Source organism: Fundidesulfovibrio agrisoli (genome assembly GCF_022808715.1).
GTDB lineage: Bacteria > Desulfobacterota > Desulfovibrionia > Desulfovibrionales > Desulfovibrionaceae > Fundidesulfovibrio > Fundidesulfovibrio agrisoli.
Map to the genome: position 1 here is coordinate 112,278 of NZ_JAKZKX010000004.1, position 55,194 is coordinate 167,471.

A 55,194-nucleotide genomic window follows, 5' to 3' on the forward strand; every position below is an offset into this window, starting at 1 on the left:
ATCGAGGTCAACCCCAAGGACGCCGCCGCCTACGGCATGGCCGTGGAGGCCTGCCAGGCCATCGGCGAACTCACCATGGCGGAGAAATTCCTGCGCGAGGCGCTCAAGAACTTCGGCGCGCACCCCAAGACCTACGTGACCCTGGCCAAGGTGCTCTACAAGATGGGCCAGTGGGACAAGGCCTACGACGCGGCGCGCTCCGCCCTGGACCGCGACCCCAAGCTGGCCGAGGCCAGGGAGGTGGTGGAGCTGACCGAGAAGAAGGTGATGGGCTAGGCGTTTTTTCATCGGCGCAAAGCCCGTGCGGCCCTTCATCTGGAGGGCTGCACGGGCTTTTTCGTATCTCGCGGTGAGAGGGGCGATGCGTTGCGCCAGGCCCGCGATGGCGCGGCCGAAGGGCCTGGGAGCGTTCGAGCCTACTTTATCAGCCGTTTCCTCATGGCCTCCACGGCGAGCGGATAGAACACCACCGTGAACAGGGCCAGGTACCCGGCATTCCACCATATCTTCGCCGTGGCCGTGCCCAGGCACAGGGCGCGGCTGGCCTGCGTCAGGTGGTAGAGCGGCAGGAGCTGCGCCAGGGCCGAGGCCCAGGCGGGCAGCCCGTCCACCGGGAAGAACGCCCCGCTGAACAGGAACATGGGCGTGATGAACAGGAAGATGGGCAGGTTGAACATTTCGATGGTGGAGGTCTGCCCGGTGAGCCACATGCCCACCGAACCGAAGGCCAGCCCCCCCAGCGCCGAGAGCGGGATCAGCCAGAGCCCCTCCGGCAGGGAGATCAGCCCGAAGCAGGCGATGACCGTGCCCATGAGCAGCGTGCTGGCCACCGCCTTGGTCGCCCCCCAGACGATCTCCGCCGTGATGACGTCCTCCAGGGAGAGGGGCGTGGCCAGCATGGCGTCGAAGGTCTTCTGGTAGAACATGCGCACGAAGGACGAGTAGGTGTTCTCGTAGAAGGACTGCCACATCACCGATGCCGCGATGAGGCCCGGCGCGATGTAGGCGGTGTAGGGCACGGTCGCGCCGTCCACGCGCACGCTGCCCACCAGCCCCCCGATGCCCGCGCCGAAGGCCAGGATGTAGAGCACCGGCTCGGCCATGGGCGGTATGAAGTTGATCTTCCAGGTGCGCATGTAGACCAGCAGGTTGCGCGCCCAGACCCGCCACAGGCGCGAGGAGATTCTCGAGAGCATTTTCATTCGCGCAGCTCCCTGCCGGTGAGGCGCAGGAAGACGTCCTCCAGGGTGGAGGGGCGCAGCACGTGCTGCCCGGGCGGCAGCGCGGCGCGCAGGGCCTCCAGCTCGGAAAAATCCTCCGCGAACACAATCACGCGCCGCCCGAAATCCTCCGTATCCATGCCGGAAGCCTCGGCGGCGGCCCGTGCGGCCTCGCTGGGGTTGGTGATCTCCAGCACGGCCTTGCCCGAGTGGGAGGCGATCAGCGCGGCCGGGGTGCCCCGCACGAGGGGCTTGCCGTGGTCCATGATGAGCAGCTCGTCGCAGAGGGCGGCGGCCTCGTCCATGTAGTGGGTGGTGATGAAGATGGTCAGGCCCTGGGCGCGCAGGTCCAGCAGCCTGTCCCAGAGCTGGTGGCGGGACTGCGGATCCAGCCCGGTGGTGGGCTCGTCCAGGATGACGAGCTCCGGGGCGTTGACCAGGGCGCGGGCCAGCATCAGCCTGCGGGCCAGGCCGCCGGAGAGGGCGCGCACGTCGTCCTTGCGGCGTGTTTCGAGGGAGAAGAATTCCAGCAGCTCGGCGGAGCGCGCCCGTGCCGCGGCTGCGTCCATGGCGAAGTAGCCCGCGAAGGCCAGCATGTTCTGCTCCACGGTGAGGTCCGGGTCCAGGGTGTTCTCCTGCTGGCAGACTCCGATGCGCGCCCGGATGGCGCGCCAGTGGACGTCGATATCCTGCCCGAACACGCGCAGCTCGCCCCCGGTTTTGGGGCTGAACCCGTAGACCATGCGGATGGTGGAGGTCTTCCCGGCCCCGTTGGGCCCCAGCAGGCCGTAGACGCTGCCGCGCGGCACCCGCATGTCCAGCCCGTCCACGGCGGCGAAATTGCCGAATTTCTTGCGCAGGCCCACGGCCTCGATCACAGCTTCCATTGCCGCTCCATAACAGAGGCGGCCTGCCTGCGCCAGTGGCCGGGCCGGAACCGGCCAGGTAGGTTGTCAGTGGGGGAGGAAGGTGCTAGATTCCTAATAGGAATTGTCCCGACCAGGTTGCGTTTCCGCCTCAGGGATTTTCGGCTGCGGAGGTGCGCCCTTGATCTGCCCGCGAACGAATCCTCCCATGGTGCTGAGGGAGATGCAGGCCCGCCACCCGGACGCGGCCACCGAATACCTCAAGGTGGCCGAGGGCGGGTTGTTCATGTCCCCGACCATCGTCCAGACCGTGCTGGGCTCCTGCCTGTCTGGCGTGTTCTATTCCCCGGCACGCCGCGCCGGGGCCATCTTCCACGCCTTCCTGCCCTACCGCGCCGACTACAATGAAAGAGGCCGGCACACCGTGTTCAAGTACGTGGATACGGCCATCGCCCACATGGTGGAGCAGTTCCGGCTCCTGGGCGTGCGCCCGGGCGGCTTGCGCGTGGCCCTGGTGGGCGGCGCCAACGGGATGGTGTCGGACGACACCTGCGGGGTGGGCCGCAAGAACGCGGATTGCGCGCTGGAGGTCTGCCGCGCACTCGGGCTCAGGCCCGAGTCCATGGACTTGGGCGGCGCCAAGGGCCGCAAGGTCTTCTTCGAGACGCACACCGGCGAGCTGCACGTCCATCCCCTCAGTTCGATGCCCCCAGCCTGAATCGTACGCTCCTTCCTCCTGTATCCTGATGGCGGCAATGCCGCGCATCTGGGGCGCACGCGGCGGCCCGCCACGATCCGCGTCAGGATGGCCCCCGCGTCGGGCTCCGGGCCGGCCATGCGGCCGGAGCGTTGCCGTCGGCGGGGTTCAGACCTTGCCCGCGTCCATGGCCCGGGCGTCTTCCACGACGGCCGTGGCGAAGGCGCGCTTGTTGACGTAGGCCATGGCCCCGATGAAGCGTTCCGCTCCGTCGAGGTCGGGCGTGGCGTGCAGGTGCACGTGCCTGCCGGAGAGGTGCTCATTGTTCTGATAGAGCAGGACGTAGTAGATCAGGTACTGGCTCTGGGTGCGGAAGAGGGCGATGGTTTCCAGGTGGGTCTGGTTCTGGGCGGCGGGCTCCAGGCAGTCGTCCGCCGCGTGGTAGAAGGAGAGGAGCTTGCCCGTGAAGCGTATGTGGGTGTCGCCCCGCTTGAGGCAATAGGTGCGCTGCTTGCCCAGGCTGGTGGAATTGATGTCTCGTTCCCGATGCGTAAAGAAGCGTGCGAACATGGATTCTCCAACTTGGCATGAAAGAGGCCGTCTGCCTTTGTAGCCTGCGACTGCCCGGGTGGCAAGCTCACTTCGAGTCTTTCGCGTCGGAGGATGCGGCTTGCCAACCCCAGCGCCATGGGCCATCATGTGGCATGAAGCCCGTCGATCCAGCAGGCGCGCCTCCGCCCCCGGGCAACATCGAGCGCCCTGTCACGTTCCGCCACCAGCCGCCGCCTTCCGGCGCGGAAGCCGCGGGAGCACCATCCCCGCAGTTGCCGCGCCATACGGATTTTCCCCAGCCAGCCGAACAGGCCCTCAAGGGCCGCATCGTCAACGCGCAGGCCTGACCCGTCATGCCGTTTTTCCCGCAGGCTCCCCGAAAGCCCCGCCCGTTCGGTCCGCTCCTGGCTCTGGCGGTGGCCCTGGCCCTGCTGGCCGGGGCCTGCGACAAGCCCGGGGGCACCGCCCCGGCCGTGCTGGAGTGGGGCGAGGCCACCGTGGGCGACGTGCTGCGCGTCATCGAGGCCCCGGGCGTGGTCAAGGCCAGGCCGGAAGGGCTGGTGCGCGTGGGCAGCAGGCTCAAGGGCCAGGTGATTCTGCTCACGGTGCGCACCGGGGACATCGTGCGCAAGGGCCAACTGCTTGCGCAACTCGACAACCGCGAGCTCACGACCCAGCGCGATCAGGCCAAGGCCCGCCTGGATGCGGCCGTCAGCGAATACGAGCGCACCGAGGCCCTCTTCGCCGGACGCCTGGAGGAGGCCCGCGCAGCCATCGCGGCGGGGCGCGGCAAGCTGGACTACGCCGCGCGCGGCCGCGAGCGGCGCGACGCCCTGCGCAGCCAGGGGCACATCTCGCAGGATGCCCTGGACGCCTCGCGGCGCGACGAGGCCGTGGCCGCGCAGACCGTGCGGGCCGGGCAGGCCGCGCTGGAGCGCATCGGCAGGGAGCGCGACGCCGAACTGGCGCGCACCCGCCGGGAACTGGAGGCCACCAGGGCCGAGCTGGAACTGAGCGAGGTCTACCTCTCCATGACCCGCCTCGAGAGCCCCATCGACGGCATTGTGGGGCAGGTGCACACCCAGGAGGGGGAGCAGGTGGTGGCCGAACTGGAGACGGTGAACATCGTCACCGTCATCGATCCGCGCTACCTGGAGCTCTGGGTCTACATCAACGAGGCCGAGGCCGCGGCAATCCGCAAGGGCACGCCCGTGCGCTTCTTCCGGCCCGCGCGCAAGGAGCAGGTTTTCGAGGCCAGGGTGGAGCGCGTCTCGCCAGCGCCGGAGACCGTCGGCAAGGTGCTCTATTACCCGGCCATCGTGCCGCTGGCCCCGCTGTCGTCGCTGGAGCTGCGGCCGGACATGAACGTGCAGTGCCTGGTCAAGATGGAGGAGGCCGGGGGCGATCTCAGCGTGCCCAACGAGGCCGTGGTGGCGAGGGGCGGCAAACGGTTGATTTACGTGGATGACGGGCGCGGCGGCGTCAAACCCGTGGAGCCGCAGCTGGGCCTCAAGGGCAACCAGCGCACCCAGGTGCTTTCCGGCCTGGAGCGTGGCCAGCGCGTGGCCCTGAAGCTTGCCCCCTGAAGTCCGTGCTGGTGTCAGCGCGGCAGTAAGCCCGCCTTGCTGGACGCGTTTGCCGTCCTGTGGCAGTATGAAGCGTCTTCCGTACGCGGTGGCAGTTTGCCGCGCAACACCGAAACAGGGGTGACCATGTTCAACGATATCGAGCGGGAAGAGAAACTGGCCAACCGCAAGTTTGCCGCCATGCGCGGCAAGGAGCACATCCCGGCCCAACTGCTCGGGCTGGTGGAGGCGGTGTACCGCATCCAGAACGAAGCCCGCGCCGCCTGCATCGTGCAGGAAGTTCCCGCCGGGGAGCTCTCCAGCGTGGACCAGGTGATCCAGGGCAAACCCCTGCTGGCTCGGGAACGCTTCCCCTATGACGCGGCCCAGGCCGAAGCCCTGTTCAAACGCTTCGCGGACCTCCTGACGGACCTGGGCGGCCCCATGGCCCAGGCGGCCGACGTGATCCGCGCCGAAGGCGACGAGCTGATGCGCGCGGCCCACGCCGCCTTCCTCGCCGGCGACCTGGACTTCTTCAAGAATTTCGCCGCGCGCACGCCCCAGGCTCCGCGCGCCCTGGCCTTCCTGGCGCAGTCCAGCATGACGCCCTCCCTGATGGCCCTGGCCTCGGTGCTGTCCCTGGCCCTGCCCCAGGACAGGAACTGGGACCATGCCGCCTGCCCGATCTGCGGCAGCCTGGCCTTCCACTCCTCGCTGCGCGGCAAGGAGGGCGTGCGCGTGCACTGCTGCTCCTTCTGCCGGGCCGAGTACCGCACCTTCAGGCTGCAGTGCGCCTACTGCGAAGAGCGCGACGCGGCCAAGCTGCCCTTCTTCACCGCCGACGAGGAGCCCGGCTACCGGGTGGACGTCTGCGAGAGCTGCAAAGGCTACATCAAGACCACGGACTTCCGCGAGCTGGACCGCCCCAGCCTGCCCGCCCTGGACGACCTGGAATCCCTGACCCTGGACATCCTGGCCATGCGCAAGGGCTACTCCCGGCCCACGGCCTCGGCCTGGGGGTTCTAGGAGGCCGGGCCCAGCCCGGGCGGCCATGGACAGCCAGCCGCAGTCAGCCCTTTCCGACGATCAGGCGGCCAGGGAGCGCATCGTCTCCCTGTGCCGCCAGGCGGGGGCTTGGGGCTGCCCGCGCTGCCGGAGCGAGAAGACGTACAGGCTGGGCTCCGGGCGGCTGCGCTGCCCCGGCTGCGGCTACACCTTCCACGAACTGACCGGGCGCTTCATGGGCGCGGGGGGGCTCCGGCCCGCGCAGTGGCTGCGCATGGCCGAGCTCTTCGCCGGGGAGACCCCGGTGAAGCAGAGCGCCGCGCAGCTCGATATCTCCTACAACACGGCCTACAAGGCCATGGACGCCCTGCGCCAGGCCATCCTCTCCCAGGCCACGGACGCGCGCCAGATCAAGCGGAGCCTGGCCGAACGCGACGCCGAGGAGACCCCGCCGGTGTTCGGCGTGATGGAGCACGGGCGCTGGGTCTTCGTGGACCTCCTGCCGGACGTGGAAGCGGCCGACCTGACCCTCTACAAGAGCAACTTCCGGCTCAGGACCGCCAGGGTGGGGTCGGTGGTCTACACCGGCCCCGTGCGCGGTTATCTTGGGCTGGTGTGCTGCGGGGGGCCGCAGTGGGTCTCTTCGGCCCTGAGAGGCCGCAACGGCGGGCTGGACCTGGGCGGCGCCAACCCCTTCTGGGGCTTCCTCATGGAGCGCCTGGCCCGGCTGCAGGGTGTTTCCCCTGAAAAATTTCCGTATTATCTCAAGGAATTGGAGTTCCGCTGGAACCATCGCGGGCAGGATCTCGCCGATCTGGTGACGCGCCTCGCCCTGGCCTTCTCGCCCGGCCCCGAGGAGTGAGCCGCGCACGAGGCGGGCAATAAAAAACGGCCCGACTCCGTGAGGAGGCGGGCCGCAAGGTGATGCTCTGGGGAGCTTCTACCAGCGTCCGGCCGGACGGCGCTCGCGGGGGCGGGCTTCGTTGACCTTCATGGTGCGGCCGCCGTAATCGGAGCCATTGAGGGCCTCGATGGCCTGCTTGGCGCCGTCGCCATCCATTTCCACGAAGCCGAAGCCGCGGGGGCGGCCGGTCTCGCGGTCATTGATGAGTTTCACGGACGTAACCTGGCCGTACGTCTCGAACAGTTGGCGAACCTGGTCTTCGGTGGCGCTGAAAGGCAGATTCCCGACGTAGATGTTCGTCTCCATACTCGCAAATGCTCCTGCAAGAGGTTACCACAATCGGCGGGCGCCGTTGCCCGGCCGTTTCATCCCGCAAGGCACCGCATCGGATAACCTCAAACGCGCCCCGCAAGTAGGTTCGATATACCGGGCCGTACCCCCGCATGAACGAGGCCCGATATATGAGATGGCATTTAGGCGGCCGTATATGGGAATCGGAAGTGTGTCAACAGGAAAAAAGTAAGTGGTTTGGAGTCGTTCCGAACAAAGAAAGTGCCGCGAATAATATCGCGTTCCCGGGGCGGGGCGGAAATGCGCTGATTGTACGAAAAAGCAAAACCGCGAGTAAGGCAATTTCCGGGCGATCCTGTCCAATCCCCCGATGTGACTGCGAAAGTCAAACCAATTCAGCGTGTCCCGCGCGGGCGGACCGGGAGGCGGCGAGGCCCTAGAGCGCCAGCGCCTGCCGGGCCTGCTCAGTGGTCTCGTGCACCTGGGCCAGGGCGGCGATGCCCGCGGCCTCGAACACGCGGCGGAAATTCAGCGGCTTGCAGGCGATGGCCGCGACGCCGTGGCGCAGCTTGAACGACTCCAGGATGGAGGCCAGCCCGGAAATTGCGGCCCCGTTGAGCGAGGCGAACTCCCCAACCGCCACCAGCAGCTTGCGCAGTTGCGGCGCGTCGGCCAGTTGGGCGGCGACGTCGTCCATGTTGCCGGAGTTGGCGCCTGTGATCTCCAGCACGGCCAGTTCCCCCTCCATGCGCAGGAAGGCCGGGGCCGCGGCGCTGGCGCTGCGGCTCAGGCGTTCGCTGGCCCGATGCAGGGCTGTGGTCAACGCCGACTGCGAGATGGGTTTGTCTATGAAATCGGTGGCCCGCAGGTTGAGCGCGGCCAGGGCCAGCTCCACGTCGCCGTGGCCGGTGATGACGATGATCTCGGTTTCCGGGCGCATGGCCTTGATGCGCGAGAGCACCTCCAGCCCGTCGATGCCCGGCATCTTGATGTCGGTGAGCACGATGGGGAAGTCGCCCTGGGCGAAAATCTCCAGGCCCTGCTCGCCCGACTCGGCCACGGAGGGCTCGTAGCCCATGGCCTGGAGCAGCAGCTCGAACATGGCCAGGGTGGGCTTTTCGTCGTCGATCACCAGAACGCGCGTCATAAAACCTCACCGGTGCGGGCAGGGGCCGCAGGAGGGAAAAGCAGCCTGAACGTGGTGCCTTTGCCCACTTCGGTCTCAACCTGGAGCTCCCCGCCGTAGTCCTTGATGATGCCGTAGGATATGGCCAGGCCCAGACCCATGCCTTCGCCCGCCCGCTTGGAGGTGAAGAAGGGCTCGAAAATCTTCGTGACGTCCTTGGGGGGGATGCCGCACCCGTTATCCGTCACGGAAACGACCAACTGGCCGTGTTCCATGAAGGATCGTATCAGGATAGTCCCACCCCCCCGCTTCAGGGCTTGTATCGCATCGCGGGCATTGGCCACAAGGTTGAAAAACACCTGCTCCAGCCGGTTGGCGTGGGCCAGCACAAGGGGCAGGCCCTCGGCCAGTTCAAGCTGCACGCCGATGTTTTGCAGGGCCATTTGCTGCCCGATGATGGCGAACACGCCCTTGATGGGCTGGCGGATGTCCACCTGGTCGGGCATCAGGTCGGACTGGCGCCCGAACTCCCGCAGGTGGGAGATGATGGCCGCGGCGCGGTCCACCTGGGCGCTGATCTCGTCGGAGACCTGCTGGAACTTCTCCATGGGCAGGGCCTTGTCCATGCCCGCGGCCAGCTTGAGGAAGTCGCTGCCGAGCTTGATGGCGTTGAGCGGCTGGTTGAGCTCGTGGGCCATGCCCGCGCTCATCTCGCCCAGGGTCTTCATCTTGCTGGCCTGGATGAGCTGGGCGTCCTTCTCCACCAGGTCGGTGACGTCCGTGGCCGAGAAGATCACCACCACGCGCTCGCGGTAGGGGGCCATGGTGGCGTGTATGTTCACGTAGATGGTCTTGCCCGAGCGGGTGATGTGGCCCACCTTGGCGTAGAGCACGTGGTCGCCGGAGGTGCCCTCGGTGATGAAGCGCTGCACGCCCTGGGGGGTGCCCAGGGGCTCGATGGAGCCGATGGTCATGTCCTGGAGCTGGGCCAGGGTGTAGCCGTAGAGCTCCTGGGCGCGGGGATTGGCGTCCAGGAAGTAGCGGGTGGCCACGTCCAGCACCAGGAAGGGGTCCGGGTTGGCCTGGAACAGGGGGCGGTAACGCTCCTCGGATTCGCGCAGCCTGTGCCGGTACAGCCGGATGGACCAGACCATGTTGGCGAAGGCGTCGGCCAGTTGCACCACCTCGTCGCCGTGGCGCTTGCGGTAGAACTTGCAGGGGTTGCAGGTGCGGGGGGGCATGTCCTCCCCGGGGGCCAGTTCGTCCAGGTGCCAGCAGGGCAGATCCGTGTCGGAGTAGGCCGGGCATTCCCCGGGCTGCGGGGGGGTGCCGCCCAGGTCCAGGGGCTGGTCCAGCCGGCCCCGGCTGATGATCTCCGCCGCGCTGGTCAGCTTGCGCAGGGGCTCCACCACATAGCCCGAAAGAACCAGGGCGATGAGGAAGATGATGACCACCACCAGGGAGATGAAACCCAGGAAGGTCAGGCGCAGCTTGGCCACCAGGGCGTCGATGTGGCTCTGGCGCAGGCCCACGTGGGCCCGGCCCAGGGTGTAGATGCCCTCCTGGATGGGCACGGAGATGTCCACCACGTCGGAGTTCTCGATGCGCAGGGGGCGCACCAGGGTGTCCTGGCTGTCGGCCGGGGCCACCACGTCCAGAAGCTCGGAGGGGAAGGGCCGCACGAAGGTGTTGGCCAGGAGCTTGCCGTCCACGTCCATGACGAAGCTGTAGGCCACCAGGGCCTTGCGGTCGCCCAGTTGGGAGACGTCGAAGAGCAGGGCCACCAGCTCTTCGGGGCGTTTGTCAAGGATGAAGCCGCCCGCCCGCTCCGCGATGGACTGGGCGATGGCGATGCCGCGCAGCTCCAGCTCGCGGTCCAGCGTGCCCACCAGGATGCCCCGCGCCAGCAGGGCGATGGCCCCGCTGATGAGCAGCACCACTCCCACCGTGGACAGGAAGATCTTGTTGCGCAGGCTGAGCGTGCGCACCCTGTTGAGCATGGCTTGCGCCCGGCCGGCGGACTGCGAGGCGGCGTTCACTGGCAGGCGCTGGGGGCGAAGGGTTTCTTCCAGTCGGTTACCAGCACGAAGCGGCCGTCCTCCAGCTTGGTGAAGTAGACGCGCTGCAGGCCGCGGTGGTCGTTCGGCCCGTAGGTCAACGTGTTGGCCAGGCCCAGGGAGAAGTCATGGATGTCCTCGATGGCGTCGATGAAGCGCTCGCGGGTCAGGTCCGGCCCGGCCCGGCGCAGGCCCTCCACCAGCACCTTGGCATTGATGAAGCCCTCCAGGCCCACCGAGGTGGGGCTGTACCCGGGGTAGGCGGCGCGCAGCAGCTCGTCGTAGTCCTTCACGCCGCTCAGCAGCCCGCGCGTTTCGGGCAGGTCCGGCGGGGGCATCACCTGGGAGACGAGCACCCTGGCCTTCTCGTCGGGGCCGAGCATGCGGGCGATCTCCTCCGCGCCCACGAAGGAGACGGCGTAGAACACCAGCTCGGGGTTCTTCTCCCTGGCCAGCTTGATGAACTTGGCCGAGGGCGCGGCCGAGCCGATGATGACCACGGCCTGGGCGTCGCTTTCGGTGATCCTGGCCAGGCCTTCCTCCACGTCCAGGGTGCCGCGCGCGTAGGAGCCCCGTGCCACAGGGGCCATGCCGTAGCTGCGCAGGGCGAACTCGGTGCCCTTGAGGCCGTCGAAGCCGTAGGCGTCGAACTGGTAGAACACGCCGATGCGCTTGAGGCCCAGGTCCCCCACGAGGTGCTCAACCGCGGCGGCGGTCTCCTGGTAGTAGGAGGGCCGCACGTTGACCACATAGCGCTGGAAAGGGTCGCGCAGGTCGTTGGCCCCGGTGAAGGCCCCCACCAGCGGGATGCGCGCGCCCACCAGCATGGGCAGTATCCTGGTCGTGGTGGGGGTGCCCACGTAGCAGCTCAGGGCGAAGACCTGGTCCTCGACGATGAGCATCTGGGTGTTGGCCACGCAGCGGGGCGGATCGTAGCCGTCGTCGCGGGTGATGAGCGTGATCCTGCGGCCGTGCACCCCGCCCTGGCTGTTCACGTGGTTGATGTAGGCCATGGCCCCGCGCAGGGTCTCCTGCCCGAGGTGGGAGGCGTGGCCGGAGAGCGGCAGGCTGGCCCCGATGCGTATCTCGCCGCTGGTGACGCCGATGCGCCCGGTGTCGGCCTCCTTGGGCGGCGGGGGCTCGCAGGCCGCCAGCAGGGCCAGCGCGAGGAGCGACGCCGCCAGGGCAGTGAGGCGAATGAAGGGGGAGCGGCGGTTCATTGCAGCTTGTCCAGCTCCTTGGCCAGGGCGCCGAGGTCGGGGCGGGCGTTGATGTCGTGCACGTCGATGAAGCGGATCACGCCCTGCTTGTCGATGAGGAACAGCGCCCGTTCGGACACGCCCTCGGGGCGCAGCACCCCGTAGGTGGCGGAAACCGCCCCGTGGGGCCAGAAGTCGGAGGCCACGGTGAACCACAACCCTCCCATCTCCTTGACCCAGGCGTGCAGGGTGGGGACGTTGTCGCAGGTGATGCCGATGAGCACGGTGTCATGCTTCTCGAAGACTTCGCGGGCCAGGTTGTAGCCGGGCCACTGCCCGGAGCAGACCGGAGTCCAGGCCGCGGGCACGAAGGTGAGCAGCACGTTCTTCTTGCCCGCGTACTGGGCCAGGCTCACCCGGGAGCCGGCGATGGTGGGCAGGGAGAAGTCCGGGGCCTTGTCCCCCACGGCCACGCGCAGGGTGCTGTCCACGGGTTTGAGGGTGCCTGGGTTGAAGATCAGCTCGGGCGGCACCTGCGTCTGGCAGAGCCCCGGGGATGCCGCGAACAGGCCGGGCAGAAGCGTGGCCAGCAGCAGGCCCGCGAACCACAGACGCGCGGAGGGCAGGGCGGTGGCGATCATTTCTTCTTTCCCTTGGCCTTGGCTTCGGGCTTCGTGTCCTGGACGGGGGCCGGTTTGGCTCCGGTCTTGGCCTGGACGGAGTCGAGGAAGGCTTTGGGGGAGGTCATGCAGCCCAGTGACTCGTCAACGATGGTGAAACCGTCCGGCCCGCGCGAGAGGATGTAGTAGAAGGGCGTGCCCACCTGGCCCAGGGACTTGTAGGCGGTGAAGTCCTTGTCCTGGAAGAGTGGGAAGTCCACCTTGAACTTGTCGCGGTAGATGGCCACCTCGAAATCGGAGTTGCCCGCCCCGAGCCCCACCATGGCCACGCTGCCGGCCAGGCCCCGCTCGCGGATGAGGGCGTTGGCCTCCACCAGGGCCGGGCCCTCCTTCTGGCAGAAGGGGCAGTACATGGAGAAGACCACCAGGACCACGGTGTCGGCCTTGATGTCGGCCAGGCGGAAGCTTTTGGCCCCGGGCTTGAGGCCCAGCTGCGCGGCCTCCTGGGGCGTGAACGGCCCTTGGAGCACCAGGTCCGGGAAGGCCTGGCCCACGGGCAGGGGGCGCATCTCGGGGGATTGCGAGGCGTTGGCGGCCCAGGCCGCGCCGTTTGCGGCCATGGCCGCAAACAGGGCCAACACGGCCCAGACGAGTGTGCTGCGGAAATATTTCATGGAGTCACCGTCCCGGTGGTTTTTAATATAATAACGGAACAGGCCCGAAGCTTCCACTGGGATTTCTCCGTGTTGTGAAACGGCGTCACGGAGAAAGTAAGGCGGCGCGACCGCCTGCTGGCGAAAACCGGTTGGGAGGTCCAATCCTGCCGGAAACCGCCGCAGAGCGGGCACGCCGCCTTTTGTAAAAAAAACGCCGGCATCGCCCCTGCGGGAGGGGTGAAGCCCCGGCCGCGCCCCGTCGGGCGCGGCCGGGGAAACCGGCGTTTTGCTTGCATCGCCGGGAACAAGTGGGGTGTTCCCGGCGGTCATGCCGTCATCGGCTTCCGGGGGTTAGCCCCGAGCCTGGTTGCGCAGGCCCAGCACGGCGTCCAGGGCCGCGAAGCGGGTGACGGGGCCGGCGCTGTCCGCGTCCGCCATGAGCGTGGCGTGGTAGAGCCGGGGTTCGTGCTCGGTGAGGAACACCACGCGGACCTGCTCCCAATCCACAAGGACGGCCTTGGGGTTGGTCTGCTTCAGGGCCTCGAAGCGCTTCTTTGCCATGGCCAGCATCTCGTCCCGCTCACCGAAGTTCATGGCTCCGGTGGGGCAGGTCTTGACGCAGGCGGGCAGCATCCCGGCCGTCACGCGGTCGTTGCACATGTCGCACTTGGACATCACCTTGGTGGCGGGGTCCTGCCGGGGGATGTCGTAGGGGCAGGCACCGCGCACCACGTCGAAGGGCAGGCCCTTGGTCTTCTCGGTGAAGACCACGGCACCGGTCGCCTTGTCCTGGGTGATGGCGTCCTTGACGATGGAGTCGGCGGCGTCCTTGCAAGGCGGCTCCACGCAGTGCCGGCACTGGTCCGGCAGGAAGAGCCACTTGAAGTCGTCGCGCGAGCCCACTTCCTTCATGCGCACCACTTTGAGCGTCACGAAGGACATGTCGGGCGGGTTCTGGTGGGAACCCGTGTTCTTGGTCTGCTCCGCGGGGAGCTGCTTCCACTGTTTGCAGGCGATCTGGCATCCGCGGCAGGCGGTGCAGCGGGAGAGATCGACGAAGAAGGTCTTGCCTGACATGGTCGATTACCTCCCTAAGCCTTTTTCACGTTGACCATGAAGGCCTTGGTCTCGGGAATGCCGGTGTTGGGGTCGCCCACGGAGGCCGTGAGCAGGTTGGCGGAGTCGCCGCCGTCCTTGGGGTAGACCCAACCGAAGTGCCAGGGGATGCCGACCATGTGCACGGTCTGACCCATGACCTGCATGGGGCGCATGCGCTCCGTGACGATGGCGATGGCCCAGAGGCTGCCGCGCGCGGACTCCACGGTGCACTTGTCGCCGCCCTTGATGCCGCGCAGTGCGGCCAGCTCGGGGCTCATCTCCACGAACATCTGGGGTTCGGCTTCCAGCAGCCAGGGGGTCCAGCGGGTCATGACGCCCGTCTGCCAGTGCTCGGTGACCCGGTAGGTGGAGCAGATGAACGGGAAGCGCGGGTCGCAGGAGGCGTGGCCTTCCCTGTTGCCCGTGAACTTGAGCGCCGTGGGGTTGTTCAGCACCTTGGAGAACGGATGCTCCGGAATGGGGCATTCCATGGGCTCGTAGTGCTCGGGGAAGGGGCCGTCGTTGCGGCCGGGGCCGTAGAGCTGGGCGAAGCCTTCGGTGGTCATGATGAAGGCGTACTTGCCCTTCTCGTCGGCCATCGGCGGCCACGGGCCGTCGGGCACGTCGCCCACCCACTTGCCGTCCTGCCATTCGATGACCGGCTTGGTGGGCTGGTAGGGCTTGCCCTGCGGGTCCACGGAGGCGCGGTTGTAGATGATGCGGCGGTTCACCGGCCAGCACCAGGTCCAGCCCGGGTACAGGCCGATCTTCTCCTGCATGGGGGTCTGGGTCTTGTCGCGGCGGGCGGCCATGTTCTTGTCGGTGTAGGAACCGGCGTAGATCCAGTTGCCGGAGCAGGTGGAGCCGTCGTCCTGGAGCAGGGCGAAGCTGGGCACCGGGTCGCCGGCCTTGTAGGTCTTGTCGCCGATGGTCTTCTCGCTCAGGAAGTAGCCGTTGATCAGCTTGGCCACCTTGTGGGGGTCGAAGACGTGATTGGTGGCGATGTCCCAATTGAGATTGACGATGGGATCGGGGAAGACGGCCTTTTTGTCCTTGGCGTACAGGCCCTTGATCTTCTCGAAGAGCTCATAGATCAGGTCGCCGTCGGGCTTGGTGCCGCCCAGCGGCGCCGGGCCGGGGTAGCGCCACTGCATCCAGCGGCCCGAGTTGGAGATGGAGCCTTCCTTCTCGATGGAGACGCAGCAGGGCAGGAAGAAGACCTCGGTCTTGATCTTCTTGGGATCCATGCCAGGGCCCTTCCAGAAGGAGGCGGTCTCGGTGTCGAAGATGTTCACCGTGACCATCCAGTCCAGCTTGGTCATGGCCTCGCGCACCTTGCCGCAGTTGGCGGTGGAGGCGGCGGGGTTCTGGCCCCAGGCGAAGAAGCCCTTGAAGGCGCCCTTGTACATCTCGTCGAAGAGGGTCAGCCAGGAGTAGTCCTTGCCGTCTTCGACCTTGGGCAGCCACTTGTAGGCATCCTCAGGCTTCTGCTTGGGGTAGATGGCCTTGAGGTAGCTGGCCAGGTACTTGGGCCTGTTGCCCCACCAGTTGATGGACTTGGGGTCCTTGCTGACGGGGGTGTTCTTCTCGTTGTAGGTCTTGAGCTCCTGCATGGAGGCCGCGGGCGTGGGCACGTAGCCGGGCAGGATGTGGAAGAGCAGGCCCTGGTCCGTGGAGCCCTGGACGTTGGCTTCGCCGCGCAGAGCGTTGATGCCGCCGCCCGCCACGCCGATGTTGCCCAGCAGCAGCTGGATGATGGACATAGCGCGGATGTTCTGCACGCCCACGGTGTGCTGGGTCTGGCCCATGGCGTAGAGCATGGTGCCGGTCTTCTCGGGCGCGCCGGTGGCGCCGTAGAGCTTGTAGCACTGCTCCAGCTTGTCCTGGGCGCAGCCGGTGATGTCGGAGACGGCCTTGAGCGTATAGCGCTCGTAGTGCTTCTTCATCAGCTGGTAGACGCAGCGGGGGTTCTGCAGGGAGGGATCCTTCTTGACGATCCCCGCCTCGTCCTTGGCGAAGGCCCACTTGGACTTGTCGTAGGCCTTCTTCTCGGCGTTGTAGCCCGAGAACATGCCGTCCTTGAAGTCGTAGGCGTCGCCCACGATGAAGGAGGCGTTGGTGTAGTTGACCACATAGTCCTTGAACATGAGGTCGTTGGCCAGGATGTAGCTGATGAAGCCGCCGAAGAAGGCGATGTCCGATCCGGAGCGGATCGGGGCGTAGAAGTCCGCCTTGCCGGCCGTCTTGGTGAAGCGGGGGTCGACGCAGATGAGCTTGCCGCCCGCGTCCTTGGCCCGCATGATCCACTTGAAGGAAATGGGGTGGTTTTCGGCGGGGTTGGAGCCGATTACAAAAATACAATCACTGTTCTTAAGGTCGATCCAGTGGTTGGTCATCGCACCGCGTCCGAACGACTCTGCCAGAGCCGCTACAGTTGCGCTGTGTCAGATACGGGCCTGATGTTCGATGTATGTAAGGCCCAAGGCACGGAGCATCTGCTGGTAGATCCAGCACTCCTCGTTGTCCATGGCGGCCGAGCCCACGGAGGCGATGGCTTCCAGGCGGTTGACGGTCTGGCCTTTGGCGTCCTTGGCGATGAAGGCCGCGTCGCGCACTTTCTTCACGCGCTTGGCGATCTCGTCCAGGGCCCACTCGTAGCTCTTCACCTGCCACTTGTCCGAGTTGGGGGCGCGGTAGAGCACCTTGGTGATGCGCTTGTCGTTCTCGGTGAGCTGCCAGATGGAGGCGCCCTTGGGGCACAGGGACCCTTCGTTGATGGGATGGTCCGGGTCGCCTTCCACGTTCACGGCGCGGCCCTTGCCTTCCAAGCCGGTGGAGACGATCAGGCCGCAGCCCACGGAGCAGTAGCAGCACACCGAGGTGGTCTGCTTGCTGCCCTTGAGCTTGGACAGATCAGCCGCCGCCTGGACCGTGGTCAGGTCCAGGCCCAGACCGCCGAAGGCGGTAAAGGCCACGGTGGCGGCGCTCAGTTTAAGAAATTCTCGCCTTTCAAGAGACATACTCTCCCTCCTGCCAAGAGGTTGCATCAGCCTGCACGGGTCTGACGGTTGAGGGTAAGCTGAAGCTCGATTCCCCAGGGACGCACGGGATCGCAGACCGCAGGCGGCTTGTCCGTTGCCCGCCGCGCCCGGGTGGGCGCGAGAGCGATGCGGGCGGCACGGAACAGCGCCGCGTCCACGCCGAGGCCCAGGCCGCAGAAGGCCGGAAGCTCACGGGAGGACTTGGCAGCGGTGTGCCTGTCTGAATCTGGTTTCCTCATAGTCCATGTGGCTATGCATAGATGGAAGAAAGAACAACCCGTGCCGGGCTTGCTCACGTTTTGACACCAAACGGTCACGGAGGGGAGAGAGGCGAAGGGGCTTGCGGCTTTGGGGGATGCGGGTCAGGCCACGCCGGCCTCGGCCGACGCCACGCGGTTCCTGCCGTCGGATTTGGCCTTGTAGAGCTGGCGGTCGGCCAGGGCCACGAGATCCTTCGGGGAGCCGTCCCCCGTGCAAAGGGCGGTGACCAGGCCGATGCTGGCGGTGATGCGGTCGGCGCTGCGGGACATGTCGTGCGGGATCGCCAGGCCCCGGATGGCCCGCAGAATCTCTTCGGCGATGCCAAGGGCCCCCTTCGGGTCCGTGGCGGGCAGGATGCAGGCGAACTCCTCGCCGCCGTAGCGCGCCGCAAGGTCATCCGCGCGTGACGCGCAGGCCGTCAGGACGTCGCCGATGCGCCGCAGGCAGTCGTCGCCCTCGGGGTGCCCGTAGCGGTCGTTGAATTCCTTGAAGTGGTCGATATCCAGGATCAGCAGGGAGAGGGGGGCCCCTGAGCGCGTGTGGCGCGCATACTCCCTGGCCAGCGCCTCCTCGAAGTGGCCCCTGTTGGCGATGCCCGTCAGCCAGTCGGTCCTGCTCAGGGCCGCGAGCTTCCGGTTGGATTCCTGGAGGTCGCGCTGGGCCATCATGAGTTCGTAGTCGCCCCTCTCGCGGGAGAGCAGCACCAGGCTGAACCCGCTGGCGAGCATCAAGCTGTAGATGGCGGGCTGCACGAACACTTCCAGGAAGGAGTGGAAGGCGGGCATCCCCTGGCCGTCCGGCATGAGGGCGAGCACGGTCAGCCAGAGGAACATGGCCGCCAGCATGGCGAAGCCGGCGCCCAAGGTGCGGCGCAGCCCGTGGCCGAACCGACCCGGACGCAGCAGGGCGGCCGCCGGAATGGCGTAGAAGACGACATGCAGCAGGAAGACGGTGGCGGTTCTGCCAGGGGGGGGCAGGAACCAAGTGGCGGCGCAGGCGGCGAGAATGCCCGCCAATGCGGCCAGGCGCAGGCGGCGCGGCGAGTCGGAGCCGGTGATGTGCAGCACGGCCCAGGCCTCGTAGGCGCAACCCGCGAGCAGAAGGCTGTTGGCCGTCAGCACGGTGAAATAGTCCGGGCCGGGCCCCAGCTTGCCAAGCAGCAGCGACCCGGTGCCTTGCAGGGCTTTCGCCGTGACCAGGTACGGGATGGTTTGCTCGCGGGGCTTGCCGTACTGGAAAATGACGAGCAGCAGACAAAAGACGTACGATCCAATTGCCAGGTGCGATATCATTTCTTGGTTCCGATGGGGCGCCGAAAGCCTCCGTTTCAGGGGCGGACAGTCGCTTGGCGGTCAGTTCTTGCCGGGGTTGTCCAGCAGGGCCTCGATGGCTTCCAGGCGGGTCATGAATTCGGCGAGGGCGCTCTGGCTGTCGGCGTCCTCCTCGTCGAAGCGGGCGCTCACGAAGCGGCCCTGGCCCTGGTCCTGGATGTTGACCACCTCTGTGCTCAGGCGCAGGGGGGTGAGCGAATCCAGCGAGATGCTCAGTTCTGCCTTGTCGCCGGACATGAGGTTCACGATCTTCTGTTTCTGGAACATGTCCAAGAGCAGCCTGCACCCGCCCCGGCTCACATCCACCATGAAGGCCTGGGAGTTGAAGAAGTCGTTGCCCAGGATGCCGGGTATCAGGCAGCGCACGCGCTTGTGGCTGCGAAGCTGCAGCCGCTCAGTGGAGGTCGGGTAGGAGAGCACCAGCAGCGGCGCGGGCTTGAAGATGGCCGAGATGACCTCGCAGCTGAAGCCGTAGAGCTCCCCCTCGGACTCCATGCGCAGGGTCAGCACGGCCCCCGCCGTGGCCATGCGCAGGATGCCCGGCACCATGGGCAGCTTGAGGATGAAGCAGTCGTAGGGGTCGGTGCCGATGATGCGGCCCCAGTAGCGCTGCGGGTCCGTGGGTATTTGCACCATCACGGACTGCCCCGGCTTGAAGGCAAGGAACATGCCCAGCTCGCGCTTGCTGCGCCTGGGCTGCCGGAGGGCGTTGTCGGTGTCGGCCATGGCGCGCAAGGTAGCCAAACTGCCGGTGGGCGCAAGTGTTTTCCGTTGTGGTCCGAGAAAAGAATAGTGACGGTTCTGTGGCGGTTATCGGGCATTCCGGGAGGAAATCCAGCCCGGCAACAAAAAAGCCCGGGGCTTTCGCCCCGGGCTTTGGTCGTCTGTAACGCGGAAAGGCCTACAGGGCTTCCGCGGGGGGCACAGAGGCGATGTTGAAGGCTTCGCCCACGGCCTTGTAGGTGAGCAGGCCCTTGTGGGTGTTCAGACCGGGCAGCAGGCTGGAGTCTTCGCGCAGGGCGTCCAGGCCCTTGTTGGCCAGCTTCATGGCGTAGGGCAGGGTCTGGTTGGTCAGGGCGAAGGTGGAGGTGCGGGGCACGGCGCCGGGCATGTTGGCCACGCCGTAGTGCACCACGCCGTCGATGACGTAGGTGGGGTCGGAGTGGGTGGTGGGCTTGATGGTCTCGACGCAGCCGCCCTGGTCGACGGAGACGTCGACGATCACGGAGCCTTCCTTCATCACCTTGAGCATGTCGCGGGTGACCAGGTGCGGGGCCTTGGCGCCCACGATGAGCACCGCGCCCACCACCAGGTCGGCCTGGGCCACGGCTTCCCAGATGTTGGGCTCGGTGGAGGTGATGGTGGTCAGGCGGCCGCCGAACACGTCGTCCAGATACTGCAGGCGCTTGTGGGACACGTCCATCATGGTCACCTTGGCGCCGAAGCCCAGGGCGATCTTGGCGGCGTTGGTGCCGACCACGCCGCCGCCCAGCACCACCACGTTGCCGGGGGCCACGCCGGGCACGCCGCCCAGCAGGATGCCGCGGCCGCCCTGGTACTTCTCCAGGCAGTGTGCGCCGACCTGGGGAGCCATGCGGCCCGCCACTTCGGACATGGGGGTCAGCAGGGGCAGGCTGCCGTCGGGGAGCTGCACGGTCTCGTAGGCGATGCCGGTGCACTTGGAGTCGAGCAGGGCGCGGGTCAGGCCCTCGGCGGCGGCCAGGTGCAGGTAGGTGAACAGCAGCAGGTCGGGGCGCAGGAAGCCGTACTCGCTGGGGATGGGCTCCTTGACCTTGACGACCATCTGAGCGCCCCAGGCCTTCTCGGCGGAGACCAGGGCGGCCCCGGCCTTCACGTATTCCTCGTTGGTCAGGCCGCTGCCGATGCCCGCGCCTTCCTCGACCAGAACGGTGTGGCCGGCGCGCACCAGGGAGGCGACGCCGCCAGGGGTCATGGCAACGCGGTTTTCCTGCGGTTTGATTTCCTTGGGGATGCCGATGATCATGGAAGTGAGTCCTTGTTGAGGGTTCCTGCCTGAAATTCGCCCGACACGCTTCGGCGGGGGTGCCCCGGCCGGTGAAAATGACATGTTTGTCGATCCGGACGAGCTGATTGATGACCGGAGCCGGTGGCAATGTCAACGAACAAAATGAGCGTGAATCCGGTTTTAGCGTTCCGCTCACAGGATTATTCGCCATTGCGAAGAGTTGCGCCCGGAGTTGGCGCGAAAAAAATTTCCACCGTGTTCGTGAATGGTTAGCGTTCCGCAGAGCGGAACGGGGCGCGGTTTCAGCCTGGGCCGCCGCGTTTGAGCCGCGTGGCTATTGGTACGGGCGGCAAGCGCCGTCTCGCCGAGTGCCTTCGTGACGCGAACGACGTTCGGGGGCTGTGGGGCCGAGAAGGCGAAGCAGGCAAAAAAAAGCGCCCCGGTTGGCGGGGCGCTGTCGCTTTGCGGTGAGGGTTGCCGAGGCGATGGCGTAGGGCGGGGGCTCAGGATTTCCTGTGCTTGCCCTTCTGCTTTCTGGGTGTCGGTGCGGGCGCGGTTGCGGTGTCGGTGGCGGCCTTCTCGAAGCCGTAGTCCAGCAGGCGGGTGGTCTCCACCTGGCGGGCGATGGGGTTGCGCGCGCCGAGCACCACCGCGATCAGGCGCGTGTTGCCGCGCTTGGCCGTGGCCGTGATGTTGTAGCCCGAGGCGCAGACGAAGCCCGTCTTGAGGCCGTCGGCCCCTTCGTAGCAGCTGAGCAGGGAGTTGGCGTTGTGGTGCGTCTGCCCGTGGTAGGTGTGCGAGGTCATGGAGTGGATGGCCAGGGATTCCGGGAAGCGCCGCAGATAGGCGGCAGAGAGCGCGGCGATGTCGTGCGCCGTGGAGAACTGGCCCGTGGCGGGCAGGCCGTTGGGGTTCTTGAACACGCTGCGGCTCATGCCCAGGCTTCTTGCGGTGGCGTTCATCTGGGCCACGAACTTCCGGGAGTCGCCCTTGCCCATGTATTCGGCCACGGCGATGCAGGCGTTGTTGGCCGAAACCACGCTGATGCCCCGGATGATCTCGGAAAGGGGAACCTTCTCCCCCTTGTACAGCGACATGGTGGACCCGCCCGTGCGGATGGCCAGGGCGGAGACCGGTATGGGGGTGCTGTCCTTGATGCGGCCCTGGGCCAGGGCTTCGCGGATCAGGTAGAGCGTGAGGACCTTGGTGATGGACGCGGGCGGGATGCGTTCGTCGGGGTTCTGGGTGTAGTAGACCTTCCCGTTGCTCATGTTCATGAGGTAGGCGGCCTTGACGTTCAGGTGGAAGCCTTGCTGGGCCGAGGCCGCCGCCGCTTTCCGGGATGATTTGGAGCGCTTGCCCTGTTTGCCGCCGGATTTGGCCTTCGTGCGGGACGCACTCTTGGCCTCATGGGTGGCATCGGCCTGTTTGTGTTTCGATTTCGAGGCCGCGAAGCTTTCCGCGGGATGCCAGGCGGCCAGAAGGAAGAGGCACAGAACCAGGCACAAGAGTCTGGCCGGAGATGCAATGAAGACTGTACGCTGATGCATGGGTCGAGAATACGGTTAGGGCCCGGTTTGGTCAATTAAGGAAAAGCCGGAATGCTCTAAGGCTTCGGCGGCCCGGCCACGATCATCTCGGCCAGGGTCATGTCCACCTTGGGGGCCTGGTTGCGCCTGCTGCCCAGGAATTCCATCTCCAGCGCGGCCAGCTCGCGGTAGAGCGGGGTGCGGTCCATGCGTTCGTGGGCGCTGTCGCCGATGGCCTCCATGCAGACCGGGCAGCCGGGAAACTGCCTGATCCCGGAGCGGGAGAGGAACATGTTGGGCACGCCGTAGAGCCTGCAGATCATCAGGCGGTGCTGGTAGATGCCGCAGCGGCCCTCGTCGTTCACGGGGCACATCACGCGCGGAATCTCGCCCGCGGCCAGGGCCTGCCCGGCTTGGAGAACGTTCTCCCGGGCGCGCTGGATGTAGAGGGCGCGCTTCTCTTCCGGCAGGGCCTCCAGGCCGTCCCAGAGGTAGCGCCACTCGATGTGGGTGTGGTGCTGGAAGTGGCTCACGCAGCAGTTCTGCGTGCAGCCTTCGCAAGTGAACCCCTCCGGGGAGGAGGATGCGTAGGCCTTGGCCATCTGGTCGTAGAGCGCGGCGAGGCGCTTGAGCAGCACGCGCTTGCTGGTGAATTTCATACGTTTTGAGACCTTGCGGCGGACTGGCCCGCCGGATGGGATGTTTGCGGGCGGGAAGATACAAGGATGGGGCCGGGAATGGAAGGGGTTTGCGCGCCGCACGCGGCAACGGACGCACGCCGGGCCTTTGCGGGCGGCTCTGCCCGGCCCGGCTCGATCAGGCACGATCAGGCAAGGATCGGCCTGACGCGGGCTGATCTGGGCAGGCCAAGCCCGGGCTCAGTCGCGGGCGAGCAGGGCGGCCAGCTTCTCCACGCAGTGCTCCACGCAGGCGTTCACGTCCAGGGCGTCGGTGCAGACGTGGAAGTCGCAGGCCGCCAGGTACAGCGGCTCGCGCTCTGCGTACACGTCCGCCAGGGAGAGCCCGGCCGGGCGCACGAAGGCCCTGCCCGAGGCGTCGCGCACGCGATCAAGGAAGGTGTCCAGTTCGATGCGCAGGTGGATCACGGGGCCAAGCGACTTGAGGCGGGCCATGGCGGCCTTGCTGTAGACCACGCTTCCGCCCGTGGAGATGACCGTGCGCTTGACCCCCAGCGTGGAGACCACGGCCTCCTCCACGGCCATGAAGCCGGGGAGGCCGCGTTCGTCCAGAATGGTCTGCAGGGGTTGGCCCCAGGTGGATTCGATGAGCCGGTCCGTGTCCAGGTGGGCCCAGTCCAGGCGCGCGGCCAGGGCCTCGCCCAGGGTGGACTTGCCCGCCCCGGCGATGCCGATCAGGCTCACGCACTGCTCGTCGGTAATGCGCCCGATGGGGGCGAATTCCGCCATGGATCACCCGCCCAGGTAGGCTTTCTTCACCTCGGGGTTGTCGCGCAGTTCGTCGCAGGGGCCCTCGGCCACGATGCGCCCGGTGTCCAGCACGTAGCCCCTGTGGGCGAAGTCCAGTGCCAGGCGGGCGTTCTGCTCCACCAGGAGGATGGTCATGCCCTGCTGGTTGAGGCGCTTGAGCGAGCGGAACATGTCGTACATCAGAAGCGGGGCCAGGCCCATGCTGGGCTCGTCCAGCAGGATGAACTCCGCGCCGCTCATCAGGGCGCGGCTCACGGCCAGCATCTGCTGCTCGCCGCCGGAGAGCGACTCGGCGCGCTGCTTGCGGCGCTCGCCCAGGCGGGGGAACAGCTCGAACACGAAGTCCAGGTCGCGGGGGAGGTTCTCCTTGTCCTTGCGGGCGTAGGTGGCCAGGGTCAGGTTGTCCATGACCGAGAGGTTGCCGAAGATGTGGCGGCCTTCGGGCACCAGGACCATGTGCAGGTTGGCCACCACCAGGTGCGCGGGCATGTTGAGCAGGCTCGCGCCGTCGAAGGCGATGTCGCCCTGGATCACCTTGGGGCCTTCGGGCGGCCCCAGGCGGGCGATGGAGAGCAGCGTGGTGGTCTTGCCCGCGCCGTTGGCCCCGATGAGGGTGACGATCTCGCCCTTGTTCACGGTGAAGGAGACGCCGTGCAGGGCCTCGATGTTGCCGTATTTGACCTTCAGATTCGTGACGGAAAGCATCAGATGGCCTCGTCTCCCAGGTACGCCTTGATGACCGTGGGATTGTTGCGGATGTCCTCGGGGGTGCCCTCGGCGATGGTGGCGCCGAAGTCGATGACCTTGATCCACTGGCACAGGCTCATGACCACCGTCATCTGGTGTTCGATCATCCAGATGGCCAGGTCGAACTCCTTGTGGATCCATTCGATGAGCTTGATGAGCTCCACCACGTCCGTGGAGGGCAGGCCCGCCGCGGGCTCGTCCAGCAGGAGCAGCTTGGGCTTGGTGGAGAGCGCGCGGGCTATCTCCACCTTGCGCTGGATGCCGTAGGAGAGGTTGGGCGGGAACTCGTTGGCCAGGTCCTTCATGCCCATGAACTCCAGGAGCTCCATGGCCGTGCGCTCGATGGCGGCCTCGCGGTCGGCGTAGCGCCGGGTGCGCAGCAGGGCGTCCGCCAGGGAGTAGCCCAGGCGGTAGTGCTGGCTGACGCGGATGTTGTCGAGCACGGTCATGTCGTTCCAGAGCCGGATGTTCTGGAAGGTGCGGGCCACGCCCAGGGAGGTCACCTGGTGGGGCTTCATGCCCCGGGTGTCCACCCCGTTGATCGTGATGGAGCCGGTGGTGGGCTGGTAGAACCCGCTGACCAGGTTGAACACGGTGGTTTTGCCCGCCCCGTTGGGGCCGATGAGGGCGTTGAGCTCGCGGCCTTCCATGGTCACCGAGAAGTCGTTGACCGCGATGAGCCCGCCGAAACGCTGGGTGAGATCTTTGATTTCGAGCAGGGCCATGGCTATTTGAACCTATAGAAGCGCTTGAGTTTGGGGAACACGTCGGAGAGCTCGCGGTTGCCCATGATGCCCTCGGGCCGGAACTGCATGAGCAGGATCAGCAGAAGCGGGATGGCGACCCACTTGAGCTGCTCCAGCGGCTTGAGGAACTCCAGCAGGATCGCGAACACGATGGCCGAGAGCACCGAACCCGAGAGCGAACCCATGCCGCCCAGGTAGACCATCACCAGGCACTCCGTGGAGCGCAGGATGGTGAAGGAGGCCGGGTTCACGAAGCTGATGAGGTAGGCGTAGAGCCCGCCCGCCAGCCCCGCCAGCCCCGAGGAGAGCATGAAGGCGATGAGCTTCATCTTGTTGGTGTTCACGCTCATGATCTCGGCGGCCACTTCGTCCTGGTGGATGGCCATGACGCCCTTGCCGTAGGTGGAGTACACGAAGCGGCGCAGGATCCAGATGGTGAAGGTGACGCCAAGGAAGATCCAGACCAGCATCCAGGGGATGGGGGCCATGGAGTCCATGCCCTGGACGATCTTGCCCATGCCCGCGAAGCCTCTGGGGCCGCCCACGGCTTCGACGTTCTCGATGGCGCTCTTGATGATGTAGCTGGCCGCCAGGGTGATGACCGCCAGGTAGTCGCCGCGCGTCTTGAAGGAGGGGACGGCCACCACCAGCCCGGCCAGCGCCGCCGCGATGAAGCCCGCGGCCAGGATGATCGGGAAGGCGAAGGGCGTGAGCGCCATGGGCAGCCAGGGCTGGCCGAACACCTGGTCCGGCACGAAGAGGAAGACCCCCGCGACGGACGAGGTGTAGGCCCCCACGGCCATGAACCCCGCGTGGCCGCAGGAGAACTCGCCCATGTAGCCGTTGACCAGGTTCAGGCTGGCTGAAAGGATGATATAGATGCCCATCGTGCACAGGAATGTGACGCCGTACTGGCCCAGCAGGCCTACGTGGGGCATGGCCACCATGAGAAAGAGCAGGGCGCAGAGCGCCGCGGGTACTGTGATGCGGTTTCCCATGGCTATATCTTCGTGGTTTTGGGTTTGCCGAAGAGGCCGGTGGGCTTCCAGGTCAGGATGCCCAGCAGGATGGTGAAGCTGATCAGGTCGCGCAGCTCCGAGCTGAACACCGCCGCCACGATGACCTCCAGGAAGGCCAGCAGGAACCCGCCGACGAAGGCGCCGCGGATGTCGCCGATGCCGCCCACCACCGCCGCCACGAAGGCCTTCCAGCCCACCAGCGCGCCCATGAAGGGGTCGAGCACGGGGAAGTTCATGGCGTAGAGCATGCCCGCCATGCCCGCCATGGAGGAGCCCAGGAAGAAGGTGAACACGATCACCGCGTCCAGGGGGATGCCCATGAGCGGCACCGCGAACTTGTCGTAGGAGACGGCCCGCATGGCCATGCCCAGCTTGGTGCGGGTCACGATCCATTGCAGGAGCGCGAACATCAGGAAGCTCGCGGCGATGGCCGTGAGCTTGGTGATCGAAATCTTGGCCCCGGCCACGTCGAACACGACGCGCGGCAGGAGCGTGGGGTAGGAGAGGCGGCTCGTGCCAAGCAGCGAGAGGTTGCCGTACTCCAGGATGATGCCCATCATGAGCGCCGTGATGACCACGTAGAGCCGGTTGGCGCCCTTGAGCCTGAGCGGCTTGTAGGCCACGCGCTCGATGAACACTCCCACCACCGAGGTGAGGATCATTGTCAGGGGCATGGTGACTGCGAAGACCAGGATCTTGTCCGCCCCGGTCTCGAGCTTCATGCCCTGGCCCCAGTAGTAGATGGCGGCCGTGACGGTGATGAAGATGCCCCCGAGGATGGCGGGGTAGCTGTAGTTCTTCCGCCCGGGGGCCTGCGGCTTCTTCTTGATGGCGAAGGAGACCGCGGCCGTGACGATGAGGGCGAAGAACCCGGCGAACACCAGCTTCACCATGATGGGCGAGTTGGGCGGGATCAGCGCGTGCTGCCCCATGATGTAGGTGGCGGCGAAGAAGGCGATGTAGGCCCCCACCATGAAGATGTCGCCGTGGGCGAAGTTGATGAGCAGCAGCACGCCGTAGACCAGGCAATAGCCCAGGGCGATGAGGGAGTAGTAGCTCCCCAGCTGCAAGGCGTTGAGCGCCTGTTGGATGACGGTTTCGAGCATGACCTGTCCCGAGGCTGACGGATTATGGGCCGAGGATGCAGTGAACAACAAAAACGGGCGCGGGGGATCGCTCCCCCGCGCCCGTGCGGGGCGGTTACGGACAGACGGACTCGTGGAAGGTGAATTCACCCTTGTCGCTGATCTTGACGATCACGGCGCACTTGATGGGGTCGCCGGTCTTGCCGTCGAAGCTCATCTTGCCGGTGATGCCGGCGTAGTCGCGCATGGTGGCCATGGCGTTGCGCAGGGCCTCGCGGTCCTTGGGGAGGTCGCCGGAGATGGCGCCCATCTTCTGGATGGCGGCCAGAACCATGCCGGTGGCGTCCCAGGTCAGGGCGCCCACGTCGTCGGGGATCTGCTTGAACTTGGCGTTGAAGGCGTCGATGAATTCCTTGGTGGCGCCCTTTGCGCCGGCGGCGGCGTAGTGGGTGACGAAGTACTGGCCTTTGCAGTCGTCGCCGCACAGGGCCATCAGCTCGGCGGAGCCCCAGGAGTCGGAACCCAGGATGGGGCCGGTGTAGCCCAGCTCGCGGGCCTGCTTAACGATCAGGGGCACTTCGTTGTAGTACTGGGGGGTGAACAGGACGTCGGGCTTGGCCTTGATGATCTTGGTCAGCTGGGCCGAGAAGTCCACGTCCTTGGTGGTGAAGGTTTCATAGGCGACCACGGAGCCGGGGCCGTTCAGCTTCTCGAAATCCTTCTTGAAGAACTCGGAGAGGCCCTTGGGGTAGTCGGAGGCCACGTCGAAGAGCACGGCGGCCTTCTTGGCCTTCAGCTGCTCGGTGGCGAACTTGGCGGCCACGGGGCCCTGGAAGTCGTCGAGGAAGCAGGCGCGGAAAACGTAGGGGCGGTCGAGGGTGGTCTTGGGGTTGGTGGACCAGCCCGAGATCATCACGGTCTTGTTGTTGTTGGCCACTTCGGCGGCGGGGATGGCGCGGCCGGAACCCTGGGGGCCGACCATGGCCAGCACCTTCTCGCCCTCGATCAGCTTCAGAGCGGCGTTCACGGCAGACTCGGCCTTAGCCTCGTTGTCCACGTAGACGAAGTCCAGCATGTACTTCTTGCCGCCAACGTCGAGGCCGCCAGCGCCGTTGACCTTCTCCTTGAGCATCTCGGCCGCGTCCTTGCTCATCTCGCCGACCTTGGGGATGTCGCCGGTGAGGGGGATGTTGAAGCCGATTTTGATGGTGTCGGCGCCAAAGGCGGCAGCCGGGAAGGCGAATGCCGCGACCAGCAAGGCAACGAGGAGTTTTTTCATTGACCGCTCCGTAGTTGAGGTTTGCGGACGTCCTCGGCGGGAGGACAACACCCCGGGCACACGCCACCCGGTTGGCCGAATCTCAATATCCGAATCGCACAAGGAAAAAAAGTACAAAAATGCAAAAAACCCCTGATTCCCGGGATGCAGACTTTCAAAAATGCGGCAATGGCCAGCTGCGGGCCAGGATGATGAGACAAAATCCAATAGCCCGGATTGCCTGCCAAAGCAACTGGCTGTAGGGTGGTTCGGCGTTGTCTTCCGCGCGCCTTTTGGTTACCACCACACCACCCGACGAACCGGACGGCCAGGAGGTGCCATCGTGACAGCAGACGCCCTGGAACTGGTCCTGGAACACGCCCGCGAGGGGGCCGAGCTGCGGGAGCGCTTCTTCCGCGACAACGCCCAGGCCGTGGTGGCGGTGGGGCGCACCCTGGCCCTGTGCCTGGCGCGCGGCGGCAAGATCCTCTTCTGCGGCAACGGGGGCTCCGCCTCCGACTGCCAGCACCTGGCCGCGGAGTTCGTGAACCGCTTCCAGCTGGAGAGGCCGCCCCTGCCCGCCCTGGCCTTGACCACGGACACGTCCATACTTACTGCCATCGGCAACGACTACGGGTTCGATCTGGTTTTCGCCAAGCAGGTGCAGGCCCTGGGCCGTGCCGGCGACGTGCTGGTGGGCATATCCACCTCGGGCAACAGCCCCAACGTGCTGGCGGCCATGCGCGCCGCTCGCGAGAAGGGGCTGACCACCGTGGGCATGGCCGGGCGCAACGGGGCCATCGTGGGCCTTTCGGACCACGCCCTGCTGGTGCCGCACACGGTGACGGCGCTGATCCAGGAAGTGCACATCGCCGCCGGGCACATGCTCTGCAAGCTGGCGGACCACTATCTTTTCGAAGCTGTGGCGGAGCTTAAGCCCTGGCTGGACCAGAAGGCCTGAGCGCGCCGCCAAGGAGAACACATGCCCATCTATGAATATCGCTGCGAGGACTGCGGCTGCGACTTCGAGGAGCTCGTCTTCGGCGACAGGAAGCCTCCGTGCCCCAAGTGCGGCTCCGCCAACACCGGCAAGCTCATGAGCGCCTGCCGCCACACCGCCGGGCACAACCCCGGCGGCTACCAGGGCAACACCGTGCCTGCCTCGGTGCCTTCGGGCGGGGGCTGCGCCGGATGTTCCGGCGGGAGCTGTTCGACGTGCAAATGACCATCACAATTGCCACCAGGGGAAGCAAGCTGGCCCTTTGGCAGGCCAACCACATCAAGTCCCTGCTGGAGGCCGAACACCCGGGCCTCACGGTGGAGCTGCTCATCCTCAAGACCCAGGGCGACAAGATCCTGGACGTCCCCCTGGCCAAGGTGGGCGGCAAGGGCCTGTTCGTGAAGGAGATCGAGGAAGCCCTGGCCGACGGCCGGGCCGACCTGGCCGTGCACTCCATGAAGGACGTGCCCGTGGAGCGCCACGAGGGCCTGGTGCTGGACGCCATCCCCCAGCGCGAGGACCACGCGGACATGCTGCTCTCCGTGCATTACGCCAGCCTCGAAGCCCTGCCCCGGGGGGCCAGCGTCGGCACCTCCAGCCTGCGCAGGCAGGCCCAACTGCTGGCCATCCGCCCGGACCTGGACATCCGCATGCTGCGCGGCAACCTGGACACGCGCGTGAACAAGCTGCTCGAGGGCCAGTACGACGCCATCGTGGTGGCCGCCGCCGGGCTCAACCGCCTGGGCATCACCGCGCCGCACATGGTGCGCCTGGGCCCGCCCGAGTTCCTGCCCGCCGTGGCCCAGGGAGCCCTGGGCCTGGAGCGCCGCGCTGCCGACGAGCGCGTGGCCGCCCTGACCGCCTTTCTGGACCACCCCGGCACCCGCGACGCCGTGCTGGCCGAGCGCGCCTTCCTGGAGCGGCTCCAGGGCGGCTGCCAGGTGCCCATCGCCGGTTCCGCCCGGGTGGAAGGGGACCAGCTGGTGCTGACCGGGCTGGTGGCGGACCCCGAGGGATCGGCGCTCATCCGCGCCGAGCTCTCCGCCCCGCGCGGCGAGGCCGAGGCGCTGGGCCGGGCCGTGGCCGAAGAGGTGCTGGCGCGGGGGGCGGACGAAATCCTGGCGCGCATGTACGAGGCCGGGGCCCCGGCAGGCAAGTGAGCCGCCCCAGGGCTGACGGAACCCGCTGACCCATGCGACCCAATCCCCTGACGCGCCTGCTCTGGCTGGCGGCCATGTTCGCGACCATGGCCGTGGTCTGCGCCATGAGCTTCGTCAGCGCCTTCAACGCCCACCCTGACGAGAAGGACCACGTGGGCGCGGGCCGCTATTACATGGAATACTGGGACCCCCCGAAGGTGGGCGACGAGCGCGCCCGGGGGGCCTACAGCAACTACGGCGTCTCCTACCTCAACCAGTTGGACGCCGTGTACTTCTTCGCGGGCAAGTTCGCCCGCGCGGTGGTGCCTCTGGCCGGGAAGGACTACCTGGCCCTGCGCCTGTTCAACGTCTGCCTGCTGGGCTGGCTGATGCTGCTGTTCTGGCGGCTCACGCCGCCGTACCGCGTCAGCTTCCTGCCGCTCTTCATCTCGCCGCAGATCTGGTACATCTTCAGTTATTTCAACGGCGACGCCCTGCCGTTGGCCCTGAGCTTCCTGGCGGTGTTCCTGGTCTGCCGCCTTCTGGAGCAGACCGACGCCCTCTCGGGCCTGACGCCCGGCGCGTTCGAGGACGTGGTGGCCTCCCACGCCCAGATGATGAACGTCACGGGCGGCAGCCCGGACGCGGGCGTTCGCACCGGCACGCTGGTCAAGCTGGGGCTGGTGCTCGGGCTGCTGACCGTCTCCAAGCAGAACTACTACGTGTTCCTGGCCTTCTTCCTGTGCTTCTGGGCGGTGGCCGTGGCGGCGGCGCGGCGGCCCGCGCTGGGGCTGCGCCAGGCCCTCCTGGTGGTCGCGCTGCTGGCGGGGGTGCTGGGCCTGCGCCTGGGCGTGGACGCCTGGGTGGTGGGGCACCAGCCGCCGGACGCCGTGTACAAGGCCGCCGAACAGCTTGCCGCCGAAGACTTCAAGCCCTCCAAACAAGCGGAGGGGAAGGGCTTCTGGGGCATGAACATGCGCGCCCAGGGCCTGAGCTTCCAGGAAATGTTCACCAAGTGGAACTGGCACATCTGGACGCAGCGCACCAGCTTCGGGGTCTACGGCTACATGAAGATCTACGCCCCGCTGCTGTTCTACCGCTACATCACCTGGATGCTCTACGCCCTGCTGGCCGCTTCGCTGCTGCCCGCGCTGCTGGCCAGGCCCGCTGGCCCGGAGCCCGACAGGGCCAGCCGGGAGTCGGGCCTCATGGCCATCCCCACGCCGGACGTTCCGGCCGGAGCCGGGCAAGGCAGGCTCGTCCGCTGGGCGCTTGCAGGGGTGTTCCTGATTTTCGCCGGGCTGACCGTGGCCCAGTCCTTCTGGCACTCCTGGACGGCCGACTTCCAGGCCCAGGGACGCTACTTCTTCCCCATCCTGGGCATGCTGGGCAGCCTGCTGGCCTGTTTCGCCGTGCCCTACCGCCGCTTCCAGCCGCTGGTCTGGATCGTGGGGGCCTGCATGTGGGGCATGTCCATGTGGAGCTTCGTGACCGTGGGGCTGGAGCGCATCGCGCGCTGAACCGGAAAAACGGGGGGAACCGAGGCGGGAAGGCGTCTGGCTAGACGATTTCGTTGACCACGTGGCCCACGATGTTCTCCTGGAGAACGTGGATCACCTGGTCGGCGGGCGGGGTGGGCACGAGCACGTGCCCGGCCGGGGCGGCGAAGAATTCGCCGGCCGGGTGGGCCGTGATGGCGTCCGGCGAGTGCACCAGGCCGTCGTAGGTTGCGAAATGGACCAGGCCGTCGTTCATGTCCGGGCTCCGGTTCGAATTGCGGACGATAGAAGGGACGATCCCCGTTGGGGGCCGTCCCTTTCCATATAGGGCCTTCGCCCGGGTTTGTCATCCCCTCGCCGGGGCTGGCGCTCAGGCTTCCGAGGTGCTCACCCCGGCCTGCGCGAACGTGGCCATTTCGTTGTAGATTGCCGCTCCGGCCCGCAGCACGGTCAGGGCCAGGGCCGCCCCGGTGCCCTCGCCCAGGCGCAGGCCCAGGTCCAGCAGGGGGGATGCGCCCACGAGGCGCATGATCTTCTGGTGGCCCGGCTCGGCCGAGGCGTGGCTGAAGAAGCAGTAGTCCAGCACGGCGGGGTTCATCTTCCAGGCCGACACAAAGGCCGCGGAGGAGATGAAGCCGTCCACCAGCACGGCCATGCGGTTGGCCGCCGCGCCCAGGATCAGGCCCGCCAGGCAGGCGATTTCGCAACCGCCCAGCGCGGCCAGAATCTCCACGGGGTCGCCCGAGGCCAGGGCCTTGGCGTTCGCCTGCATGCTCTTCTCGATCACCTGGGCCTTGCGGGCCACGCCCTCGGCGTTCAGGCCCGTGCCGGGGCCGGTGACCTCCACCGGGGCCATGCCCAGGAAGGCGCAGTAGAGCGCGGTGGAGGGGGTGGTGTTGGCGATGCCCATATCCCCGGTGCCCAGCACCCGGTAGCCCGCCGAGGCGGCCTTTCCCGCCAGGGAGGCGCCCAGCATCAGGGCCTGGAGGCACTGCTCCGTGCTCATGGCCGGGCCCTGGGCCATGTTGGCGGTGCCCTGCATGACCTTGGCCTGCAACAGCATGGGGTGCTCGGGGAACTCGCCGCCCGCGCACCCGGCGTCCACCACGCGCAGCTCCGCCCCGGCCTGGCGGGCCAGCACGTTGATGCCAGCGCCGCCGCCCACGAAGTTGAGCACCATCTGGCGGGTGACCTCCTGCGGGAAGAGGCTCACGCCTTCGGCGGCCACGCCGTGGTCGCCCGCGCAGGTGAAGATCACGGCCGGGTCGGCCTTGGGGGCTTGGCCGCCCTGGATCAAGAACAGGCGGAGGGCCATCTCCTCCAGGCGGCCGAGGCTGCCCTGGGGCTTGGTCAGGCTGTCCAGATGGGCCTGGGCCTTGGCGGCCAGGGCGGAATCCACGGGGGCGATGCGGGCGAGCAGGGCGTCGAAGTCGCTGCGGGAAGTCATGGTCTATCCTTTGATACCGGCTGATGCCGGGTTCGGGAAAACAAAAAATCCCTTGGCCCCGGTAAGGGGTCAAGGGATCGCCGTTGCCATAGGTCCAATCCGCGAAACAAGTCCGGCCGTCCGTCTTCAGGCTCGCGCGTCATCCTCCGCCCGCCCTTCCCATCCCCGAAGGGGACAGTGGTTCGCGAGCATCGTCTTCGCTTACTGCGGCGGGACCGCCACGGATTCGCACCGTGTTCCGTAACGGCCGGAGATGGCAGGGCAAGGGCTATACGCCCCGCCCTCGGCTGTCAAGTGCGGGCCGCCTTTCAGACCGGGCAGGCGCAGGCCCCGGGCGCGTTCACCACGCGGTTCTGGCCCGTGGAGTCGAGCACCTGCTGCCAGAAGTTGGAGGTGAGGTCCATGAGCTTTCGCTCCACCGTGACCAGGGGCAGGGGCACGTGGGCCGGGATGTCGTGGATTTCCGTGACCATCAGTCCGGTCTTGCCGGCCATGCCCGCGTGCACGGCCATGGTCCCCAGCATGTTGCAGTGGGCCCGGTCCGAGGCCCCGGCGGGCACGGAGCGGATGATGTAGCTGGGGTCGATGAATTTCACGGACATGGGCAGGCGGTCCTTGAAGTAGCGCTTCATCTCCTTGAGGAGCAGGCCGCAGATGTCGCCCAGGATGCGGTTGCCCGAGGCGTCCGTGAGCCCGGATTCGGGCAGCAGGTGCTGGCCCGCGCCCTCGGCCACAACCACCACGGCGTGGCCCCGTCGCTTGAGCCTGGCCTCCAGGGTGGGCAGGAACCCGGCGGGCCCCTCCAGCGTGAAGGGCTGTTCGGGCACCAGCACGAAGTTGACCTCCTTGATGGCCAGGGCCGCCGCCGCTGCGATGAAGCCGGACTCGCGCCCCATGAGCTTGACCATGCCCACGCCGTAGGGCGCGCCCAGGGCCTCCACGTGGGCGCAGCGGATGGCCTCCACGGCCTTCTCCACGGCGGTGTCGAAGCCGAAGGTGCAGTTGACGAAGTGGATGTCGTTGTCGATGGTCTTGGGCACGCAGACCACGGCGATCTTCAGCCCGCGCTTGGTGGTGACCCCGTGGATGGCCTGGGCCGCGCGCATGGTGCCCACACCGCCCAGCATGAAGAGCACGCCCACGTTGAGCCTCTCCAGGGCGTCCACCACGTCCTCGGGGTTCTGCGGCCCGCGCGAGGAGCCGAGCACCGTGCCCCCGAACTCGTGGATGTCGGCCACGTTGGCCGGGGTCAGCTCCATGACGTCGGGGCTCGATTTGGGGATGAAGCCCGCCAGGCCGTAGCGCACGCCCAGGATGGCGGAGATGTCGTAGCCGTGGTGCGCCTCCATGACGATGGAGCGGATCACGTCGTTGACGCCCGGGCAGATGCCCCCGCAAGTCACCACCGCGCACTTGGTCTTGGGCGGGTCGAAATAGATGTTGGCGCGCGGCCCGCCCTGCTGGAACACGGGGGAGGTGGGGTTGGTGTCGCCAGGCCTGTAGGCCACGTCCAGCAGGACCCCGTGGTCGTCGCTGACGAACAAGGAGCCCTTGCGCGGGTTGGGGATCTTTGCGGGGCCGAGCGTGGGGATGCGGGTGTCGTCGGCGGAGAGGCTGGGCCACGGCTGGCCGAAACGGTCGCATTCGTGCATGGTGGGCCTCGTCGTCGTGGTTTGGTTCGGGTCCGTCCAGTCAATACCCCGGGGTAACAACAAGATGCAAGCCAAACGCTCCACCACATTCTTCTTCATCCCCCCCGTGCGCAAGCCCGCAGGGGGCGTGGCGGTGATCTACCGCATGGCGGCCTTCCTGCACGAGGCCGGGCACGAGGTGCGCCTGGCCCTGCGCGAAAAGGCGGTCTGGCGGCCCGACGCGCCCGACCTGCCCGAGGTGGATGCGGCCGATAGCGGCGTTGGCCCCGGCGACGTGTGGGTGGTGCCCGAGGGCTGGGTCAACGGCCTGGCGCCCGGGCTCGCGGCAAAGGCGCGCTGTTTCTCCTACGTGCAGAACTGGGCCTACCTGTTCACCGGCCTGCCCCCGGGGGTGGACTGGCGCAGCCTGCCCGTGGAGTTGCTGGCCGTGTCGCGCCCCGTGGCCTGGTTCATGCGCGAGGCCCTGGGGGTGGACGCCCCCATCCTGCGCCCGGGCATCGACCTGGAGCTGTTCCGCACCCCGGAGGCCAAGCCAGGCAAGCTCACCGTTGCCTGGATGCCCCGCAAGAACAAGGCCCTGGCCGAGCAGGTCCGCGCGGTGGTCCAGGCGCGCGGCCACACGGACCCGGAGTGGCTGGAGATCGGCGGCATGGATCAGGCCGGGGTGGCCGCCGCCCTGGGCCGCAGTCACGTCTTCCTGGCCTCGGGGTTTCCCGAGGGCTGCCCCCTGCCGCCGCTGGAGGCCATGGCCTGCGGGGCCATCCCCGTGGGCTTCGCGGGTCTGGGCGGCTGGGACTACATGCGCCAGGCCGGGGAGGGCGGCTGCCCGCCCCCGTGTCCCGTGGACGACGTGCCCTGGGGCGGCAACGGATTCTTCGCCTACGACAACGACGTGATGGGCGCGGCCCTGGGCCTGGAGAGGGCCCTGAACCTCTGGCGCGCTGGCGGGCCGGAGCTGGCCGCCGTGCTGGGCAACTGCGCCCGCACGGCCCGCGCCTACGGGCTCGGGCCGCAGCGGCAGGCCGTGCTCGATTTCTGGGACGGCCTGCGTTAAAAGCCCCTGGCCCATGCGACGCAACACCTTCACCACCAGCCTGGCGGCGGCCTTCCTGGCCGTCAACGCGGCGCTTTCCGGCTTCCTGCTCTGGGACATGGGGCCGCGCGTGCGTCTGGCCGCGCTGCTCTGGGCCGCGGCCTGCGCGGCCTGCGTGCGCTGGAGGAGCTTGGCGGGATACCTGACGGCGGCCCTTGGCGCGGGGCTGATCTTCTTCGGCTATCAATCCTATTCGGCCCACGCCCAGGTGCTGCACTTCCTGGTGAGCTGCCTCGCGCTCGCCCTGCTGGCCCAGCCCGCCTCGAACGTTTCCTGGGGGCCGTTGCGCGTCTGGACCGCGGCCTTCGCCGCCGTGATGCTCTGCGGCGTCCTGACGCTGCCCCTGGGCGAGCTGGCCCGCGCGTTCATCGACTTCGGCCCAAAGGACTGGGCGCGGCTGGTGTTCTACAGCACGGCGGACAGCAGCTTCTACGCCTTCGCGGCCATGGACCGCCTGGCCGTGTACACCCTGTTCGCCTGGGCTCTCTCACGCCTGGAGGACGCCGGGCCGCAGACGGCGCTGCTGCGCGGCGTGGCCGCCGGCATCCCGGCGGCGCTGGTCTTCGGGCTGGCCGAGTTCTTCCTGGCCAAGGGCCGGGCCTTCGCCATGAGCGACAGGCTGACCTCGCTCTTCCTCAACCCCGGCTGGTTCGCGGAGTACGTCTGCGTGGGCTTCCCCTTCCTGCTCCTGCTGGGCAGGAAATGGGGCAGGTTCGTGCTCTACGGGCTCCTGGCCCTGGCCCTGGCCGCCATGGTGCTGACCATGGCCCGCGCGGCCTGGCTGGTCTCGGGGCTGCTGGCCGTGGCGCTCATCGTGGCCGACACGGGCCGCTTCGACCTCTTCGCCCTGCATTACAAGCGCATGCTGCGCGGCGCTCTGCTGGGCGTGGCCGTGGTGGGCGTGGTGGCGGCGGGAGTCTACGGCTTCCTGGCGGCCACCAAGATATCGCTGCTCAACTTCCCCCTGGCCACCATGATAACCCAGCGCCTGGAGCTCTTCCTGGACACCCCGCGCCCCACGGTGTTCCGCAGCGGCCTGCTCATAGGCCAGGAGGCCCCCCTTGCGGGCATGGGCTATGAGACCTACGCCTGGCACTATCACAAGCTCATGGCCGTGGAGTCGAGCGCCCTGGCCAAGGCCATTCCGGCGGACGCCGAGGCCTTCGAGGCCACCCACAACCTCTACATCCAGATTTTCGCGGGCGGGGGCGCGCTGGGGCTTGGCCTGTGGCTGCTGCTGGCGTTCAGGGCGGGCCGGCTGTGCCTGATCCGCCACCGGCGGCGGGCCGACCCGGCCAGCCTGGCCGCGCTGCTGGCCCTGGGGGCCTTCCACCTGTTCGGCTTCTTCCAGGAGATGATCTACATTCCGGCGGTGTGGCTGCTCTTCTTTGGCGTGCTGGCCTACTGCCTGCGCCTGGAGGACGAGGAGGGCGGCTGGCTGGCGGAGTTCACCGCGCGCCGGGGCCGCGATCTGGCCGCGCTGGCGGTGTGCCTGGCGCTGCTGGCGGACCTTTTCAACGCCGGTCAGGCGGTCACGGCCGCCCGCTACGGCCTCGGCGGCTACGCGCAGGCAGGGCCCGCGCGCCTGCAAGGGCTTTCAGCCCCGGAACTGGTGGAAGGGCGCACCGTGCGCTGGAGCTGCGGGGCCTCAACTTGGCCCCTTGCCGGACCTGGGCCCTGGACTTATCTGGTCGGGACGCCGCACCCGGACCTGGCGGCCAACCCGGTGGGCGTGGAACTGCTCGCGGGGGGGCGCATTGTGGCCAAGGCGGTGCTGGACGCCTCCACCGGGCGTCACGCCAGCCTGACCATCCCGGCGGGGGCGGCCAAAGAGGGTGAGATTGTGGGCGTCCGGGTTTCCAGACAGTATTTCCCGCTGCAATCCGGCATCAAGGACCACCGCGCCCTCGGCGTGTGGATCGGCGGACCGGGCCTGTGAGTCCCAAAGACGGGCGCTAGTCCCTCGGGCGCACCGCGACGTTGCGGGCGAAGACCCGCAGCTCGTTGAGCAGGCGCAGGCCCGTCTCCCGAATGCCGGAGCTGCGCGTACTGGAGCTCAGGTTCTCAAGCATCTTGAGGTCGGTTTCGAGGTAGAGGCTGGTGTAGGCCTGTGTTTCGGCAAGCCTCTGGCGCGCCAGTGATCTGTCCTCTGGCTGTCGGATCTGCGCGGCCAGGTCTGAGAGCTGGGCCAGGGCGTGGGCGCGCACGGCGTAGGTCATGGCCACGGCGGTGAAGTAGTTGCAGGCGTTGATGTCGCTGGTGCTGTCCGCCTCACGGGCCATTCGGGAGGCCTTGTCGGCAAGTTCCTCGAAGTGGCGCTGCGAGACCTGGTAATGCTTGGGCTCCGCGTGTGCCTGGGCTGCCAGCCCGATGGCCGCGAGCGCCAGGGCCGCTGCCAGATACATTCTGGGGTGCTGCATCGTGTTTCCCCGCTTAAGCAGCGGACGGGACTGCCGCTTCCGGGGAGTCTCGCCGCGATGACAAATTATTTCAGATAGATAGTGTGAGGCAGCCGACCGGAGCCGGCGGCGCGACACTAACAGGTTGCCTGGAGGGGTCAAGCGGCTGCGGGCCGCAAGCCCTGGGTGGTCGCAAAAGCACAGTGATGTAAGCTGGTTGGCCGCTCGCATTGATTTCAGGACCATTTTGTTGTATCGGACGTCCGGGGAAGACACCTCGGACGTCGCCCAAGGCTGTATCGGGTCCAACCTGGTCCGGCATTTGCATATGAAGCGGCGAGCCTGCGCCGTCCCCGAGTTCCTGGGGCGGCAGCGGGTACCGCAACGGAGTATTGGACCATGCAACGACGTAAATTCCTCGGTGCGCTCGCCGGGCTGACCGCCGCGCTCGGAACCGGCCTCGCACCCGGCGCCATCACCGCGCCCTCCGCCCAAGCGGCGGAGTCCCGTCTCCCAAAAGGAATGATGACCTTCACCTTCGACGACGGCATCGTGACCAACTACACCAAAGCCTTCCCCATTCTGCGCAAGCGCAACCAGCTTGCCACGGTGGGCATCGTGGCCAGCAGGGTCACATCGGGCAACAACGACTACATGGACATCTCCCAGGTGCGGGAGCTGCAGGAGGCAGGCTGGGAAGTGGCCTCCCACAGCCTCACCCACACCCGCCCCATCTCCATCCCCAGGACCTACGCCCAGGAGCGGATCCAGGGCTGGCACCTGGACGCCAAGCGGGTGGACCACTACCAGGCCCAGTACGAATACGACCTCATCTCCGGGATCTATCAGGACGAGATGCCCCTGACGCCGGTGGAAAGCGCGGACCAGGTGGACGCCAACAAAGGCTCCTACTGGTACGACAGGACCATCGCCGAACTCCACGTGCACCCCTACCGCGCCCTGCCGGCCCAGTCGCTGGACATCCGCGCGGGCTCCTACCAGCGCGAGCTGGAGCAGTCCCGGCAGATCCTGCGCGAGGCGGGCTTCAACGTGGACACCTTCATCGCCCCCTACAACTACTGGACCGACGACGTGGAGGCCATGAGCGTGGACTACTACGCCAGGGCCTGCACCGGGCGCGACTCCGACAACCGCCCGGCCACCTTCGATCCCTACGCCATCAAGCGCTTCATGGTGCACGAGCACGACACTATGCAGTCGCTCAGCCACATCATCAGGGACCACTGCCTGCAGTACGGCGGGTGGGTGGTGCTGTGCTTCCACGGCGTGGGCGAGTCGCTCGGCTGGGAGCCCTATTCCCCGGAAAACCTCGATGCGCTCTGCCAGTGGATCAACTCCGAGGGCATCCCCGTGGTCACGGTGCGCGAAGGCGCCCGGATCATGCAGGAGCTCCAGCGCAAGAGCGGGCAACGCATCAAAACGGTGAGCAAGAAGGATTCCTAAGAGGATGCGCAAACTCAAGGTGGTGGTCGGCGGTTATGCTGTCGGGTTTCCCCTCGGCGGCCAGGTGTGGATGCTCATGCACATGCTCAAGGGGCTCAGCCGCCTGGGGCATGAGGTCATCTTCCTGGAAGACACGGCCGAGTGGGCGCTGCCCTTCGACCCCAACCGGGGTTACGCCTCGGCCGAATCCAGCCACGGGCGCAAGGTTCTCGCCGAGGCCATGGAGGCCATCGGCCTGGGCGGGCGCTGGGCCTACAACTCCATCTTCGAGAACACGCTCTGGGGCATGGAGCGCGGAGACCTCGAGAGCTTCTGCTCCAGCGCGGACCTGTTCCTGAACGTCTCCGGCGTCATCCCCCTGCGCGATGCCTACATGAAGGCGAAGGTGCGGGCCATCATCGACACGGACCCCATCTTCACCCAATCCAAGATCGCGGGCGACGACTGGACCAGGGACTACTACAAGCGCCACGACGTCTTCTTCACCGTGGGTTGCAACATCCCCACCGGCTCCACCGGCGTCGACCTCGCGGGCATCGACTATGTGCCCCTGTGCGTGCCCGTGGTGCTGGACATGTGGCCCATGCGCGACACCCCGGGCCAGGCCTTCACCACCATCGGCAGTTGGGACGCCCAGGGCCGCGACATCGTGCACGAGGGCAAGCGGCTCTCATGGCGCAAGTGCGAGAAGTACGAGCGCATCATCGACCTGCCCGGCACGCTCCCCGGCGTGGTGCTCGACCTGACAATGAGCGGCATGAAGGAGGACGCCCGGCGCTTCGCTGAACACGGCTGGAACGTGCGCGACGCCCTGCTGCTCTCCAAGGACATCTGGGCCTATCACGACTACATCCTCGACTCGAAGGGCGAGTTCACAGTGGCCAAGGAGCAGAACATCCAGCTGAAATCCGGCTGGTTCTCGGACCGCTCCGCCACCTACCTGGCCGCCGGGCGCCCCGTCATCGTTGAGGATACCGGCTTCGGCACCTACCTGCCCGTGGGCGAGGGGCTGGTGACCTTCGACGGCGTGGACAACGCCAAGGCCGCCATCGAGAACGTGCTGGCCGACTACCCGCGCCACCGCGCGGGCGCGAGGCGCATCGCCGAGGAGTTCTTCGATTCCGACAAGGTGCTCACCGGGTTGCTCGCCGCCTGCGGCTTCTGATCCCGGACCTCTGAAAACCATCTGGCCGCGACGCCCAAGGCGTCGCGGCTTTTTTGTGGTTTTTCAGGGGGCAGGGCGGTTGCCTCCCTGGACAGCCTGGAAATCGGGCTTATATATAAAGCGTGAGGCCGTCAGCCTCCAACAGGTAACGGAGGGGTGAGCGAAATAACCAGTTGCTACCATACCAGCGCACAGAGGCGCATTGGAACCGGGAAGCAATAATTCGCACTGATAAGAGCCACACCTGAAGGTAGGTGAGCATGTCGGCAATCCGACTCCGGCGCTAACAGCTTCCCAGGGAATTTCCGAAAGGGCGACCACAGAATGGCCGCCCTTCTTTTTTGCGTCGATGCGGGCTTGGTCGCTGCCCCGCGGAGGCCGCTGGCTGCTCCCCGGGCGCCATGAGGCCGGGCGATGCGGCGGGGCGCGCACCGCCGCCGGGGAATCCTGTTACAACCAATGTTTGAACATGATGGAGAAGGACTCCTTGAGGCGTTCGCCCTCGGGCCTCGTTTTCCATGCATCGAGGGTTATCTCGTCGGACTCGCCCAGGTCCTTCTCGAAGACATCCTGCAAAGCGTCAGCGAAGTCCTTCCCCAGGATGATCGCATTGACCTCATCGTTCTTCAGCAGGCTCAACGTATCAAGGTTGCTCGACCCCACGGTGGACAGGACGTTGTCGAAGACGGCCGTCTTGGCATGGAGCATCCTGTCGCGGCGCTCGAACAACTGGACGCCGGCTTCAAGCAAACGTTGATAGTAATGCCTGCTGGCGTAGTAGGTCATCTTTGAATCACTGATGTGCGGGAGGAGGATCTTTACATCGACGCCGCGGCTCGCCGCTTCCGTGAGCGCCTGCAGCATCTGCTTGTCGATCACGAAATACGGCGTGGTGATGTAGATCGAGTTGCTGGCATGGGCGATCGCTGAAATGTACATCAGGTAGATGAGTCTGTTGTTCTCTCCTGGCAGGCTGCCGATGACCCTGACAAGCGTCTTCCCGGCCAGTTTCATGTTCGGGAAGTAGTTCCTCTCCGGGAGGGCCGGCCCTTCCTCGCGTTCCCAACTCTGGAGGAACAGTTTCTGGACCTGCGACACGGCCGGTCCCTCGATCTGCAGGTGGGTGTCCCGCCAGGGGCCGCCTTGTCTGCCGTTGCTGAAGAAGGTGCCGGAGTAGACGTTGCTGATGTTGACCCCGCCGGTGAAGGCGACGGTTCCGTCCACGACGAGGATCTTGCGGTGGTCGCGGTGGGTCGGCTGCCAGGATCTTCCGGCATGCACCTTCCCCGGACTCATTGGGTTGAATTCCAGCACGAGGATTCCGGCGTCCCTAAGCCGCTGGAAGAACCCAGGAGGCGTGTTCCTTGAGCCGTAGCTGTCGTACATCAGGTTGACCTGCACCCCTTGGGAGGCCTTGCGCATCAGGGCGTAGGCGAACGTCGCGCCGATCTCGTCGTTGTCGAGGATGAATGTCTCGAAGTTGATGCTGTCCTTGGCGTTCTCGATGGCCTTGAGCATGGCCGCGTAGGTGGCCTCGCCGTCGATCAGCAGGGTGACCTTGTTCCCGGCTTCCAGCGGGATGTCGCTGATGGACTGCATCGACTGGATGTGGCGCTGCAGTATCTCCGTACCGTCGACCTTGTTCTCCATGCTCCTGATGATGGCCTTGCTTTGCCTGGGCGGGAGTATCTTTTGATTCTTCTTGATTATCGGCGTGACATCGTCCTCAGGGTCGTCAGCGTGCAGCACCTTGTTGGCGTCAGGCAGGGAGGCGCATCCGCACGTCGCGGCGACGCACAGGATCAGGCAAATATTGCGGAGATACATACAGGTGGTCGCAAGGGATGCCCTGGTTGCACAGATCATCGACAGTACCTCTGGCCGCCGCCGGCGCGGCGGTGTGCTTGGAAGCTGACTAACCAATTGGAAACTTTGCTGATGATAACAGTTTGATCCATACCCGGATATTCAGTTGATTACAACAACCACCCGGGATTTTGCTGCTTCGCGAGTTCAAGCCGTTCCCGGGAAATGAAAGACGGATCTCGTTGGACCGCGTGGCGGCGCTCCGCTTCCAGGCTGAAAGGGCTTGGCGATGGGGCGCGCTTTCCGGGGATTTGGCTGGTGTGGAGGATGGCTCGGCTTCCAGTCCGACGGCCGGAGTCGGGTGCACGCGCCCTTGGCCCGGCACGCCTGGCAGATGCGCCTGTTCCCTTCCCGGACCTCGTATTTTCGCGGCGAGGCGGTCCGCCTGGCCCACGTGGGGTCATTCTCCCCGCTGGGGCCGCCGCGCACCCCATCCCCCACCAGACTCCCGGTGCATGCGAGTGTAAAAAACGTAATCGGCGTGGTTCATGAAAGTGAAAAAAACGTACTTTCGTATTCGCCTGGAAAAAACATCGGCCAAAATGGCCTGTTCGCGGGAGTTTTGAGTTTGGCACGGTTGATGCTTTATGCTGTGCGTTCGTGATTGCGGCTCATAGTGAGCGGCGGCGAACTTAATAACAGTCTACAATCTGGAGTCTGAGTCATGAAACGCATTCTTGCTTGCAGTGTTGCCTGTGCCATGTTGCTGAGCGCCCCTGTTGTTTTCGCCGCAAACGACGCCGCTGCGCCTGCCGATGCGTCCAAGACGGTGAAGCAGGAGGCCTCCGTGGAGGCCAAGAAGACCGTGGACGTCAAGCCCGCGACCGCTGCGGAGAAGAAGGCCGCGCTTCCTGTGGAGACCAAGGCCGCCACGCCCGACAAGGCCCCGGCGAAGACCGAAACCACCAAGGCCGTGGAGACCAAGGCCGAGACTCCGGCCGTCAAGGCTCTGGAGGTCAAGACCGTCAAGGCGGAGCCGGTGAAGGCCCCCGAGGTCAAGGAGACCACGGCCGCCCCGGTGAAGGCCGAGAAGGCCAAGACCGCCAAGACCATGGAGACCAAGGCCCCCAAGGCCGCGCCTGCCAAGGCCCCCGAAGCCAAGGCCGAAACCGCCAAGACGGTGAGCGCAGTCCCCGCCGACAAGGCAATCAAGACCAACTAACGCCCAAAACCACTGCCGGGCGGGTTCACCACGAACCCGCCCGGCGGCGGGAAGGCATAAAGGGAAACGCCGGAGACTCCGATAAGACCGGCAGGAACGGGCGGCAGCCGGGGAGGAACCCCGGCACGCCGCATGCATTTCCGGGGCAAGCCCGGGTGATCGACGGAGGCAGCCATGAAAGCCGTGAAGCTGCGCAACTACCTGCAACACATACTTAATCCCGCACACGTCTATTGCCGCCTGCGCGACCTGGGGCTGGGCCGCGTCAAGGCCCGTAGAATGACCAGGGTCTACGCCCGCATCTACTCCCTCACCTGGCTGGCCTGAGCCCCCTCCCACCCGGGCGGGGGCCGCATCATCCCCTCACCCTTGACCTTCCCCCGCATTGCCTCCAGAATGCGCCCGCACCTGACGCCCCTGCACGGGGCTTCACGGTTTTTGAGCGCCTTGTGCGATCCCGGAGGATCTTCATGTTTGCCGGCCTTAAGATGCGTAAGGATTTCAGAACGATCAGCTCGCAGGCTGCCCTTTCCGAGGCGGCCAGAATGTTTGAACGCGAGCGCATTTGGGTGGTGCTCGCCATCGACGAAGGCCGCCTGGTGGGGTATCTGCGCCGCGAGGAAGTCAGCGCCGCGCTCCCGGCCCAGCCCGCCGGGGCGCGCATCGTCGAGGACAGCTTCCAGGCCCGTCGGCTCACCGTGGCCATGGCCATGCGCAAGAACATCATGCCCGTGCTCCCCGAGACCGAGATCGAGGCCGCCGCGCGCATCATGCACGACAGCGGCCTGGCCGCGCTCGCGGTGGTGGACGCAAAAGGCGAGATGCTCGGCTACCTCAATCACGAGGTCATGCTCGAGGTGCTCGTGGACGACATGGGCGGGGCCAAGGGCGGCTGCCGTCTCGTGTTCGAAGCCGAGGATAGGCCCGGCGTGCTGCACGAGGTCGCGGGAGTGGCCTGCAGGCGCAACGTGAACATCATTTCCACCAGCGTCTTCCGCCACGGGGACCGCAGCATGGTCGTGCTGCGCCTGGACGGCGGGGACGACGACCGGCAGGTCCGCCGGGAGATAGAGTCCCTGGGCTACAGGCTGGAGAACCCCGGGGACTTCACCTCCGAATGGACGCAGGAGAACATCCAATGAGACGAGCCATCGCATCGGTCCTGGCCCTGATTCTGGCGGCCGCCCTGGCCCTGCCCGCCCAGGCCGCCATGCGCGACGAACCCAAGGACTTCCGGGGGATCCCCTTCGGCAAGCGCTTCAACCCCGGCAACACCTTCGCCTGCGAGATGGACTCGGAGGAAGGCCTGCGCTGCACCCGCGCCGGCGACGACAAGCACCTCTGCGGCGTGCCGCTCAAGTCCCTGAGCTACCTGTTCATGTACCACTACCTCTTCACCGTGGACATGGAGGTGGACGGGCAGGAGGGCTTCGACACGATCGTGAAGGAGCTGACCGCCCGCCACGGCAAGCCCACCCCCCAGAGCGGCGGAACCAGCATGATAACGGGCAGGAACGTGGACATCATGCTCTATTACGACGCCGCCAGGCACACCGGCGAGATCGGCTACGTGTTCAAGAACCTGCCCTGCCCGGTGGAGTAGGCGGCCATGCTCCGGCTGCTCGCGCGTGACAAACTGCTCTGGGCGGCCGGGGCGCTGATCGCCCTGCTCATCGCCGGAGCCGTGTTGCTCAAGCCTTCCGCCCCGGACATCGGGAGCGATGTCCCGCTGGCGGGCAGGCAGGCCCAGGCCGAGCCCGGGCAGGACCCGGCCCTGGCGGCGGTGGTCAACGGCACTTTTCCGGCGCTTGACGCCGATTTGACGTTGGGCAAGGCCTTCGCCGCCTACCGTTGGTTCTCGGGCGAGCCCAAGTGGCTGGCGCGCGGCGCGGCCGGGAGCAGGCTGGTGGGTGTCACGGCCGTGCTTGAAGTCCCCGCCGCGGCGGCCAGATTGGGCGTGGGCTCCAGCGCGGCGGCGGTGCTCTACGTGGCCGAGTTCGAGGTCTCGCCGGACGGCGCATCCTTCAGGCCGGTGCTCTCCGCGCTGGAGGTGCGCGACGCCTCCAACAGGCTCCTGACGCGCTTTCCTGACCCGGAGTTCGTGCTCGTTCGCCGGGTGATGCGCGGGCTGGAGCCCGCCCTGGACCTGCCCGGCCAGCACAGGAAGGCCCCATGAATTCGATCCTCTGCCTGGATATCGGCAGCGGCACTCAGGACGCGCTGCTCTACCGGCCCGGCATCCCCCTGGAGAACTGCCCCAAGTTCGTGCTGCCCGCCCCGGCCCGCATGGTGGCGGCCCGCATAGCGGAGCTCACCAAGCGTGGGGCGCCCCTCCACCTGCACGGGCGCAACATGGGCGGCGGCTTCTTCAAGGCCGTGAAGGCCCACCTGGCCGCCGGACTGGCCGTGAGCGCCCACCCCCGTGCCGCCCTGGCCCTCACGGACGACCCGCCCTCCCTGGAGCGCCACGGCATATTCCTGAGCGACCGCTGCCCGGCCGGGCACGTGGCCGTGCACCAGGCCGACTACGACCCCGCCTTCTGGCAGGGCCTGCTGGCCCAGGCCGGGCTGGAGCCGCCGGACCTGGTGCTGGCCTGCGCGCAGGACCATGGGCACCACCCCGGTCAGTCCAGCCGCATCGGGCGCTTCAGGCTCTGGCAGGGCGCGCTGGAGCGCACCTCCGGCAGGCTGGAGGACATGCTCTACGCCGTTCCCCCCGCCGAGTTCACGCGCCTGGCCGAAGTGCACGACGCCACAGGCGGAGGCCCCGTGATGGACACGGGGCCGGCCGCCGCCCTGGGCGCGCTCTTCGACCCCGAGGTGCGCAGCAGCTCCGAGGAGGAGGGCGCCCTGATCGTGAACATGGGCAACAGCCACATTCTGGGCCTGCTGGTGTACCAAGGCCGCTTGTTCGGCGTGTTCGAGCACCACACGGGCATGCTTCCGCCGGATGAGCTGGTGCGCCACCTGGAGCGCTTCCGTGCGGGCGAGCACATCCACGAGGAGGTGTTCTCCTCCGGCGGGCACGGCAGCGCCGTGCGCGCACTGCCCTCCACGTTCCGGGCCACCTACGTCATCGGGCCTCGCCGCGCGGACATCCCCGGGCTGAAGGCCGTCCACCCCGCCCCCGGCGGGGACATGATGCTCACGGGCTGCTTCGGCCTGCTTGCCGCCTGGAAGCACACCCGGGGCGAGGCTCAGGCTGGCTGATCCCCGGATCTTCCAAAAAGTGAAAACGCCCCCGGCATCTGGCATGCCGGGGGCGTTCGACGTTTGTGGGCCGGCTCGGCGGGGCTACTGCCGGGCGGGAGCGCCGGGCAGCGGCAGGTCCGGGAAGGCCGGGTCCGAGGCCAGGAGCTGGCTGGTGCCGGGGGGCGTGCGCTCCCAGAAGGTTCTGTTCAGGGGGAGGCGCATGATCCAGGGCCGCTGCGGGTCGCCCCAACTGCGCACCATGAGCAGCGGCGGGCCTTCGGTCGGGATCTCGGCCATGAAGGCCGCCAGGGTCCGGGTGGAGGTGGGCTTGGAGCCGGTGCGGAAAACGGAGTCGTCAGGCCCTTGCGAGGTGTCCATGCCCAGGCGCTCGAACTCCTCAAGGCTGTGGCTCTTGGAGCGGGCCAGCATGGCCTTGATGCCTTCCAGCCGGGCCGTGCTGCTGCGGCCCACCGTGACGTTGGCCGAGGCCAGCTCCGGGGCCAGGAAGTGGTTGGTGTGGATGAGCGTGCCGCCGCGCATGGCGGGCCCCCGGCCCGTGGGAACGTTCTCCCGCACGGCCACGGCCCCTTCCGGGGCCACCTCCACCCAGGCCGTCTTGGTGGAGTCGGCCAGCATGTAGATAACGGGGGCGTGCTCCCCGAACCATTCCCGGTTGGCCAGGGCCTCGCCCACGGACCCGCAGCCGTTCAGCAGCCGGGCGGTCAGGGCCTTCACCCCGGAGGGAACCTTGCGCTGATCCTTGGGGACGCTCCCTGCCGTGGCGCTGACGATGGCCAGCCCGGCCTCGTTCATGCCCGCCACCAGGGTCTGCCTGCCGTCCACCAGGGCGTAGAGCCCCACATAGGCCAGGCCCCGGTCGGGGCGCACCAGCACCAGGCGCGACCAGGAGTCGGGCGCGAAGTCCCGGTTCTTGGCCAGCAGCGAACCGCCGCCCGGGACGTCGCCCACGGCGGACCAGAGCGTGCAGGCCCAGCCCCGCGCCGGGAGCGCGCACAGGGCCAGCGCGGCCAGCAAGAGCGAACAGAGCCCGCGCCGCGAAGGACGCGGGCGGGCCGGCCGCACTTGCGGGGACAACGTGAAGTCGCACACGTCAAACGCCTCCGCTGTCTCCGGGGAAAACCCGGGATGGTTGGTTCGCATCCGCCGGGGCGGTACGGCGCTAGCCGAAGATGCAGACGTACTGGGCCAGTCCTTCCTCGACCACCATCTCGAAGGAGGTGTTGGCCGGGATGGAGAAGGACTGCCCGGGGCCGTAGGTGCCCCATTCGTCCTCGCCGTCAACCTTGGCCCGGACGCTGCCCGCGATGATCTCCATGATCTCGGGGTCGCCGGTGGTGAAGGTGTAGCTGCCGGACTGGCACACGCCCAGGGAGCGGCGCACGCCGTTTGCGTCGGTGATGGAGTGGCTGACGACCTTGCCCTGGAAGAAGACGTTGGCCAGGGCCTTGGCGTCGACATTCTTGAAGATCTCGGGGGACTGCATGGTGCTGGGGCCTCCTGTAGGTTGAGCGGACGGTCACATGCCGCAGTTGTAGCTGATGGGGCCGAGGATATCCATGAGCAGCCTGCCCACCTTGAATTCGTGGCCCTGCATCGGGAACTCCTCGACGAGGTCGGTTCCGAAGGCCACCTTGCCCGGCGGGAAGGAAATCCGCAAGGGCACGGTCTCCTGAACGCGCTCGTCGCAGAGGCTGGGGGTGCGGTCCGGGGCGAAAGTCCTGGTGGAGCCGTCGGGCAGGGTCACCTGCACGGTGTTCATGGGGGCGGCGATGGATTCGACGGAACCGTCGGGGGCGAAGCACAGCGAGTTGCAGTCCCCGTGGATGCCCAGGGCGTCGGGATCGAAGGCCTCGATCCTGCCGATGGGCGTGGGCACGCCGAGCATCTTCTCCGGCTCGAAGGAGCGCAGCTGCCCGCCGGGGTGGAAGGCGATGCCCACCCGGACGCGCTGGCGGCCGACAGGGGTGTCGATCTCCACCGCCTCGCCGGGCCAGAGCGTCACGCTGCGCAGCTGCCCGCCGGGGTGGAACTGCACGCCCACCATGCGCGCGGTGATCTCGCCCGCCGGGGTCTGGAGGGTCAGGGGCTCGCACAGGGCGGCCTCCTCCTTCTCGGTCCAGTAGCCGGAGAGCTTGCCGTTGAGCGGGAAGACGCGGCGCAGGCTGCCGTCGGGGTAGAAGTTGAGCATCTCGGCCAGGATCTCGCCCAGGGGCGTGGCCACGGGCGTGCGGGTCTCCAGGGCGACGCCGCGCAGGGTGCCGTCGGGGTAGAACAGCAGGGGCTCCACCTTGGGGCGGCGCATGTCGTCCGTGGAGTGCTGGGGCGTGAGCCTGCCCCAGGGAGTGTCCAGGGTGTTGGGGCCTTCGGGAACGCAGGAGATCACGGCCCCCTGCGCGTCGGTCTCAATATGGGTCACGGAGTTCAGGACTCCGTAGCGCGTCTCGATCTTCATGGGAGTCACCTCTCGGGCATGATCGTGCAGGTTGCGGAAAATGTCAAAATATGCCCGGATCGGGGCCTGCGCAAGCCGCCTGTCGGCCCCTGCCGGGAGCTCCCGGGCGGCTGGGTGATAAATAGTGAAAAATCAAGCCAAAAAGCACACGGTACGCGTTGAAATGCGTTTGACTTGCGGATAAGAGGCTTTCATGCCGGGAAAGACGATACTCTTCGTGGCCCAAGCCCACACCATCACTCCGCTGTTCGGGCATTTCAAGGATGCCGGAATGGAGGCGGGCATTGCGGACACGCTCTCCGGCGCGCTGGCCTTCATCCGCAAGTCCGGCCCGTGCCTGGTGTTCAGCCAGGCCAAGATCGGCGGGGCCTACAACGCGGGGGCGCTGCTGGCCGCCGGGCGCGACGCGGACGAATTCCCCCCCGTGATCGTCTTCTCCGACCGGGGCACCGCCCAGGAGGCCCAGGCCTTCATGGAGCAGGGCGCCCGCGACTACTGGCTGGAGCCCCTGCTCTGGGAGAAGATCCTGGCCGTGCTCCCCGGCGTGGAGACCTGCGTGGAGGACGCCGCCGATACGGCGGTTCAGGCCCAGGCTCCCCTGGCGGCCGCCGCCGCCATGTCGCAGGTCCAGCAGGGCATGCCCCAGGCCCATACGGCGAGCCCTCCGCCTGCGCAGCCCGCGCCCGCCCGGGCCGCATCGCCCGGTGTGGTGGGGGAGCGCTTCGCCATCATCGGCGGCCACCCGGCCGTGCTGCGCGTGCTGGCCCTGGCCCGGCAGGTGGCGCGCTCCAAGGCCACGGTGCTCATTTCCGGCGAGTCCGGCACCGGCAAGGAGATGTTCGCCCGCTTCCTGCACGCCCACTCCGACCGGGCGGGCAAGCCCTTCGTGGCGCTCAACTGCGCGGCCCTGCCCGAGCACCTGCTGGAGAGCGAGCTCTTCGGCCACGAGAAGGGGGCCTTCACCGGGGCCATCGCCAAGAAGCTGGGCAAGTTCGAGCTGGCCGCCGGGGGCACCATCCTGCTCGACGAGATTTCCGAGATGGAGCTGGCCCTGCAGGCCAAGCTGCTGCGCGTGCTGCAGGAGGGCGAGTTCGACCGCGTGGGCGGCACCGAGACCGTGCGCGTGGACGTGCGCGTGCTGGCCACCACCAACCGCCGCCTGGAGCAGTACGTGGAGGAAGGCAAGTTCCGGCAGGACCTCTACTACCGGCTCAACGTCATTCCGCTGAAGCTGCCGCCCCTGCGCGAGCGCGGGGAGGACATCCTGGCCCTGGCCGCCTTCTTCGTGGACAAGAACTGCAAGGCCTACGGCCTGCCGCGCCTGGCCTTCTCGCACGAGGCGCGGGACTGGCTGCTTGCCTACGAGTGGCCCGGCAACGTGCGCGAGCTGCAGAACCTGATGGAGCGCGCGGTGCTGCTGGCCGGCAACGGCCCCATCGAAAAGGTGCACTTCCTGCTCGAAGGGGACGACTTCCCCCTGGCCGAGGAGCCGCCCGTGACCATGGAGCGGGTGACCTCCCTGATGGAGCCCGCCGCCTCCCTGCCGGACGACGGGGGAAGGGGCATGCCCCCGGGCATCGTGCCCCTGGACGTGCTGGAGCGGGAGATGATCCTCAAAAGCCTGGACCAGACCGCGGGCAACAGGACCCAGGCGGCCCTGCTGCTGGGCATCTCCGTGCGCACCCTGCGCAACAAGCTCTCGGAATACCGCCAGCAGGGCATGGAAGTCCGCTAGGCTCCGCCGGGCGGCCTCTTTGCTTCCGGGCCTCCACCCCTGACCGCATCATGTTCCGATATCCGGGTGAGCGGAGCGTGCGATGTGAAGTGCGCGTGCCAGCAGTTCACGAGGGCGGTCGTTTTATCAAGCGAACCACGCGAGAACCGTAACGCGCCAGCTGTTTCCGATGCCTGACCGGCTGAGTCTCCCCCCCCCGCCTGACACCACCACGCCCGTAAAGGCACCGTGCAGCCGGTGCTTCCGGCGCTGGAGCGCACCACGTAAAATCGGTGAATTTCTGTTGTGAAAGCGGGTGAAGGCGCTTCACCCGTGAGTGCTAGAACCCGGCGTAGCCATGGCTCCCGCGCGAGCGGACCCGCCGCACCATCTCCAGCGCCTCCTGGGCGGTGAGCGGCCTGAGCGAGCCGTCCAGCGCCCCTTGGCCAAGCGGCCCCTGCGGGCCGAGAACGGCCTCCCTGCTCAGGGTGTGCTCCTGCGCCTCCAGGCCCAGGGAGTCGGCCACCTTTCGCAGGCAGGCCGCCTTGACCTCTTGGTCGGCCTCGGGGGAGGCGGCGTCCTCGACACAGGGGTCGATGCGCATGCTGTCGATGAGCTCCGGGTGCTGGCCCAGGAAGCTGAAGAAGCGCTCCCCGAAGTCCCCCACGCAGAGCCTGACCCCGAACTTCTTCAACCGCCTGAGCTGCTCCGTGAGCCGCTCGGTGGATTCGAGCAGGCTGTGCTCGGGCACCTCCAGGCGCAGGGCGCTGCCGGGGAGCCCCAGGTTCTGCAACGTCTCCTCCACTGCGTCGGGTATGCCGGAGCGGGGCACCAGGGACCGCCCCAGGTGCATGGTCAGGGCCAGGCCGCCGCAACCTGATTCCTCCCGCCAGGTGGCCAGTTGGGCCAGGCCTTCCGAGAGCGTGCGCTCCCACAGCTCCCACTCCAGGCTGGAGTGCTTGGCCAGGTTCCACAACTGCTTGCCGTAGATGAAGCCGCCCTGGCCGTCGTCCCAGGCGGGCACGGCCTCGAACCCTGTAAGGTTCGGCCCCTGCGCCGCGAAGGTTGGCACGAACAGCGCGGTGGTGCGGCCCGCGTGCAGTGCGCTGCGCAGCCGGGCCACGTGGGTGGTTCTGGATCGCTCCAGGGCGCGAAGCGCCTTGCAGTACACGCGGATGCGGTCCCGCCCGGCCTGCTTGGCGGCCTGCATGGCCACGTCGGCCTGCTCGATGAGCTCCTCAGGGGTGCTCAGGGAGCTGGGGCCGAAGGCCAGCCCGAAGCTGGCGCTGATGCCCAGGGAGAAGCCCTCCAGGTCCAGCGATTCGCCCAGGTTGGCGCGCACCCGCTTGATGATGCGCACGGCCTCGCCGGGGCTGGTGAGGTCCTCCAGGAGGATGACGAACTCGTCGCCTCCGATGCGGGCCACGGTGTCCAGCTCGCGCAGGCCCTCCTGCACGCGCCTGCCCGTCTCCACAAGAAGGGCGTCGCCCGCGGCGTGGCCCAGATGGTCGTTGACGAGTTTGAAGCGGTCCAGATCCATGAAGGCGACGCAGAAGGCGGCGTTCTCCTGGTTGCGGTTCCGGCGCATGCCGCGGCGGATGGCCTGCATGATGCGGTCGCGAATGAGGGTGCGGTTGGGCAGGCCGGTGAGGGCGTCGTGCAGGGTCTGGTGCTTGAGCTGCTCCTCCACGGCGCGGCGGCGCTCGATTTCTCGGCGCAGGCTCCGCCGGGAGCGCTCCAGGTCGCGCACGCGGTCCTTGAGTTGGGCGTTGGCGGAGCGCCACAGGCTGTAAAGCTCCACGCTCTCCAGCAGGGCGGCTGTGTTGCGCAGCACGATGGTCACCAGCTTGAGCGGGGCGTCCTGGATGGTCTTCACCTCCTGGTCCAGCAGGCCCAGGAGGATGCCCCGGATGCGCGAAGGCGTGCTCAGGGTGTGCACGAAGAGCTCGCCCTTGCCGGACTTGGGCGTGGTGAACACGGGCCCATCGCGGTGCAGGGCCCAGGGCGCGGACCCGGTTTCGGCCAGGTGGGCCATCTCCCGCTCGAAGAAGCGCCTGCGCGAGGGCGGCCAGCACTTGGCCAGGTTGAAGCCGCCGCCGGGTTCGCGGATGAGGTAGTAGGCAAGCGCCTTCATGGGCACCAGGCCCCTGACGCGCTGGGCGGAGTCGGCCAGGACCTGGGCCGGGTTGTGCATGGAGCGGGGTGTGGCCCCGACGCCCATGGCCGTGGCGAGCTCAAGGGCTTCCATGGTCAGGCAATATGCCTGCTCCATGGCTTCGAGGCGTTGTTTGGGGCTGGCCCTGCGGGGTCTGCTCTCGGCCTGGCTAGCCATGTTCGTCGAGCAGGATGTGCCCGATGTCGTCGAGTTGGCGCTCGCCTTGGGCTGCCGCCGCGCCGAGCGCCGAGAGCGGGATGTTCATCTGCTCCCAGGCTTCGGGGATCAGGGGCGGGGCGGCCGGAGCGCCGCTTGCGCCCATGTGCAGGGTGTGGGCCATCAGGTCGGCCAGGTGCACCAGGGCGGCGTCCTGGCTGCTGGTGCGCGGGTCGTAGGCGTGGTGGTCCGCCACGGCGTGCTCCAGGGCCGGGGGGAAGCGCCAGGCCTGCAGCAGCCTGGAGCCGAGCGCGGCGTGGTCGAACCCCCAGGCCTCGCGTTCGGCTTCGGCCAGGGAGATGTCCTCCTCTTCGGCCAGGGCGATGGCCTGGGCCACGAGGGCCGGGTGGTTCTTGAGCATTATCAGGCGGCCCACGTCGTGCAGGAGCCCGGCCACGAAGCAGCGCTCCTCGTTGGGGTGGCCCGCGGTCACGGCCAGCAGGCGGGCCAGCACCCCGCAGGAGAGGCAGTGCTTCCAGAAGGAGCGCATGTCCAGGATGTCGCGGGGAATGTCGGAGAAGTAGCTTATCATGGAGACGCCCAGGGCCAGGCTGGTCAGGCGGTTGGCCCCCACCACGGTCACGGCGCGGTCGATGGTCTCCACGGGCTCGGGGAAGCTGTAGAGCGCGGAGTTGACCAGCTTGAGCAGCTTCGCGGAGAGGGCGGTGTCCTTGCCGATGATGGAGGCCACGTAGCCGTAGGAGACGTTGGGGTTCTTGAGCGCCTCCAGGGTCTGGATGACCACCTGGGGCAGGGTGGCCAGCTTGCCGGCGCCGCTGGTGAGCTTGGCGATGCTCGGGCGCTTGCGCGGGTCGGGGGTGCGGGCCGCCGCCACCGGTGGGGTGGGCCTGGGGGCGCTGAAGGAGCCCTGCGGCGCATGGCCGGACTGGATCATCTGGATCACGGCCACGCGGGCCAGTTCCTCGGCCGCCGGGTGGGCCGTGCCGCTCAGGCGCAGGCGCTGCGCGGCCTCGCGGGTATAGGCCTGGGCGCGCTCGGGGCCGAGCAGCTCAAGGCGCTTGCGGTCCAGCTCGGCCTGGCTCTGGCCCTGGATGGCGACCTCGGTGACCCCCCAGAACTTGAGCGTCTGGATGGAAAGCTCGTCGAGCCCGATGCCCTCGGAGAACAAAAGGCGGCCCTGGCGGCTGCGCGCGTCGGACGCCAGCACCATGCCGGGTTGCAAGTCCTCGATGTAGACCGTGCCCATAGTTCTCCTGCTTTCAGCCTATTGCGGTTCTCCGTTCATTTCC

General features: G+C 67.2%; 52 protein-coding genes and 1 riboswitch (1 of these 53 cut by a window edge). Of the genes, 20 read left to right on the forward strand and 32 right to left on the reverse strand.

Annotated features, from left to right (window positions below):
- A protein-coding gene (locus MLE27_RS04470; RefSeq protein WP_243310685.1) for a tetratricopeptide repeat protein crosses the window boundary here: on the forward strand, window positions 1-276 show its 3' end. 534 nt of this gene lie to the left of the window's left edge; the window shows 276 of its 810 coding nt (coding positions 535-810); the start codon falls outside the window, past its left edge; the stop codon is at window positions 274-276.
- 140 nt (window positions 277-416) lie between these two features.
- Here MLE27_RS04470 and MLE27_RS04475 read toward each other — a convergent pair whose 3' ends face one another.
- Together MLE27_RS04475 and MLE27_RS04480 are read right to left on the reverse strand one after the other, a co-directional pair.
- Window positions 417-1,202: an ABC transporter permease gene (locus MLE27_RS04475; RefSeq protein ID WP_243310686.1), complete on the reverse strand. Its 786-nt coding sequence runs from the start codon at window positions 1,200-1,202 to the stop codon at window positions 417-419.
- Window positions 1,199-2,107: an ABC transporter ATP-binding protein gene (locus MLE27_RS04480; RefSeq protein WP_243310687.1), complete on the reverse strand. Its 909-nt coding sequence runs from the start codon at window positions 2,105-2,107 to the stop codon at window positions 1,199-1,201. The genes MLE27_RS04475 and MLE27_RS04480 overlap by 4 nt, the downstream gene beginning before the upstream one ends.
- Before the next feature lie 187 nt (window positions 2,108-2,294).
- Here MLE27_RS04480 and MLE27_RS04485 point away from each other — a divergent pair, with 187 nt between their 5' ends.
- Entirely contained in the window at window positions 2,295-2,804 is a 510-nt protein-coding gene (locus MLE27_RS04485; RefSeq protein ID WP_243310688.1) for a chemotaxis protein CheD, read from the forward strand.
- Between the two features lie 147 nt (window positions 2,805-2,951).
- On the opposite strand, the gene MLE27_RS04490 is transcribed toward MLE27_RS04485, so the two are convergent.
- Window positions 2,952-3,353, reverse strand: coding sequence for a hypothetical protein (locus MLE27_RS04490; RefSeq protein ID WP_243310689.1), 402 nt, complete (start codon window positions 3,351-3,353; stop codon window positions 2,952-2,954).
- 335 nt (window positions 3,354-3,688) lie between these two features.
- Here MLE27_RS04490 and MLE27_RS04495 point away from each other — a divergent pair, with 335 nt between their 5' ends.
- From MLE27_RS04495 to MLE27_RS04505, 3 genes are all read left to right on the forward strand, one after another.
- On the forward strand, window positions 3,689-4,921 hold the full coding sequence (locus MLE27_RS04495; protein ID WP_243310690.1) for an efflux RND transporter periplasmic adaptor subunit: 1,233 nt from the start codon (window positions 3,689-3,691) through the stop codon (window positions 4,919-4,921).
- A gap of 126 nt (window positions 4,922-5,047) precedes the next feature.
- Window positions 5,048-5,926 (forward strand): formate dehydrogenase accessory protein FdhE, encoded by an 879-nt coding sequence (locus tag MLE27_RS04500; protein WP_243310691.1) that lies wholly within the window; start codon window positions 5,048-5,050, stop codon window positions 5,924-5,926.
- A 25-nt stretch (window positions 5,927-5,951) separates the two neighbouring features.
- A complete protein-coding gene (locus MLE27_RS04505; protein WP_243310692.1) occupies window positions 5,952-6,767 on the forward strand; it encodes a transposase in 816 nt (271 codons plus the stop codon).
- A gap of 78 nt (window positions 6,768-6,845) precedes the next feature.
- Here the strand turns inward: MLE27_RS04505 and MLE27_RS04510 are convergent, their stop codons facing one another.
- The 19 genes from MLE27_RS04510 to MLE27_RS04600 all read right to left on the reverse strand — a co-directional run bounded on the left by MLE27_RS04510 (window position 6,846) and on the right by MLE27_RS04600 (window position 28,329).
- Window positions 6,846-7,115 carry an RNA recognition motif domain-containing protein gene (locus tag MLE27_RS04510; protein WP_243310693.1) on the reverse strand — a complete coding sequence of 90 codons (270 nt, stop codon included), beginning with the start codon at window positions 7,113-7,115 and terminating at the stop codon, window positions 6,846-6,848.
- Window positions 7,116-7,536: 421 nt separating this feature from the next.
- Window positions 7,537-8,247: a response regulator gene (locus tag MLE27_RS04515; protein ID WP_243310694.1), complete on the reverse strand. Its 711-nt coding sequence runs from the start codon at window positions 8,245-8,247 to the stop codon at window positions 7,537-7,539.
- The gene (locus MLE27_RS04520) at window positions 8,244-10,265 is read right to left on the reverse strand and encodes an ATP-binding protein (RefSeq protein WP_341482500.1); all 2,022 of its coding nucleotides are present in this window, start codon (window positions 10,263-10,265) and stop codon (window positions 8,244-8,246) included. Before MLE27_RS04520 ends, MLE27_RS04515 begins: the two co-directional genes overlap by 4 nt.
- A complete protein-coding gene (locus tag MLE27_RS04525; protein WP_243310695.1) occupies window positions 10,262-11,503 on the reverse strand; it encodes an ABC transporter substrate-binding protein in 1,242 nt (413 codons plus the stop codon). Before MLE27_RS04525 ends, MLE27_RS04520 begins: the two co-directional genes overlap by 4 nt.
- Window positions 11,500-12,123 carry a peroxiredoxin gene (locus MLE27_RS04530; protein WP_243310696.1) on the reverse strand — a complete coding sequence of 208 codons (624 nt, stop codon included), beginning with the start codon at window positions 12,121-12,123 and terminating at the stop codon, window positions 11,500-11,502. The genes MLE27_RS04525 and MLE27_RS04530 overlap by 4 nt, the downstream gene beginning before the upstream one ends.
- Window positions 12,120-12,776, reverse strand: a complete 657-nt coding sequence (locus MLE27_RS04535; RefSeq protein WP_243310697.1) for a peroxiredoxin family protein — start codon at window positions 12,774-12,776, stop codon at window positions 12,120-12,122. Before MLE27_RS04535 ends, MLE27_RS04530 begins: the two co-directional genes overlap by 4 nt.
- A 333-nt stretch (window positions 12,777-13,109) precedes the next feature.
- Window positions 13,110-13,835: a 4Fe-4S dicluster domain-containing protein gene (locus tag MLE27_RS04540; RefSeq protein ID WP_243310698.1), complete on the reverse strand. Its 726-nt coding sequence runs from the start codon at window positions 13,833-13,835 to the stop codon at window positions 13,110-13,112.
- Between the two features lie 14 nt (window positions 13,836-13,849).
- Complete coding sequence (fdnG, locus tag MLE27_RS04545) at window positions 13,850-16,876, reverse strand: formate dehydrogenase-N subunit alpha (protein ID WP_243310699.1); 3,027 nt, start codon at window positions 16,874-16,876, stop codon at window positions 13,850-13,852.
- A 383-nt stretch (window positions 16,877-17,259) separates the two neighbouring features.
- On the reverse strand, window positions 17,260-18,450 hold the full coding sequence (locus tag MLE27_RS04550) for a GGDEF domain-containing protein (RefSeq protein ID WP_243310700.1): 1,191 nt from the start codon (window positions 18,448-18,450) through the stop codon (window positions 17,260-17,262).
- Window positions 18,451-18,510: 60 nt separating this feature from the next.
- Entirely contained in the window at window positions 18,511-19,215 is a 705-nt protein-coding gene (locus MLE27_RS04555; protein ID WP_243310701.1) for a flagellar brake protein, read from the reverse strand.
- A 175-nt stretch (window positions 19,216-19,390) separates the two neighbouring features.
- Entirely contained in the window at window positions 19,391-20,494 is a 1,104-nt protein-coding gene (gene ald, locus MLE27_RS04560; RefSeq protein ID WP_243310702.1) for an alanine dehydrogenase, read from the reverse strand.
- 485 nt (window positions 20,495-20,979) lie between these two features.
- On the reverse strand, window positions 20,980-22,026 hold the full coding sequence (locus MLE27_RS04565) for a D-alanyl-D-alanine carboxypeptidase family protein (RefSeq protein ID WP_243310703.1): 1,047 nt from the start codon (window positions 22,024-22,026) through the stop codon (window positions 20,980-20,982).
- 56 nt (window positions 22,027-22,082) lie between these two features.
- Window positions 22,083-22,664 carry a hypothetical protein gene (locus tag MLE27_RS04570; RefSeq protein ID WP_243310704.1) on the reverse strand — a complete coding sequence of 194 codons (582 nt, stop codon included), beginning with the start codon at window positions 22,662-22,664 and terminating at the stop codon, window positions 22,083-22,085.
- A gap of 219 nt (window positions 22,665-22,883) precedes the next feature.
- On the reverse strand, window positions 22,884-23,432 hold the full coding sequence (gene thrB, locus MLE27_RS04575) for a homoserine kinase (RefSeq protein WP_243310705.1): 549 nt from the start codon (window positions 23,430-23,432) through the stop codon (window positions 22,884-22,886).
- Window positions 23,433-23,435: 3 nt separating this feature from the next.
- A complete protein-coding gene (locus MLE27_RS04580) occupies window positions 23,436-24,161 on the reverse strand; it encodes an ABC transporter ATP-binding protein (protein WP_243310796.1) in 726 nt (241 codons plus the stop codon).
- Window positions 24,158-24,925 (reverse strand): ABC transporter ATP-binding protein, encoded by a 768-nt coding sequence (locus MLE27_RS04585; protein WP_243310706.1) that lies wholly within the window; start codon window positions 24,923-24,925, stop codon window positions 24,158-24,160. The genes MLE27_RS04580 and MLE27_RS04585 overlap by 4 nt, the downstream gene beginning before the upstream one ends.
- A gap of 2 nt (window positions 24,926-24,927) precedes the next feature.
- Window positions 24,928-25,944 (reverse strand): branched-chain amino acid ABC transporter permease, encoded by a 1,017-nt coding sequence (locus tag MLE27_RS04590; protein WP_243310707.1) that lies wholly within the window; start codon window positions 25,942-25,944, stop codon window positions 24,928-24,930.
- Between the two features lie 2 nt (window positions 25,945-25,946).
- Complete coding sequence (locus MLE27_RS04595; protein WP_243310708.1) at window positions 25,947-27,071, reverse strand: branched-chain amino acid ABC transporter permease; 1,125 nt, start codon at window positions 27,069-27,071, stop codon at window positions 25,947-25,949.
- Window positions 27,072-27,165: 94 nt separating this feature from the next.
- Entirely contained in the window at window positions 27,166-28,329 is a 1,164-nt protein-coding gene (locus tag MLE27_RS04600; RefSeq protein ID WP_243310709.1) for an ABC transporter substrate-binding protein, read from the reverse strand.
- A gap of 322 nt (window positions 28,330-28,651) precedes the next feature.
- On the opposite strand from MLE27_RS04600, the gene MLE27_RS04605 reads away from it, so the two are divergent.
- From MLE27_RS04605 to MLE27_RS04620, 4 genes are read left to right on the forward strand one after another with little or no spacing between them, the layout of a single operon-like run.
- On the forward strand, window positions 28,652-29,269 hold the full coding sequence (locus MLE27_RS04605; protein ID WP_243310710.1) for a D-sedoheptulose 7-phosphate isomerase: 618 nt from the start codon (window positions 28,652-28,654) through the stop codon (window positions 29,267-29,269).
- A gap of 21 nt (window positions 29,270-29,290) precedes the next feature.
- Entirely contained in the window at window positions 29,291-29,533 is a 243-nt protein-coding gene (locus MLE27_RS04610; protein WP_243310711.1) for an FmdB family zinc ribbon protein, read from the forward strand.
- On the forward strand, window positions 29,530-30,468 hold the full coding sequence (hemC, locus tag MLE27_RS04615) for a hydroxymethylbilane synthase (RefSeq protein WP_279355676.1): 939 nt from the start codon (window positions 29,530-29,532) through the stop codon (window positions 30,466-30,468). Before MLE27_RS04610 ends, hemC begins: the two co-directional genes overlap by 4 nt.
- Before the next feature lie 32 nt (window positions 30,469-30,500).
- On the forward strand, window positions 30,501-31,967 hold the full coding sequence (locus MLE27_RS04620) for a hypothetical protein (protein WP_243310713.1): 1,467 nt from the start codon (window positions 30,501-30,503) through the stop codon (window positions 31,965-31,967).
- Window positions 31,968-32,007: 40 nt separating this feature from the next.
- Here the strand turns inward: MLE27_RS04620 and MLE27_RS04625 are convergent, their stop codons facing one another.
- From MLE27_RS04625 to MLE27_RS04635, 3 genes are all read right to left on the reverse strand, one after another.
- The gene (locus MLE27_RS04625) at window positions 32,008-32,202 is read right to left on the reverse strand and encodes a hypothetical protein (protein ID WP_243310714.1); all 195 of its coding nucleotides are present in this window, start codon (window positions 32,200-32,202) and stop codon (window positions 32,008-32,010) included.
- A 114-nt stretch (window positions 32,203-32,316) separates the two neighbouring features.
- Window positions 32,317-33,393 carry a nicotinate-nucleotide--dimethylbenzimidazole phosphoribosyltransferase gene (cobT, locus tag MLE27_RS04630; protein ID WP_243310715.1) on the reverse strand — a complete coding sequence of 359 codons (1,077 nt, stop codon included), beginning with the start codon at window positions 33,391-33,393 and terminating at the stop codon, window positions 32,317-32,319.
- A gap of 100 nt (window positions 33,394-33,493) precedes the next feature.
- Window positions 33,494-33,657, reverse strand: a riboswitch (cobalamin riboswitch).
- A 44-nt stretch (window positions 33,658-33,701) separates the two neighbouring features.
- Window positions 33,702-35,045 carry an ATP-dependent 6-phosphofructokinase gene (locus MLE27_RS04635; protein ID WP_243310716.1) on the reverse strand — a complete coding sequence of 448 codons (1,344 nt, stop codon included), beginning with the start codon at window positions 35,043-35,045 and terminating at the stop codon, window positions 33,702-33,704.
- Window positions 35,046-35,109: 64 nt separating this feature from the next.
- Between MLE27_RS04635 and MLE27_RS04640 the strand changes: the two genes are divergently transcribed.
- A complete protein-coding gene (locus MLE27_RS04640; RefSeq protein ID WP_243310717.1) occupies window positions 35,110-36,099 on the forward strand; it encodes a glycosyltransferase family protein in 990 nt (329 codons plus the stop codon).
- Between the two features lie 13 nt (window positions 36,100-36,112).
- Window positions 36,113-38,077, forward strand: coding sequence for an O-antigen ligase family protein (locus MLE27_RS04645; protein WP_243310718.1), 1,965 nt, complete (start codon window positions 36,113-36,115; stop codon window positions 38,075-38,077).
- 16 nt (window positions 38,078-38,093) lie between these two features.
- On the opposite strand, the gene MLE27_RS04650 is transcribed toward MLE27_RS04645, so the two are convergent.
- A complete protein-coding gene (locus MLE27_RS04650; protein WP_243310719.1) occupies window positions 38,094-38,558 on the reverse strand; it encodes a hypothetical protein in 465 nt (154 codons plus the stop codon).
- 378 nt (window positions 38,559-38,936) lie between these two features.
- On the opposite strand from MLE27_RS04650, the gene MLE27_RS04655 reads away from it, so the two are divergent.
- Both MLE27_RS04655 and MLE27_RS04660 read left to right on the forward strand, forming a co-directional pair.
- The gene (locus MLE27_RS04655; protein WP_243310720.1) at window positions 38,937-40,001 is read left to right on the forward strand and encodes a polysaccharide deacetylase family protein; all 1,065 of its coding nucleotides are present in this window, start codon (window positions 38,937-38,939) and stop codon (window positions 39,999-40,001) included.
- A 4-nt stretch (window positions 40,002-40,005) separates the two neighbouring features.
- Window positions 40,006-41,166 (forward strand): glycosyltransferase, encoded by a 1,161-nt coding sequence (locus tag MLE27_RS04660; protein ID WP_243310721.1) that lies wholly within the window; start codon window positions 40,006-40,008, stop codon window positions 41,164-41,166.
- A 450-nt stretch (window positions 41,167-41,616) separates the two neighbouring features.
- On the opposite strand, the gene cls is transcribed toward MLE27_RS04660, so the two are convergent.
- A complete protein-coding gene (gene cls, locus MLE27_RS04665; RefSeq protein WP_243310722.1) occupies window positions 41,617-42,993 on the reverse strand; it encodes a cardiolipin synthase in 1,377 nt (458 codons plus the stop codon).
- A 739-nt stretch (window positions 42,994-43,732) separates the two neighbouring features.
- Between cls and MLE27_RS04670 the strand changes: the two genes are divergently transcribed.
- The 6 genes from MLE27_RS04670 to MLE27_RS04695 all read left to right on the forward strand — a co-directional run bounded on the left by MLE27_RS04670 (window position 43,733) and on the right by MLE27_RS04695 (window position 47,404).
- A complete protein-coding gene (locus MLE27_RS04670) occupies window positions 43,733-44,194 on the forward strand; it encodes a hypothetical protein (RefSeq protein WP_243310723.1) in 462 nt (153 codons plus the stop codon).
- A 174-nt stretch (window positions 44,195-44,368) separates the two neighbouring features.
- Window positions 44,369-44,521 (forward strand): hypothetical protein, encoded by a 153-nt coding sequence (locus MLE27_RS04675; protein WP_243310724.1) that lies wholly within the window; start codon window positions 44,369-44,371, stop codon window positions 44,519-44,521.
- 161 nt (window positions 44,522-44,682) lie between these two features.
- The gene (locus tag MLE27_RS04680; RefSeq protein WP_279355683.1) at window positions 44,683-45,336 is read left to right on the forward strand and encodes a CBS domain-containing protein; all 654 of its coding nucleotides are present in this window, start codon (window positions 44,683-44,685) and stop codon (window positions 45,334-45,336) included.
- Window positions 45,333-45,797, forward strand: coding sequence for a hypothetical protein (locus MLE27_RS04685; protein WP_243310726.1), 465 nt, complete (start codon window positions 45,333-45,335; stop codon window positions 45,795-45,797). Before MLE27_RS04680 ends, MLE27_RS04685 begins: the two co-directional genes overlap by 4 nt.
- 6 nt (window positions 45,798-45,803) lie before the next feature.
- Entirely contained in the window at window positions 45,804-46,370 is a 567-nt protein-coding gene (locus MLE27_RS04690) for a hypothetical protein (protein ID WP_243310727.1), read from the forward strand.
- A complete protein-coding gene (locus MLE27_RS04695) occupies window positions 46,367-47,404 on the forward strand; it encodes a DUF1786 domain-containing protein (protein WP_243310728.1) in 1,038 nt (345 codons plus the stop codon). Before MLE27_RS04690 ends, MLE27_RS04695 begins: the two co-directional genes overlap by 4 nt.
- A gap of 84 nt (window positions 47,405-47,488) precedes the next feature.
- Here the strand turns inward: MLE27_RS04695 and MLE27_RS04700 are convergent, their stop codons facing one another.
- The 3 genes from MLE27_RS04700 to MLE27_RS04710 form a co-directional block, all read right to left on the reverse strand.
- Window positions 47,489-48,496, reverse strand: coding sequence for a carcinine hydrolase/isopenicillin-N N-acyltransferase family protein (locus MLE27_RS04700; RefSeq protein WP_243310729.1), 1,008 nt, complete (start codon window positions 48,494-48,496; stop codon window positions 47,489-47,491).
- A 70-nt stretch (window positions 48,497-48,566) separates the two neighbouring features.
- Window positions 48,567-48,890 (reverse strand): pyrimidine/purine nucleoside phosphorylase, encoded by a 324-nt coding sequence (ppnP, locus tag MLE27_RS04705; RefSeq protein WP_243310730.1) that lies wholly within the window; start codon window positions 48,888-48,890, stop codon window positions 48,567-48,569.
- Window positions 48,891-48,923: 33 nt separating this feature from the next.
- Window positions 48,924-49,859, reverse strand: a complete 936-nt coding sequence (locus MLE27_RS04710; RefSeq protein WP_243310731.1) for a hypothetical protein — start codon at window positions 49,857-49,859, stop codon at window positions 48,924-48,926.
- Window positions 49,860-50,052: 193 nt separating this feature from the next.
- Here MLE27_RS04710 and MLE27_RS04715 point away from each other — a divergent pair, with 193 nt between their 5' ends.
- Window positions 50,053-51,594, forward strand: a complete 1,542-nt coding sequence (locus MLE27_RS04715) for a sigma-54 interaction domain-containing protein (RefSeq protein ID WP_243310732.1) — start codon at window positions 50,053-50,055, stop codon at window positions 51,592-51,594.
- Between the two features lie 319 nt (window positions 51,595-51,913).
- Here MLE27_RS04715 and MLE27_RS04720 read toward each other — a convergent pair whose 3' ends face one another.
- Both MLE27_RS04720 and MLE27_RS04725 read right to left on the reverse strand, forming a co-directional pair.
- A complete protein-coding gene (locus MLE27_RS04720) occupies window positions 51,914-53,905 on the reverse strand; it encodes a sensor domain-containing diguanylate cyclase (protein WP_243310733.1) in 1,992 nt (663 codons plus the stop codon).
- Window positions 53,898-55,151 (reverse strand): HDOD domain-containing protein, encoded by a 1,254-nt coding sequence (locus tag MLE27_RS04725; RefSeq protein ID WP_243310734.1) that lies wholly within the window; start codon window positions 55,149-55,151, stop codon window positions 53,898-53,900. Before MLE27_RS04725 ends, MLE27_RS04720 begins: the two co-directional genes overlap by 8 nt.
- Between the last annotated feature and the right edge of the window lie 43 nt (window positions 55,152-55,194).

What these genes read in the sequence shown, in the direction of transcription:
- MLE27_RS04475 (WP_243310686.1), bottom strand. Translation starts at nt 1,202, where the DNA reads ATGAAAATGCTCTCGAGAATCTCCTCGCGCCTGTGGCGGGTCTGGGCG.
- MLE27_RS04480 (WP_243310687.1), bottom strand. Translation starts at nt 2,107, where the DNA reads ATGGAAGCTGTGATCGAGGCCGTGGGCCTGCGCAAGAAATTCGGCAAT.
- MLE27_RS04485 (WP_243310688.1), top strand. Translation starts at nt 2,295, where the DNA reads ATGGTGCTGAGGGAGATGCAGGCCCGCCACCCGGACGCGGCCACCGAA.
- MLE27_RS04490 (WP_243310689.1), bottom strand. Translation starts at nt 3,353, where the DNA reads ATGTTCGCACGCTTCTTTACGCATCGGGAACGAGACATCAATTCCACC.
- MLE27_RS04495 (WP_243310690.1), top strand. Translation starts at nt 3,689, where the DNA reads ATGCCGTTTTTCCCGCAGGCTCCCCGAAAGCCCCGCCCGTTCGGTCCG.
- MLE27_RS04500 (WP_243310691.1), top strand. Translation starts at nt 5,048, where the DNA reads ATGTTCAACGATATCGAGCGGGAAGAGAAACTGGCCAACCGCAAGTTT.
- MLE27_RS04505 (WP_243310692.1), top strand. Translation starts at nt 5,952, where the DNA reads ATGGACAGCCAGCCGCAGTCAGCCCTTTCCGACGATCAGGCGGCCAGG.
- MLE27_RS04510 (WP_243310693.1), bottom strand. Translation starts at nt 7,115, where the DNA reads ATGGAGACGAACATCTACGTCGGGAATCTGCCTTTCAGCGCCACCGAA.
- MLE27_RS04515 (WP_243310694.1), bottom strand. Translation starts at nt 8,247, where the DNA reads ATGACGCGCGTTCTGGTGATCGACGACGAAAAGCCCACCCTGGCCATG.
- MLE27_RS04525 (WP_243310695.1), bottom strand. Translation starts at nt 11,503, where the DNA reads ATGAACCGCCGCTCCCCCTTCATTCGCCTCACTGCCCTGGCGGCGTCG.
- MLE27_RS04530 (WP_243310696.1), bottom strand. Translation starts at nt 12,123, where the DNA reads ATGATCGCCACCGCCCTGCCCTCCGCGCGTCTGTGGTTCGCGGGCCTG.
- MLE27_RS04535 (WP_243310697.1), bottom strand. Translation starts at nt 12,776, where the DNA reads ATGAAATATTTCCGCAGCACACTCGTCTGGGCCGTGTTGGCCCTGTTT.
- MLE27_RS04540 (WP_243310698.1), bottom strand. Translation starts at nt 13,835, where the DNA reads ATGTCAGGCAAGACCTTCTTCGTCGATCTCTCCCGCTGCACCGCCTGC.
- MLE27_RS04550 (WP_243310700.1), bottom strand. Translation starts at nt 18,450, where the DNA reads ATGATATCGCACCTGGCAATTGGATCGTACGTCTTTTGTCTGCTGCTC.
- MLE27_RS04555 (WP_243310701.1), bottom strand. Translation starts at nt 19,215, where the DNA reads ATGGCCGACACCGACAACGCCCTCCGGCAGCCCAGGCGCAGCAAGCGC.
- ald (WP_243310702.1), bottom strand. Translation starts at nt 20,494, where the DNA reads ATGATCATCGGCATCCCCAAGGAAATCAAACCGCAGGAAAACCGCGTT.
- MLE27_RS04565 (WP_243310703.1), bottom strand. Translation starts at nt 22,026, where the DNA reads ATGCATCAGCGTACAGTCTTCATTGCATCTCCGGCCAGACTCTTGTGC.
- MLE27_RS04570 (WP_243310704.1), bottom strand. Translation starts at nt 22,664, where the DNA reads ATGAAATTCACCAGCAAGCGCGTGCTGCTCAAGCGCCTCGCCGCGCTC.
- thrB (WP_243310705.1), bottom strand. Translation starts at nt 23,432, where the DNA reads ATGGCGGAATTCGCCCCCATCGGGCGCATTACCGACGAGCAGTGCGTG.
- MLE27_RS04585 (WP_243310706.1), bottom strand. Translation starts at nt 24,925, where the DNA reads ATGGCCCTGCTCGAAATCAAAGATCTCACCCAGCGTTTCGGCGGGCTC.
- MLE27_RS04590 (WP_243310707.1), bottom strand. Translation starts at nt 25,944, where the DNA reads ATGGGAAACCGCATCACAGTACCCGCGGCGCTCTGCGCCCTGCTCTTT.
- MLE27_RS04595 (WP_243310708.1), bottom strand. Translation starts at nt 27,071, where the DNA reads ATGCTCGAAACCGTCATCCAACAGGCGCTCAACGCCTTGCAGCTGGGG.
- MLE27_RS04600 (WP_243310709.1), bottom strand. Translation starts at nt 28,329, where the DNA reads ATGAAAAAACTCCTCGTTGCCTTGCTGGTCGCGGCATTCGCCTTCCCG.
- MLE27_RS04610 (WP_243310711.1), top strand. Translation starts at nt 29,291, where the DNA reads ATGCCCATCTATGAATATCGCTGCGAGGACTGCGGCTGCGACTTCGAG.
- hemC (WP_279355676.1), top strand. Translation starts at nt 29,530, where the DNA reads ATGACCATCACAATTGCCACCAGGGGAAGCAAGCTGGCCCTTTGGCAG.
- MLE27_RS04620 (WP_243310713.1), top strand. Translation starts at nt 30,501, where the DNA reads ATGCGACCCAATCCCCTGACGCGCCTGCTCTGGCTGGCGGCCATGTTC.
- MLE27_RS04625 (WP_243310714.1), bottom strand. Translation starts at nt 32,202, where the DNA reads ATGAACGACGGCCTGGTCCATTTCGCAACCTACGACGGCCTGGTGCAC.
- cobT (WP_243310715.1), bottom strand. Translation starts at nt 33,393, where the DNA reads ATGACTTCCCGCAGCGACTTCGACGCCCTGCTCGCCCGCATCGCCCCC.
- MLE27_RS04635 (WP_243310716.1), bottom strand. Translation starts at nt 35,045, where the DNA reads ATGCACGAATGCGACCGTTTCGGCCAGCCGTGGCCCAGCCTCTCCGCC.
- MLE27_RS04640 (WP_243310717.1), top strand. Translation starts at nt 35,110, where the DNA reads ATGCAAGCCAAACGCTCCACCACATTCTTCTTCATCCCCCCCGTGCGC.
- MLE27_RS04645 (WP_243310718.1), top strand. Translation starts at nt 36,113, where the DNA reads ATGCGACGCAACACCTTCACCACCAGCCTGGCGGCGGCCTTCCTGGCC.
- MLE27_RS04650 (WP_243310719.1), bottom strand. Translation starts at nt 38,558, where the DNA reads ATGCAGCACCCCAGAATGTATCTGGCAGCGGCCCTGGCGCTCGCGGCC.
- MLE27_RS04655 (WP_243310720.1), top strand. Translation starts at nt 38,937, where the DNA reads ATGCAACGACGTAAATTCCTCGGTGCGCTCGCCGGGCTGACCGCCGCG.
- MLE27_RS04660 (WP_243310721.1), top strand. Translation starts at nt 40,006, where the DNA reads ATGCGCAAACTCAAGGTGGTGGTCGGCGGTTATGCTGTCGGGTTTCCC.
- cls (WP_243310722.1), bottom strand. Translation starts at nt 42,993, where the DNA reads ATGTATCTCCGCAATATTTGCCTGATCCTGTGCGTCGCCGCGACGTGC.
- MLE27_RS04670 (WP_243310723.1), top strand. Translation starts at nt 43,733, where the DNA reads ATGTTGCTGAGCGCCCCTGTTGTTTTCGCCGCAAACGACGCCGCTGCG.
- MLE27_RS04675 (WP_243310724.1), top strand. Translation starts at nt 44,369, where the DNA reads ATGAAAGCCGTGAAGCTGCGCAACTACCTGCAACACATACTTAATCCC.
- MLE27_RS04680 (WP_279355683.1), top strand. Translation starts at nt 44,683, where the DNA reads ATGCGTAAGGATTTCAGAACGATCAGCTCGCAGGCTGCCCTTTCCGAG.
- MLE27_RS04685 (WP_243310726.1), top strand. Translation starts at nt 45,333, where the DNA reads ATGAGACGAGCCATCGCATCGGTCCTGGCCCTGATTCTGGCGGCCGCC.
- MLE27_RS04690 (WP_243310727.1), top strand. Translation starts at nt 45,804, where the DNA reads ATGCTCCGGCTGCTCGCGCGTGACAAACTGCTCTGGGCGGCCGGGGCG.
- MLE27_RS04695 (WP_243310728.1), top strand. Translation starts at nt 46,367, where the DNA reads ATGAATTCGATCCTCTGCCTGGATATCGGCAGCGGCACTCAGGACGCG.
- ppnP (WP_243310730.1), bottom strand. Translation starts at nt 48,890, where the DNA reads ATGCAGTCCCCCGAGATCTTCAAGAATGTCGACGCCAAGGCCCTGGCC.
- MLE27_RS04710 (WP_243310731.1), bottom strand. Translation starts at nt 49,859, where the DNA reads ATGAAGATCGAGACGCGCTACGGAGTCCTGAACTCCGTGACCCATATT.
- MLE27_RS04715 (WP_243310732.1), top strand. Translation starts at nt 50,053, where the DNA reads ATGCCGGGAAAGACGATACTCTTCGTGGCCCAAGCCCACACCATCACT.
- MLE27_RS04720 (WP_243310733.1), bottom strand. Translation starts at nt 53,905, where the DNA reads ATGGCTAGCCAGGCCGAGAGCAGACCCCGCAGGGCCAGCCCCAAACAA.
- MLE27_RS04725 (WP_243310734.1), bottom strand. Translation starts at nt 55,151, where the DNA reads ATGGGCACGGTCTACATCGAGGACTTGCAACCCGGCATGGTGCTGGCG.